The following is a 57671-nucleotide window of genomic DNA, read 5'->3' on the forward strand; positions in this document are numbered from 1 at the left end:
AACTTTTTTGCTGCCTTGCTTATGGTTAATAGTTCCATGGATTCATGGTAAATGTTTTGTTATGTTTTGTCAATACTTATCGACCTGTCTGAAGCTGCTTCTTACCTCCGGAAGCATATTCGCCGTCCAAATCAACCGGCCACCATTTCCCGCGCCCGGGCAAAGACACGGTGCACCGGCCAGACGGCCACCCCTTCCGCCTCGACCAGCGCGATAACCTGATCACCGTTGGAAACCACTTCCGGAGTATAACCGAAGAGAACCTCATGCCCCAGTTCCCTGTGTTCCTGCAAAGCGTACCGCAACAGGTCCAGTTTCACTTCGCCCCGCCCGTTCAATTCCAGCGCCTTCAAGCCGCGTTGATTGTAGGCGGGCTGGAAAGTCATGAGCACAACATCCGGGGACAGCGAGGCGGCGGCCCGGGCCTGCTTGGCGAAGCCGCTCAGGTTGAAGACGGCGTCCAGCACGGCCCGCACCCTTTCCGCCCGTTCTTCAGCCGGTATATGCACAGCTTCCTCCCAGCCGGCAAAGTGCTGCTCTTTCCCCTTGCCTTCCATGCGCGGCACGCGCACCAGACCGATATTGGCCATGTCGATAACCAGACCGAAACGGTATATGTTATTCATCATCTGAACGTGCGCGATGCGCATGTCGGTGCTTTTTCGTTCTTTCTTTTCCACTGTGCTGCTGCGGGTGAGCAGGTCGGTCACGATTTCCCCGGGAATCTGTCCCAGGCCGGGCGATACCTTGAGCGGCGACCAGCGGCGCTGGCCCCCCACATCCTCTTCAGTGGCCAGAAAGCCCCTGATATCGCAGCCCCAGCATTCCCGCACATTGGTGCAGGGCAGTTCGGGGGTGCACAGGAATTTATCCGGATAACTGCGGGCCATGGTTTCAAAAATGGCCGTGCGGGTGGACTGGCCGGAAATATAGGGCTTGCGCCCGTGGTCGTAGGTCTTTAATTCATTGAGGTTGCCGCTGCCCTCACCGGAATTTAAATTGCTCAAATCAGCCCGGGCCAGCCAGACCAAACTGATGCATTTCAGGTCTTCCATAAATATTCACCTCCGGTTATGCTTGCTCTTTTTTACTCTCCGCCTTTTCCGCCGGCTGAGCGCGCAAGGCTGAAATGCAGGCGTAAATCAGCAGGATATCCCGGACGGCTTCAATATTTTCCGCCGTCACACTGCTCAAAATGTTTTCCACCCGCGCTTCGCCGGGAAGCAGCAGGTCCGGGCCGCCTTCCTTCCTGCTTCCCGCCCGGAGTTTATACATCTTGAAAAAGGCTTCACTCAACACTCCGCGCAGGGCGCCGGCATCCGGCGCATTGTTCAGCCGGGTCAACAGGGCTATGTCTTCCCGGAAATTGGCCCCGATGGTACGCCCGATCACCTTCAAATCTTCCATTAGTTTTGCTTCCAGCAATCGATCCACCTCCCCCGCGGCATAATCAATAAATTCCTCAAAAAACAGCCAGGCCTGCCCGGTGGACCAGACCCGGTTACCCGGCGCCCGGTTTTCCTTAAGTAAACCGAACAGGCCGCGCCCGACCCGGGTCCAGTCCCGCTGGACGATTCCCCGGGCCAGGTCGTCGGCCAGGCGGGCATCCCGCGTTGAAACAGCGCCGAAAAAGGTGGTATGCAGGTTGCCCAACCGGTCCTTGCCCGGACCGTAAGTCAGCCCCCGTACCAGGCTGAACAGCCGGTGATCCACTGTCAGCAGGTTGAAGTGGGCGAAACTGACATTTTGCCCCTTGCTGTAGCGGATTACCACCCAGCGGCTTAAACGTGGCAATTCTTCCGTGGTCAGCGCCGGCTCCTCGCAATAGTCTTCACTTTCCGGCTGGTAGCGGTGTATGATGGAAAAATAAATGCCGATCAATGCTTGATACAGGGCGGGATGGCGCAAATCCCGGATATTGGTGCGGTAGCTTGGCAAACCCGGATCCAGCAGGTCCAGCAGGCGGGCCTGGGTATTGGCAAAGATTTTATGCAGCACCCGCAGGTCGTCCGTCAGCGGCAGCAGCAGGTGAGTCGCTTTTTGCCCTTCAATGAAATAGGGCGTGTTATCATGCACGGTGGCAAAGATATTCAACATGTTGCAGGTGGGACACATGGCGCCGGTGGTTACTGTGCTCAAGTACCCCCGCACCCGGTTGTTGTGATGTTGATTGTAAAACGGATTCTTGTTCTGCCGCATCTCCGGGCAAACAGCGGCCGGGGCGTGGCGGCCGCAAAGCCGGCATTGCTCACCGTTCGCCGTTTCCTGAACTTGTTGGGTCAAAAAGTTGCTGATCGCCGTTTTAAGTTCGGCGCCCAGTTTCAGCCAGTCGTTTTTTAGACCGGTGTAATTACGTCGCAAACTGACCGTGGCCTGCGCCCCGGGCGTCAGACCGGCATCCTTGACCGCCTGCCTTTCCTGCCCCGAAAGAGCGACAGTATGGGCCGGATCGCAAAAGCCGTCCGCGCCGGGGATGCGGTAGTCCAAGCCGAGCACTTTCATTTCCACCGCCGGCAGAATCAAATCGTTCAACCTGGCCTGTAAATATTCAAACAACACCTCCCCGTACCGCCCGGGCTCCACGTACGGTTTAACGCGTAATTCCAGCCGGCCTTCCGTCAGCCGGCAAACGGAGAAGTAGCGGTGATGCTGACCGGCCAGATGATAAAAAGCCGCCAGGCCCCAGTCCATCCATGGATCGCCGGTGCGGAAGAGAACTATGTCCACTTTTTTCACCTCCCCTAGAAGCGGTTTTCACCCGTCAATCAGTGGCAGTTGCACTTGAAACATACCTCCCGGTAAACACCCCCCAATGAAACATCCCGGCGTCCGTCAAATTAACCGGCCGGCCGTTACCCCACAAGACGCCTGGTTTGGAGCTATCTTGGCTGTACCCGCCCCTCTGAATAAATGTCAGCACTTCCCGGCCTTGCGGCAGCCGCCCCGGAGTTGGCGTTTCGGCAATATTCATCCCCCTGAAAACATGTTAGCACTGCATTGCGAAAGCAGTTTGACAGGGGACATTTATTCAAGCAAAAATATATCACCGGACGGCGGCAAATTTTTTTCGTGTTTGCACCAATTCACGCCGGTAATGCAACCGTCCGGGGATTGAGGGTTTTACAGCGCCCCGCACAGATATATATTAAACGACCGCCGGGATTCCGGCAGTCCCCCGTATTGGCGCTCGACATTACCCGGACCCGGTGTCCAGACCGCCCGGCTGATCGCACGACAGGCAAAAAAGCCGGGGCTATGACCATCTTCCATTGCGGGCAGGCGAAGAACCACGTTTACCCGATCATTTCCGCCTGTCCCAAACCCATGGTCACCTTGTAGCCCACTCCGGCCAGGGAGGCGTAACGGGCCAGTGTCTGGAGCTGCCCGGCGTGAAAATCCGGGTAACGGAGCGGCAGCCGGTAGCTGCAGCGGCCGGTGAAACCGACGATGCTGTAACGATCGAAGGCGACCATTTCCGTACGCAGTTCGTAGCGGCTGACCAGCAGGTCGCCGAAATCCGTATCCGTGTGCAGTTGCACCGGGCTGAAGCTGTTCCAGCGCTGCCGCAGGCTGCCGAAAACCCGCTCCGGCAGGGGAAAGACTATTTGCGTGCCCAGTTGGCGAAATGAAGTGGGGGAACGGAAGGCGATGGTGATTTCCCGGGGCGGGCGGGGTCCGGTCAAAATGTCCTGGTAGGTGAGGCCGTCCGGACAAGACCCGGTTACCGTTTCACCGCGGAACTCCGCCGTGCCCAGGCGCACCGCCATGCCCGGCCAGTATCCGGCCAGCCGGTCAGCCAGGGCGCACATTTCCGTGTTCAGACAGGAAAGGGTGAACCGGTACTGTTTCTCCGTTTCACAATGCAGGCTGCCCTTTTCCCGCCGGCCGGGGCCGGTCAGCGGGGAAAGGGCGAACGGCTTGTCCGCCGCTTCATGGATTTCTGTGACCAGAGCGGGCTCAAAGTCACGCAGCAGACTGAACAGCAGGCCGTGCAGCTCGGCGCCGCCCAGGCCCCTGACCGCACCGGCCCGCCGGCAGGCGGCGGTAAAGGTGTACTTTTGCAGTTCGGTCAAACAACCCCACCGTTCCTTTCTTTATGGAAAAATGTTCCTATCAAGAAACTCCTGCCTCATCGACCCGTGACCGAACGGTTTCCCGCCCCGCCGGTGGAAGCTCCACCGGCGTGAATTCCCGGACGTCCGGGGCTCCTTACCGCATTAAACTGCACGCATTTATTCATCCGGATCTTCCTTCTTCTGGAGCAGGGCCGCCTGCACATATTTAATCGCACTGTATGGTATTTCTTCCGGCAGCAGCTCCTTAACCGGTTTCAGGCGGGCCAGGCCAACCTGCTCCATCGCCCGGTAGATCTGCTGCCGCACTTCCCAGGGCACCAGATCCTGCACCGGAATGCGTCCGGCGTTCACCAGCCTGGCCAGATAGGCTTCCACGGTGGCCGTGGTCCGGCTCAACCTGGCCGCTATCTCTTCAGCGCCCAGCCCCTGCCGGAACAGTTCCTCCACCTGCGCCGCCCGTTTGCCAATGATACGGCCGCGAGCCGGCGCGGCATCCTGTTCCGCCGGCGCACCGGCCATCTCCCGGCGCAACCCCTCCGTGCCGGCCGGGTTGCCGGCGCCATCTTCCGTCCATGCGTTACCCGCTTCCCGGCCGGCTTCCGTTTCGCGCGCCGGCCCGTCCGCGCCGGCCGCCCGGCGCACCGGCCCGGACCGGCCGTCCACCACCGGCAGGGGCTCCCCCCTGGCCAGCGCTGCTTTGCCGGCCGCCGTCAGCACCACCACCGGGTATTCCGCTCCTTCCGCAGCCAGGTAGCCGTCGCCCAGCAGGCGGTCGATCAGCGCCAGCACATCCCGGTCCCTCCTGCCGGCCAGCTTGCCGAAATTGCGCAGGTGACGATAATTGGCGCCCTGCATTTCTTTGGCCTGCGAACCACGCAAAATGGCGGCCAGTTTGTTCCGGCCCAGCGGCCGGGGCAGTTCGGCCACCAGGGCCAGCACCGGCAAAGGCTCGCCGGACAGGCGCACCGCGCCGCGCATCACCCGGTAGCAGTTGTCACAGCATTGTTCCGGCCGGGAGGCCGGTTCTTCGCCGAAGTACTCCAGCAGGCCGGCCCGCCGGCAGCGGGTGGCATTGATCCAGTTGATCAGCGCATTCAGCCTTTCCTTGCGTTCCGCCGCCCGCCGGGCCGCTTCCCGGAGGACAGTCCCGGCCCGTGCAGCATCCAGGGTATGTTTGCCCGTTTCCAGGGTCACCGCCGCCGGATCCCGGTCCAGCAGGCGATAGACATCCAGCTTTTCCAGCTGGCTGATGATCAGGCGCAGCTGCGTCTCGCTGATTTTATGTACCGCCAGCTGTTCCAGGGGAATCGTCACCCGGCCGTCACGCATGTTGTCCCGGCAGAGGCGCCAAAAGGCGGCCAGTACATCCCGGTTCACCGTATCGTTGTTGATCATCCACTCCTGCACGGCCCGGTCCCGGGCCTGGTAAAAAAGCAGGCAGTCCGCCGGCCGCCCGTCCCGGCCGGCCCGCCCGATCTCCTGGTAGTAGGCTTCCAGGGAGGCGGGCGGGTTATAGTGCACCACAAAGCGGATGTCCTCCTTGTCGATGCCCATGCCGAAAGCGTTGGTGGCCACCACCACGGGCAGGCCGCCCCGGATGAACTCCTCCTGGATGCGGGTGCGCGCCGCCGCCTCCAGCCCGGCGTGGTAGCAGGCCGCCGGCAGGCGCAGCGTGTCGTTCAGCCACGCCGCCACCGCAGCGGCCTCCTTGCGGGTGGCGGTGTAAATAATGCCCGTTTCCCGCCGGCCGGCCAGGAAGTTGCGCAGCCCGGCCAGCCGCTCCTTTTCGTCGTTTACTTTACGTACGGAAATGAACAGGTTCGGCCGGTCGCTGCCCCCGAGCACCCGCCGGGCCTGCGGGATTTCCAGCTGCCGGACGATGTCCTGCTGCACCCGCGGGGTGGCGGTGGCGGTGAGGGCGAGCACCCGGGGACGGACGGACAGCTGCTGATAAAATCCGGCGATGGATAAATAGTCGGGCCGGAAGTCGTGCCCCCACTGGGAAACACAGTGCGCTTCGTCCACCACGAGCAGATCAATCCCGGTCCGGCCGATCCGCTCCAGAAAGAAACGGTTGCGCAGGCGTTCCGGGGCTACATAGAGCAGCTTGATGCCGCCTTTTTCCACCGCCTGCAGCCGTTCGCGCTGTTCCTCCGGGGTCAGCTGGCTGTTGACGAAAGCGGCCTGGCGCAGGTTCTTCTCCCACAGGCCGTCCACCTGGTCTTTCATCAGCGCCACCAGCGGGGAGACGACCAGGGTCAGGCCGGGCAGCAACAGCGCCGGCAGCTGGTAGCAAAGGGACTTGCCGCCGCCGGTGGGCATCACCGCCAGCACGTCCTCCCCGCCCAGCACCGCCCGGATGACCTCCCGCTGGCCGGGCCGGAAGGAGGAAAAATTGAAATAACGGCGCAGGGCGTCTTCCAGCGCCTGTCCGGAAACATCTACGGTCAAGGGAAATCACCTCGAAAGGACTCCCATAAAAATAAACAAGAGCATTATTTTCATGCTTCCGCCCGGCAACAGCGATCATAACCGGCAGTGACGGGTATTAAATCCTGCACTTACCGGGCGGCAGAGGCTGCCGGCCGCAGCGGTTCCTTGTGCGGCCGGAAAGTCCCGGCCGGCTGCAATGCTATCCGGCGCAGGCGGCACAGCGGTTCCACAGGCCACCGGACGGCGCGGCGGCACCCGGTCAACCGCCGACAATAACCACGTCGTCGGGATAGCTGGTCAGCCGCTCCAGGCCGTCCGGGGTGACCGCGAAGGTGTTTTCCACTCCCACCGCCCCGCGGCCGGGGAAGATGAACTTGGGCTCCACTGCCAGGGTCATGCCGGCCTGCAGGGGTTCCTTCATACCCCGGCCGAGCACGGGCCATTCGTTCAGCTCCAGGCCGATGCCGTGCCCGACGAATTTCACCTGGTCGCCGTAACCCATAAAGTGCCCGCCCAGGCCGGCCTTGACAGCCATGTCAAGCGCCAGCCCGTACAGCTCGTCCCCGGTCACCCCCGGCCGGGCGGCGGCCGCTATGGCGTCCTGAATGGCCACCGCCGTCCGGTGGGCGGCAAGCAAGTCGCCGGACAGCGAACCGATGGCGAAAACACGCGTCATGTCCACCTGGTAGCCGTTGACCACCCCGACATAATCCACCATCACCGGGTCACCGGCGGCAATCACATGCCGGCCCACCCCGAAAGGAAAGGCCGGAGTAAGCCCGGGACCGCCCAGCGGACTGTCAAAGTAGCTGGACACCCCGCCGCTGGGGCCGGCCAGCAGGCAGCCGTAGAAAAACTCCTGGTTGAACCCGCGCACCCGGATCAGGCCGGTATGACCGGCCCGTCGGGCGGCCGCCTCCACCGCCGCAGCCAGTTCATACTCGCTCATCCCCTCCTGCAGCAGGTCCGGAATGCGGGCATAAACGCCGTCCATCATGGCGGCCGATTCTTTCATCAAATTGATTTCAGCCGTCGATTTGACCATCCGCAAAGTCCTGATCTGCGGTGAGCAGTCGACGATGCGGCTGGTAAAAATCTTTTCGTAGCGCCGGAACAGGGCCACCGGCAGCACGTCCAGTTCCATGCCCAGCACCGCCGGCATTTTCAGCCCGCGGGCGGCCAGGACATCGGGTATGCCGGCCGGTTTACTCAAAGGAACCACATCCGCCGGCACCCGGGAGGGGTCTATGCGCCCCATACTGCGCCGCACCGTCAATACCGCCCGGCCGCGCGCCGGGACATACAGGCGGGCATCCTGATAAGTGCCGCAAAAATAGACCAGATCGGCGCTTTGCAGGATCAACGCGCCGTCCATACCGTCACGGCATAAAAGCTCCTGCAGTGCCGCCACTCTGGACAGCAACCCGTGCAAACAGGTCACCATTGTTCACCGCCTTTCGTTCTATGAGCATCCGGAACCCGGCCGCCAACCATACTTGTCCCCTGATATGTCAAATGCGGGCATGATGCTGCCGCTTCTTCAAAATTTCAAGCGCAGCCGGGACCGGGCGGCTGTCACACTCCGCCCGGACGGATTGCTGCCGGAACAATACACCGCACCGCTTCATCAAAATGATCCGGCACCAAGCATTTCGGTGTACAATTCGCGCCTCAACCGCCACTCCCTGCCCGGCGATGGCGAATATTTTAAAATCCGTCCAAAAAGACGGGCTGCTGGCACCTTTTTACCCTCGTTCCTTTTCATTCCGCTCATACCCCGGCCGGATTACAAGCAAACTAAACAAAACCAATTGCGGAAGGAATGGGTGAAAATGCGCAGCAAAAGATTTTTCGCTTCCCTGCTCATCCTGGCTCTGGCCGCGACGGCGGCCTGGGGTTGCGCCCAGGCGCGCAAGCCGCTTTTCCCCGCCGCCAGACCGGGAGTGCACGCTTTCTACGTCAACCAGCCCGGACCCACCGATTCTTTTCCCTCACTCAAGCTGCACGCCAATGTATTAAATGAAGTTTCCCCCCTGTGGTACCATGTAAAAAAAGACGGCAGCCTGATTGAGGAACCGGTCCCGGCGGCCATATCCTTCGCCCGTCAGCAGGGAATCCGCATCGTACCGCTGATCAACCTGGTGGGCAGCCAGGACGCCGTGCTGGTCGATCCGGCGGTGCGCGACCGGACCATCGCCAACATTGTCAATGTGGTCAAAGCGAACAATTATGACGGTGTGAATATAGACTTTGAATTCATACCGGAGGGAAACAAAGATTTCAGTTTGGACCGGGATCAACTGACCCTGTTCATGAAGCTGCTCAGCGGCAAACTGCACGCCATGGGCAAGAAGACGGACATGAGCGTACTGCCGCACGTGCAGGTTTCGGCATCAATGTCCGGCATTTACGATTACGGCGGCCTGGCCCCCTACGTGGACAAGGTCACCCTGATGTGCTATGATCACAGTCAGGGCTCCAGCCCGCCCGGCCCGGTGGCACCCTTTGCCTGGGTGGAGACCAACATCAAAACGGCCATCGAGCAGGGGTTCCGGCCCTGGCAGATTTGCCTGGGGGTGGCCACCTACGGCTACGACTGGCCGGCCAATCAAACCGGCGGCTTCTCCCTGCCCACCAAAAGCATCGACGAACAGGTAAGCATGAAGGGCATTCCGGTGCACTGGAGCAATCAATACCAGGAGCCCTACTATTCCTACCGCGACAGTTACGGCGTCGAGCGGGAGGTATGGTTTGAAAATGCGGCCACTTTGCAGACCAAGATCGATCTGGTGAAAAAATATAAACTTAAAGGCATCTGCATCTGGCGGCTGGGATTTGAAGACGCCAAATTCTGGGATACAATCATCAAAAACTGGGGCAAACGGTAGCAAACGCGGAAGCCAACCGGGCCGGCGGAAAGATCCATTGCCGGCCCGGATTGCTGCAGGACGGATATCAATACAGCCGGCGCGGTATCAGCTGAAGGATGGAAATGACCTCAATTTCCCGTCACCGGCGTCCATAACGGCCCGGCCGGGCTATTCCCGGTCCAGCTTGATTTCTGCACAGCGCACCAGCCACTGGCGCTGACTGGTATCAATCAACCCCTCCCGGCCCAGTTGTCCGAGCAGCGTGCTCACCGTTTCCCGGCTGGCCGCCACCATATTGGCCAGGTCCTGCTGGGTCAACTGGATGTTCAGACGGCATCCTTCCTCCTCCGGCATACCGAAGTCTTCACACAGGCGCAGCAACTGGTATAGAACACGTGCGCGCACATCACCATAGGCGATTTGCTCCAGCAAATCTTCCGTTTCCTGCAAACGCCGGCTGGTCCAGGCCAGCATCTGCAGGCCCAGGCCGGGATTTTCCAGCATCAGCTTTTGGAACAAATCACTGTCTATACTGTACAGCACTGCGTCTGTCAGGGCGGAGGCGTATACCTGCCGGCAGCCGGTGCAGAACAGATGAGTTTCGCCGAAAATATCGCCGGTCTGTAAAATAGTCAGTGTGCACTGCTTGCCGTCGGCCGTAATTTTATACAGCTGCACCCGGCCGTCCCGGATCAGGTAAAGCACCGCCCGGGGATCCTCCGGGGTGAGAATCACCGTACCCCGGTCCACCTCCATTACCGGCAGTTTTTCGGCAAAATTGACCAGGTAGGAAGAAAGCTCTTTTAATAAATCCACCCTGTTCAGTCCGGCAGCGGAAAGCAAAAGAATCCCCCTTTCGGTGACGGAAATTATTTATCCACCGGCCGCATCGCCAAAGACAGCAGCGCGCTGCAGCCAGAGCAGCGCCGGCGAAAAATGACCGGAGTGTAAGCTACTTCACAGACAATTCGCAAAAGCGGGTTTATAATTAATTCTAGAATACGTGGACAAAAAAGTAAACCGTGTTATAATGAAAATAAGTTCATTATTCATTATGCCGGCGGTTTTCTCCGGCACGCCACCGGGCCGCACGGCCGCAAAAACAACGGGTGCGGTTTTCAGCGGGCAGACAGGCCAAAATACAAGATAAAAAGGAAACGGCCGGGTGCGGCTCGAATTTATACATGTGAAAGGGGCGGAGACAGGAAATGGCTGAATTTTCCGTGCGTTTTTTACCCGATGACAAAACAGTGACCATCCGGGAAGGGGAAACACTGCTCCAGGCGGCCGCCGAGGCCAACATTCCCCTCAAGGCTTCCTGCGGCGGCAACGGCACCTGCGGCCGCTGCCGCATGATCGTGCGGGAAGGTGAAGTGAAGCAACTGCAGACCGGCAAGCTGACCGCCGAACAGCAGGCGGCCGGTTATGTGCTGGCCTGCCAGAGCATCCCCCAATGCACGGTGGTGGTGGAGGTACCGGCGGAATCCCGCCTGTCCGAGCACCGGGTGCTGCTGGCGGAGGATCGCAGTTCCCGTGCGGACCTGCCGTCCACACTGGATCCGTTGTTCCAAAAAGTTAAATTGACCGTGCCGCCGGCCACGCTAGACGACAGCCGTGACGACGCCGGGCGCACTCTGGCCGCCTTGAAGCAGGCCACCGGAATTGACAACGCCCGCTTCAGCCTGGAAGCGCTGAACGCCCTGCCCGGGGCATTGCGCCGCAACGGCTGGCAGGTGACCCTTTCCCTGGCCGACGTCAAGGGCTACATTGAAATCACCGGCGTGGAACCTGGCTTCAGGGAGGACAATTACTACGGGCTGGCCGTGGACATCGGCACCACCACCGTGGTGGTGCAACTGGTGGATTTGACCGATGGCCGCACGGTGTGCGTCCGCGGCACCTACAACAAGCAGGCGGTTTACGGCGACGATGTCATTTCGCGCATCGTCTACGCCGTGGATAACAAAGACGGCCGGCAGGAAATGCAAAAAGCGGTGGTGGACACGATCAATGAATTGATCGATCAGATGCTCCCCGAAAACAATATCGCCCCGGCGGATGTGCGCGCTGTGGCCTGCGCCGGCAACACCACCATGACCCACCTGTTCCTGGGCATCGACCCGGAGTATATCCGTCTCGAGCCCTACACCCCGGCGGCCAACTCCCTGCCGCCGGTGCCAGCCGGCGAACTGGGCCTGCACATCAACCCGCGCGCGCTGGTGCACTGCCTGCCCGGCGTGGCCAGTTACGTGGGCGGCGACATCATGTCCGGCGCGCGGCTGATTGAAATCGACCGGGCCGAGGAACTGACCCTGTTCATCGACGTGGGCACCAACGGAGAAATGGTGCTGGGCAACCGGGAATGGCTGCTGGCCTGCGCCTGTTCGGCCGGCCCGGCCTTCGAGGGCGGCGGCATCACCAACGGCATGCGCGCCATGGCCGGAGCGATCGAGCATGTGGAAATCGACCCCGCGAACGGCGAAGTCACCTATAACACCGTGGGCGACGCCAAACCGCTGGGCATCTGCGGCTCCGGCCTGATTGACCTGATTTCCGCCCTGCGGGAGGCCGGCATAATCGACCGCACAGGCCAGTTCCTGCCGCGGCCGGACCTGACCCGCTGGCGGGAAGGTGACGACGGTCCGGAGTACGTGCTGGCCCGGGCGGCGGAATCGGGCAACGGCAAGGACATCGTCATTACCGAAGCCGACGTGAAAAACCTGATCCGCTCCAAGGGGGCCATTTTCGCCGGCATCCGGACCATGCTGCGCATGGTGGATCTGCCCGTCGAAGCCATCGACCGCATCCTGATTGCCGGCGGTTTCGGGCGCTACATCGGCATCCAGGACGCCATTTCGATCGGCCTGTTCCCCGACGTGCCGCTGGAAAAATACAAATACATCGGCAATAGTTCGGTTAAAGGGGCCAAAATGGCGCTTCTTTCCCGCCGGGTGCGGGACGAGGTGGAGGCCCTGGCGGCCAAGGTGACTTACCTGGAACTGAGCGTGGGCAACGAGTTCATGGACGAATTCGTCTCCGCCCTGTTTTTGCCCCATACGGACATCAACCTGTTCCCCTCCTTAATCCATGCCGCTTAACGGCCCCCGGCCAATCCGGCCGGGCTGCGGCGGGAGTGAAAACTCCCGCCCTTTTTGTTTGAACCTCTGAATGTGAAAACGTTCTCTTAAAGATTGTGATCGCACCTTATCGCTCCATGCTGCGGCGAAAAAAGTTTACTGCCAGACCAAGTTGCTGCCAGCAGCGGCATGTGCATAACTTTAAATTATTTTCCATGATAATCAATGCCGCTGCCATCCAGATTCGGAGCGAACCCGGCAGCGCTGCATATTGCGCGTGATTTCTGTTGACTATCAATGACACCAATGACTCCCGTTTTCTAATCGTCAGCCCGGGAATACAGCCAATCATCCCAATTGCCTGCTTGCCGGCAATCCCTCTGGCCGCTTATTCCGCAGTTTGGCCGCCCGCGGCCCCGCCGGGGTTGACCGCCGTGCGGACGGGCAATATAATAAGGCGTGAATGCTAAAAGGCAACCAAGGAGAGCGGTTTTCATGAGTGTACGCGTCAGATTCGCCCCCAGCCCCACCGGCAGCCTGCACATCGGTGGGGCGCGCACGGCCCTTTTCAACTGGCTTTTCGCCCGCAAGGAAAACGGTAAATTCATCCTGCGGGTGGAAGATACCGATACGCAACGTTACATAGCGGAAGCGGCGGCGGGAATCGAACGCACCCTGCGCTGGCTGGGCCTGGACTGGGATGAAGGCCCGGTGGCCGGCGGCCCGAAAGGACCCTACCGGCAATCCGAACGACTGGAATTGTACCGGCAGGAAGCGAAGCGTTTGTTGGACGCCGGACTGGCCTACCCCTGCTACTGCACCCCGGATGAACTGGCCCAAATGCGGGAGGAAGCCCGCCAAAGCGGCCGGGCGCCCCGCTACGACGGCCGCTGCCGGCACCTGGACGAAGCCGCCCGAAAGGCCAAAGAAGCGGCCGGCCTCAAACCGGTGCTGCGCATCAAGGCGCCCGCGGAAGGCAGCACCGTGGTGCGGGATTTGATCCGGGGCGAAGTGACTTTCGACAACAGCACGCTGGACGATTTCATCATCATGAAGTCCAACGGCATCGCCACCTACAATTTCGCCTGCGTGGTGGACGACCACGGCATGGGCATTACCCACGTACTGCGGGCCGAGGAACACCTGTCCAACACGCCCAAACAGCTTGTCATTTACAACGCCCTGGGCTATCCGCCGCCGCAGTTCGCCCACGTGCCCATGATCCTGGCCCCGGACCGCTCCAAGCTGTCCAAACGCCACGGTGCCACGGCGGTGGAAGAATTCCGGGAGCAGGGCTACCTGGCCCCGGCCATTGTCAACTACCTGGCCCTGTTGGGCTGGTCCCCCGGCGCGGACAAGGAGATCATGTCCCGGGAAGAAATGGTGTCCCTCTTCTCGCTGGAGGCGATCAACAAGTCCGCCGCCATTTACGACGTGCGCAAGCTGACCTGGCTGAACGCCCAGTATATCAACAACCTGCCCCTGGATACGGTGGTGCGGGAAGCACTGCCCTTCCTGCAGGCCGGCGCGCTGATTCCGCCGGCGCCATCCCCGGAAGAAATGGACTACATCACCCGGGTGGTGGCGGCCGTGCGCAGCCGGGTGCACACCCTGGTGGAACTGGCGGACGCCGCCTCCTACTTCTTCCGGGACGACTTCACCTATGAGGAGAAGGGCGTGCGCAAACACTTCAGCAAACCCGGCGTGACTGAAACCCTGGCCCGCGGCCGGCAGGCGCTGGCCGCGGTGCAGCCCTTCGATCTGGAGCAAACCGAAGCCGCCTACCGCCAGGTCACCGAAGCACTGGGCGTCTCCGGCGGGGCGCTGATCCATCCCACCCGGCTGGCAATTTCAGGCCGCACCGTCGGCCCCGGCCTGTTCGACATCATCGTCCTGCTCGGCCGGGAAAATTGCCTGACAAGGTTGGACCGGGCCATCCGGTGGATTGAAAAAAACCAAAAAAGCTAACGGAACAAGTATAGCTTGCAAAAACACAGCTCACAGAACCCTTGCAAAAAGCAAAGCGGTGTGTTATAATAATTATTGCCGCTGCGGGATGGTGTAGTGGTAGCACACATGACTCTGGATCATGTTGCCTAGGTTCGAATCCTAGTCCCGCAGCCATTTCATTTGGCCCTATCGTCTAGAGGCCCAGGACACCACCCTCTCAAGGTGGAGACACGGGTTCGAATCCCGTTGGGGCTACCAATTTTTAAGCCGGGGTATATATCCCCCGGCTTAATTTTTTGGATATATAGAATTAAAACCATGTAAAAATTAGTAAGGTGGCTTGAATACTTGTTCATGAGTGCCAACATTCCTTAGTTGAATAATATCTTGATTTAAGAAACGAAATGTAATTCTTATTGATTTCGTAGCACTGGCTTCCCAGATATCAGCAGTTCCTTTAACCCGCTTAACACGCAAGGAAGGATGTTTAGGATTATCACGCAGCAGCCTTAATGCCTTTTCAACAGCGTAAATGTTTATGTCACTCATGCGGCTTAACGACTTCTCGAATTTTTCTGTTGCTACAAATCGCATTTTTCTTGCTCCCGGTTTTTTCTATCGCGTACCGAGCGTATTAAATCATCAACATTATCATAACGGTAAACTCTCCCTGCCGCAATGTCGTCGTCGGCCTCTTTTTCCGCTGCTTGCCATTCGGGAGTCCAGAACCATGACTGGTCGTCGAAGACAGCTTCTTCATTCAACCGGCGGGCCAACTCATATTTCTCTTCAGATGACAAACTTTTAATTTCTTTAATTAAGCGATCAAGATTAGCGGCCACCGAAATCACCTCCAGGGTTAAACCTGACACTGTCTCACCATTTAGATCAGTATACCATATCCTGTCAGTAAGGGCAATTCGTAAAGAACCCGTTGGGGCTACCAATTTTTAAGCCGGGGTGTGCACCCCGGCTTAACTGTATCATTTACCCGCCCAGAATCTCCCGCACCACCCGCTTCATCTCCCCCGGCGCCACGGTCAGGGTGTGACGCACCGGCTTTATGTCCAGGTCGCGCAGTCCCTGCGGCACGGGTAGTCCGGTAAAGCGGGATAGTGCCGACAGCAGGGCGAATTCGTCCCGCCCGCGCACCGCTTCTTCCCCCAGCACGGCCGCAGCCACGCTCTGGTTGAACTTGAAGGGGCTGGCGGTGGAAACAAGCACCGTCTTATGGGCGTCCCCGGTGGCCTCCCGGTAGCGGTCGTATACGAACTTGCCCACGGCGGTGTGGGTATCCAGCAGGTAGTTGTAGCGCTTGTGGGTGTCCCGGATGGCGGCCGCGGTCTGCCCGTCGCCGGCAAAATCCGACCAGAAGACGGCCTGGATTTGCTTACGCACATCATCGTCCACCTCATAACGGCCCACCGTCCGCAACGATTCCATCCAGTTCCGCACCCGGCCGGCGTCCCGGCCGGTGACGGCATATAGCAGCCGCTCCAGGTTGCTGGAGATGAGGATGTCCATGGAGGGCGAGGTGGTCCGGTAAAACTCCCGGCCCCGGTCATAAATGCCGGTGCGGATGAAGTCGGTGAGCACGTTGTTCCGGTTGGCCGCGCAGATCAGCCGGTGCACCGGCAGGCCCATCCGCCGGGCGTAATAAGCGGCCAGGATGTTGCCGAAGTTGCCCGTGGGCACAACAAAGTTCACGGCCTCGCCGGAAGTGATCTCCCCCTGCCGCAGCAGATCCAGGTAGGCCGAAAAATAGTAAACGATCTGGGGCACCAGCCGCCCCCAGTTGATCGAGTTGGCCGAAGAAAAGCGGTAACCGCCCTTCCCCGCCGCCGCATTCATTGCCGGGTCGGCAAAGATTTCCTTCACCCCGCTCTGGGTCTGGTCGAAGTTGCCCTCCACCGCCACCAAGTGCACATTGTTTCCGGCCTGGGTGACCATCTGCAGCCGCTGCATTTCGCTGACCCCGCGCGCCGGGTAGAAGACGATGATGCGTGTGCCCGGCACGTCCCGGAATCCTTCCAGGGCGGCTTTGCCCGTGTCGCCGGAGGTGGCCACCAGGATGGCGATCTGTTTGTCTTCGCCGGTTTTGGCCGCCGCCAGGGGCAAAAGCCGGGGCAGCATCTGCAGGGCCATGTCCTTGAAGGCGCAGGTGGGGCCGTGCCAGAGTTCCAGGACGAACAGGCCGTCATCCAGCTTGATCGCCGGGGCCACCGCCGGGTGGTCGAATTTGTCCCCGCCGTAGGCGCCGGAAACACAGTCCCGGATTTCCGCTGGTGAAAAATCGGTGAGAAAAAGCTGTAAAACAGCCGCCGCCCGCCGGCGGTAATCCTGTTCCACCAGGCCGGCCAGTTCCTCCGGAGGCATGGACACGTCACGGACGGGGACAAACAACCCCCCGTCCGGGGCGATGCCCGTTTTGATCGCCCCGGCTGCGGGCACGGGGGCGGTACTGCCGCGGGTGCTTTCATATAAAAGCATAGATACAACTCCTTGTCCGGTGGTCATTTGCTTGCGGTACAGTACGCTTTTGCCGCGGCCCGGAACCCCCCGGTACCGCCACATGAACCACGGAATGTTATGTGTATAAGGCAAAAGATGTTAGCGCGTCAACCAAGGGCCAAGCCTTTTAAACGTTGCAGCGGTTGCTGACGCGCCGGCGCCGGGAATACTGAACAAGTGCGGCACTACCGGAAACAGCGGGCTTATCGCTGTTCTTTGGCGAGGTCGCAGCGAACCTGCTCACGTAAAGCTGATTTACGTTTACTAATTATCCGCCGCCGACCGAAAATCCTGCCGGCAGCGCCATATCAGGCAGGATTATCCCTTTGCACAGAGAATATTCCGAATAATGATATAATCACCGGACGAGGACGGCAACTCCGCCGGGAAGCATGAATTTACGCCCGGGGAAATCCCGCCGGCGGGGGCGGGAAGCCGTCCAGTCATGGGTCGATGAGGCAGGAATTTCTTGACAGGGATGTTTTTCTGTCAAGACCGCCACGCCGCCTGCGGCGGTACAAACAGAGGAACGAAATCTATTTTCAGGGCGGAAGGGAACGGTCCTGACAGGGATACACATTCCCATAAAGAAAGGAACGGTTTTTCCATGCGTCATTTCACAACCTGGACCGATATGCAGGTGGGCGACAGCGTTACTTTTTACCGCACATTCACCGAAGGGGACGTATCCACTTTCACCGGCGTCACCGGCGACTTCAACCCGATCCATGTGGACCCCGGCGCGGCCGCGCTGTGCGGTTTCAAAGACCGGGTGGTGCCCGGCCTGCTCACGGGCAGCATGCTCACCCACGCCGGCGGCACCCTTTTACCCGAGCCCTACCCGGCCGGGCGCATGTCCTTTCGCTTTCCGGCGCCGGTCTACATCGGCGACACCATCTGCGCACGCATCGAAGTAACAGAGAAGGATCCGGTGAAAAACAAGCTGACCCTGCGTATGATCTGCACCAACCAGCAGGGCCGGGTGGTGGTGGAAGGAGAGGTGTCCGGCAAGATCATCCCCATTTCCCACCGGCGGTAACACCGGACCGGTTGCACCCGGCGAACCAAAAGTCCGGAACCGGGCGGCCGCAAGTTTAACCGGTCAAAACCACAGGCTGCGGTAACGTCAAAGCTGCTTTTAAACATAATACGGAACATCATATGTAAATGCATATTATCCCTTGCTGCAGCAAACCACCCCGCTATTGGACAGGCCGCAGAACAGTTGTTTCAAGCACTCACCATCCGGCAACCGGCGTTCCGTTCACCGGCTAGCAAGTCGCGGGTTTTCAAACGCCTTAATAAATCTTCACTTCCGCGCCGGGCGTGATCGGGCCTGTGCCTGCGCCGGTTTGGCATGTGCCTTTATAAATCGCCACCTCCCGGGTATACTAAGCTACCGAGGAGGTGAGAAATATGTCCAGAGTATCCAAATGCCATATTGAAGAATGCGTGCACAACAGCAACAAGGAATGCCTGGCCGACGGTGGCATTGAGGTACGCTCTTCGGTGATGAACAAACAGGCCAGCCAGTCGGAACACACCTGCTGCGACACCTTTGCTCCAAAAGCGTAAGGCGGTCTGTAATCCACCCGCGCCCTTGCCGCGCGGGTGGATTTTTGTGCCCGGGGGCGCATTAATCCGTCCGGAACAAATCAGGCGGGAGATACCCGCCTTAAAAACACCGTCATACCCGCCCGGCAGCCGGCATGGCAGCGGTAAAGCAGCTTGCGAGGCCGCCTTTGAGGTAAACGCTTGTACACCCCGCCTGCGAAGCCCCGCCTGGCGGACGGTTATTTGTGCGGGGTACAACGGAAAGGAGAGCTTCCATGGAAGCCAAACACGTGGTCAGTGTCAGTCTGGGCTCGTCACAGCGGGATCACCGGGTGGAAATGGAACTGCTGGGCCGGCACCTGCTGGTGGAGCGCCGTGGCGCGGACGGCGACCCGGCGCGGGCCGCCAGCTGGCTGCGGGAGCTGGACGGCCGGGTGGATGTGCTCGCCCTGGGCGGGGTGAATCTTTACCTCACCGCCGGCCGCCGGCGCTATCCGTTAAAAGACGGCATCCGCCTGGCCGCCGCCGTGCGTCGCACCCCCCTGGTGGACGGCAGCGGCATCAAAGCAAGCTGGGAAAGGCAAATCGTGCCCCGGCTGCAAAAACAACTGGGCTGGCCGCGCCCCGGGCAAACGGTGCTTTTCTCCTCCGTTCTGGACCGCTGGCCGCTGGCCGAGGCGCTGGCCGCCGCCGGCTGCCGCCTGCTCATCGGTGACGCCGCCTTTGCCCTGGGCCTGCCGCTCCCCTTCACCTCGCTGCGCCTGTTCGCCCTGGCCGCCGCAGCTGCCGCACCGCTCTTCTGCCGGCTGCCCATCGGCCTGCTCTATCCCACCGGCCGCCGGCAGGAGCAAATCCGGCCCCGCTTCCAGTCCCTTTACCGTCGCGCCGACATCCTGGCCGGGGATTTTCATTTTCTGCGCCGCCACCTGCCGCCCCGGCTGGACGGCAAATGCGTACTCACCAGCACGGTCACCGCCGCCGACCGGCGGGAACTGGCCGCCCGGGGCGTGCGCTGGCTGGTCACCACCGCCCCGGAAATGGCCGGCCGCTCTTTCGGCGCCAACGTGCTGGAAGCCGTCTGCGTGGCCCTGCTGGACATGGCGCCGGCGGAAATCGACCCCGCCCTGTACCCGCCGCTGCTCCAAAAGGCTGGTCTGACCCCCGGCATCACCCGGCTGAACTGATTCCTATTCGACACGCACCGTAAACCGGGTTTTCCATCCCTTCCCGCGATCGCGGCAACCGGCCGGCCCGGACGCCGCCCGCCATACCACCGGGCTGTAACCGGTATACACGACTCCCGGCCGGCTTAACCGGAATTTAATCAACATATTCCTCCCCGTTACGAAGGAAAACGCTAATTTTAAATGAATATAATTACTTAAAAGACTGAAGCGAGGTTAAAATATGTACTTTTACCGCACTGTTTCCGTCGTGCCGCAGCTGCCGGAAAAAATCCGGCGTTTGCAGCAGCTGGCCTACAACCTCTGGTTCAGCTGGCAGCCGCAGGCACAGCAGCTGTTCAGCCGGATCAACCACACCCTTTGGGAACAGGTCAAGCACAACCCGGTGCTTTTCCTGCTCAGCGTCAGCCAGGAGGAACTGGAAAGGGCCGCCGGCAATGACGATTACCTGGCGCAGTACGAGCGGGTGATGAAAGACCTGGACAATTACCTGTCCAATGAAACCTGGTTTGAATGCCAGTATCACGAGCTGCAGGACCGGGTGATCGCCTATTTTTCCGCCGAATTCGGCGTGCATGAATCACATCCCACCTACTCCGGCGGTCTCGGCCTTTTAGCCGGCGACCACTGCAAGTCGGCCAGCGATCTGGGGCTGCCCTTTGTCGGCGTGGGGCTGCTTTATAAAAACGGCTATTTCACCCAGCATATCAATCGCGACGGCTGGCAGGAGGCGCTCTACCCCTTTTTGAATTTCTACCAGATGCCGGTGGTGCCGGTGACCAATCCGGACGGCAGCGAACTGATCATCCCGGTGGACCTGCCCGGCCGCCAGGTCTATTTAAAAGTATGGCGCATGCAGGTGGGGCGGGTGCAGATCTACTTCCTGGACGCCGACGTACCCGGCAACAACCCGGAAGACCGGGCGCTGACCGGCCAGCTTTACGGCGGCGACCGGGAAACGCGCATTTCCCAGGAAATCCTGCTCGGCATCGGCGGGGTCAAGGCGCTGCGGCAAATGGGCATTCATCCCTGTGCCTGGCACATCAATGAAGGCCATCCGGCCTTTCTGCTCATCGAGCGGCTGCGGGAGATGGTCCGGGAGGGCGTAGAACTAAATACAGCCATGGAAGCCGTGCGCGCGAACACGCTGTTCACCACCCATACGCCGGTGCCGGCCGGGCATGACGTTTTCAGCGCCGAAATGATTGACCGGTATTTCAGTTATTTATACAGCCAGCTGCATCTGGACCGGGAATCCTTTCTTCATCTGGGCTGGGACGAGGCCGGGGGGCAGTTCAACATGACCCTGCTGGCCCTGCGCCTGTCCAGTTACTGCAACGGCGTCAGCCGCCTGCACGGCCGGGTGACCAGGGAGATGTTCCAGCGCTTTTACCCCGGCATCCCCCTGGAGGAAGTGCCCATTTCCTCCGTCACCAACGGCGTTCACAACCAGACCTGGCTGGCCCCGGAAATGCAGCAGCTTTTCGACCGCTACCTGGCTTCGGGCTGGCGGGAAAACAGCTGCATCATGGAAACCTGGGTGCGGGTATCCGATATCCCGGTCCAGGAATTGTGGGAAACACACAACAAATTGAAGGAAAAGATGATTCAAACGGCCCGGGCCAATATCCGCGAACAGCGCCTGCACAACCAGGAGCCGGCCCAGCGCATCCGGGAAGTGGAAAACTACCTGGACCCGGAAGTTTTGACCATTGGTTTCGCCCGCCGGTTCGCCACCTACAAGCGGGCCAACCTGCTGCTGCGGGACAGGGAACGCCTGGCCCGGCTGGTTTCCGATCCGGTGCAGCCGGTGCAGTTCATTTTTGCCGGCAAGTCGCACCCGGCCGACCGTCCGGGCCAGGAATTGATCAAACAGATATTCGACCTTACCCAGCAGGAGCCTTTTAAAGGACGCATCGTCCTGCTCGAGAATTACGATATCGGCCTGGCCCGCCGGCTGCTGCAGGGGGTCGACGTCTGGCTGAACACACCGCGCCGCCCGCTTGAGGCCAGCGGCACCAGCGGACAAAAGGCGGCCGTCAACGGAGTGCTCAACTGCAGTGTGCTGGACGGCTGGTGGCCGGAGGCATACAACGGGGAAAACGGCTTCGCCATCGGTGAAAACAGGGCCTACCCGGACGAGGAAAGCCAGGACCGGGACGACTGTTATTCCCTCTACGCCCTGCTGGAGGAAACGATCATCCCCCTGTACTACGATCAGGACGAAGCGGGTGTACCGCGGGCCTGGGTGGAAACCATGAAGCGCTCCCTGGAAACCATACCGCCGGTTTTCAGCACCGAACGCATGGTCAAGGAATACTGCGAACGTTTTTACGTGTCGGCCATCCGGCGCAACAGCCATTTCACCCGGAATAACTATGCCGTGGCCGCCCAACTGCACGCTTACAAACAGCAGGTGCTGGAAAAGTGGCCCGGCGTGGCCATTACCGGCATCAAGGCGGGCGATGTGAAAACATTGAATATAGGCGAACAGCTCAAGCTGGAGGCCAATGTGACGCTGGGCGGGCTGACGCCGACGGAGGTGAGCGTGGAAGTGGCTTACGGCGGCGTGGATGAAGGCGGCATGTACAACATCCGCCACAATGCCATGACCATGATCGAGCAGCTGCCGGACGGCAGCTACCGCTACGCCGCCGCCCTGGACCTGCCCCAGGGCACGTACGGCTACACGGTGCGCGTGCGCCCCTACCATCCGGATCTGGCGCACATCTTCGAAATCCCGCTGGTCACCTGGGCGCCGAATTTCTAACACAACCCGGACCGGTTTTACGCAGTTGTCATTCCCTGAGGAAGGCATACCGGCGCTGAAACACCATCCGGCGGCCGGCGATAACGCCGGCCGCCGGTATGCACAAGGCGGCCCCGGTAAGACAATTCGAGGATTGCCGTGAAACCGCCCCGCAGATACGCGCCGGCGGTTCATCCCGCTTCAAAGCTTGATCAGCAGCGGCACCAGCACGGGCACCAGCGCCGACAGCAGGCTGCCGTTGATAAACGCGATTACTGTGGTGTCCGCGTCGGTAACCCGGGCAATCAAAGGCAGGGTGGTATCCATGGTGGTGGCCCCCCCTGGTGCCACGGCCGCCAGTTTGCCCAACCGGGCGGCCAACCGGGGAATGAGCAGAAAAGCCAGCAGCTCCCGGGCCACATTGGTCAAAAAAGCCAGCGTACCGGTTTGCACATTGTATATTTTAGCCAGCAACACCCCGGAAAGACTGTACCAACCAAAGCCGGCGCCGATAGCGCCGGCTTCGTTAAAAGGCAACCCGGTCAGAAAACCGCCGGCCGCGGCGCCGCCCACACTGCCGGCGGCCACCAGCGCCGGAACCAGCAGCGCCTTGAGCCCCAGGGACGGAATGCGCCGCCAGGTATCCCGCCGGCTGCCCAAATCCAGTCCAACGCCCAAAAGCAGGATACATAATGAAACAGTAGTCACGCTGTCCAAACCGCCAGCCCAACCGGCAGGAAGCAGCCAGCGCCCCGCCGCCGCGCCGAAAAGCACGGCGCCAATGATCAATCCGGTCATTGCCCATCCTCCTCCCCGCCGGACAAAACTGTTTTCCCGGCCGTCCCGGCCGTTTTTGCCGTCCGGGCGGTCCGCCGGCGGTTGTACAACAGGTGAGCGGCCTGAACCAGCAAAACGCTGCCGGCCACACTGGCGCCGGCCAGCACCAGCGCCTGCAGGCCCATTTGATCCAGATGCCGCAGCAGCATTTTATTCGCGCCCAGCTGCGCGCCCATCGAAGCCAGCAGGACAAAAAGCCCGGCCAGTATAATGCGCTGGTTGATTTTCGCCCCGCCGGCGGGGAGGGGGCGAATATAACCCACCGCCACCCCGGTCAGCAGAAAAAACAACAACAGACTCACTGCGGTACCCCCCGAACCGGCTCCCGCCCGCAGGGCGTTCCCCCCGGCGTTTCACCACGGCTGCAACCGTGTCAAATGTCAATATATTTAATTTTAACACATCACAACCGGCATTAGAAGATGCCGGCCGGCCAAAATAAACCATGTTTGGTGCCGCCATGCCGTACAATCATATCCAGCGGAAGCGGGCAGGAATTTTGCAACCGGAGCGCGAATATAAAATAGGTTTTGGACCATGCGGCAAATGCGGTGCCCGGTTTGCCGCGTACAAACCGGCGCGGTCCGCACCGGACTGGAAAAACCCGCCTGCCGCGGTGCCCGGCGTGCATTAAACAGCACGCGATATGGCAACCTTGCGCTCCGGGTGCGCTCCGGCGACCAAACGGCCGGTGAATTGATAAATAACGCTTTGCTTGACCACACCGGGACGGCTCCGGCAATTCCTTACGGCCCTCCGCCCCGCTGCAAAGAATACGCGGAACGTCGCGGTCGCTCCGGTGACCCCCGCTAATGTCACGTTTTAAAAAGGAGGCTCATTCTTATGGATTGGAAGGAATTACGCAATAACGCACGGGAAAAATTAAAGGGTTTCTGCCGGGTCTGCCCCGTCTGCGACGGGCGCGCCTGCGCCGGCGAAGTGCCGGGCATGGGCGGCACGGGCACCGGCGCCTCCTTCCGGGCCAATGTGGAGGCGCTGGCCGCCCGCCGGCTGAACATGCGTACGCTGCATGCGGCCAAAAACCCGGACACCACCTGCCGGCTGTTCGGACGGGAGCTGTCCACGCCCGTCCTGGCCGCCCCGATGACCGGTGTTTCTTATAATATGGGCGGCGCTCTGACGGAAAAGGATTTCATCGGCATGATCATGGAAGGCAGCCGCCAGGCGGGCACGCTGGGCATGTCCGGTGACGGCGGCGACCCGGAATACTACAACGCCGGCCTGGAAGCGATTACTGCCGCGGGCGGCGGCATCCCGGTGATCAAGCCGCGCGCACAGGCGGCCGTCATCGAGCGGCTGCGCCGCGCCGAAGCGACCGGCGTGCCGGCGGCAGGCATGGATGTGGACGGCGCCGGACTGGTCACCATGGCCCTGTTCGGCCAACCGGTGGGCCCGAAACCGGCCGCCGAATTAAAGGAACTGGTGGCCGCCACCAGCCTGCCATTGATCATCAAAGGCATTATGACTGTTGATGAAGCGCTGCTCTGCGCCGACGCCGGCGCGGCCGCGATTGTGGTCTCCAACCACGGCGGGCGCATCCTGGACCACACGCCGGGCGCGGCTGAAGTGCTGCCGGCGATCGCCCGGGCGGTCAAGGGCCGGTTGACCGTGCTGGCCGACGGCGGCGTGCGCTCCGGCGTGGATGTGCTCAAGCTGCTCGCCCTGGGGGCCGACGCCGTGCTGGTGGGCCGGCCGCTGGTCTGGGGCGCCTTCGGGGGCGGCGCCGCCGGGGTGCAAATGGTGCTGGAAAGGTATACTAATGAGTTGAAGCAGGCCATGATTCTGACCGGCTGCGACTGCCTGCCGGATATTGACGACCGCGTCCTGCACGTCGCCGGCTGAGCACGGCCCGGCGCAAACGGGCAATTCCCGAAGTTCCCATACCGGTACCGGTTATGCAACAAGGCATCTTTACTGTAGCCGGGGCCGTTTTGATCATACCGGCTGCCAAATTGAACAGACCCGCCGGCACATCCGGCCGTGACCGGAATATTGCCCACGGCCGAAGTGTCCGACTTAGCGGGGATTGCAGTAAAATTCGGCAGACCGTTTTGATCCGGCCGGGACACAAAAAGGCACCGCCGTCCGGAGCGGGCGCACCGGTTGGTACATGCACGCCGGACGGCAGCGCCGGGCCGGGCCGGGCGAAATATTAAAACGGACTACGCTAGAAACGGGTGAGAGCCATGCCCATAGCGCAATGGGGCAGGCGCAACAAACTGCTGCTGCTGATCGTCGCCCTGCTGACCCTGCCGGTGCTGCTCACCGGCTACATGCTGCTGCAGATCAACCACGCCGAGGAGTACCTGGTTCAGCACCAGCGGGTTAAACTGAGCACTCTGGTGGACAGCCTGGACAAGACACTGGCCCGGGATATGACGCACCTGCCGGCCGGTTCTTCCGGCGATGCCTCCCGGGAACAGACCCAGTTCCTGAACAATACCCTGAAAAACTTTGTTTCCGCCAACACCCGGGAATTTCCCGAGCTGGAGGTCGGTTTTTATTCCTACGACCTGCATACCATGATTGTCAAAGGCACCGCCGGCTATTACCTGGGCCGACGATTCCCCGTCATGCAGGAGGAAATCAACCGGGACACCGAGAAACAGTTGATGAACATCAACGGCCGGCGCGACGGCACCGTAATTGAAATCTACAAGCCGTTTGTGCTCAACGGCCAGGTCAAAGGGCTGATCTGGGGCACGGAAAACCTCAATCTGACCGGCATCCAGGATAAGGTCAACGCCATCAAGCACGACGCCTACGCGGTAATCCTGCTTTCCCTGCTGCTCGGCCTGGGCGGCTCGGTGGTGCTGATCCGCAATTTCATCGCCGGCGTGCACAACATCAAAGCCGGCCTGCGCACGCTGGAGCGGGATCTCAACCATACCTTGACCGGCGGCACGGGCGAGTTCGGGGATATCGTCGACGCAATCAACCATCTTTCCACCCAGCTGGTCAAGGCGCAGAAATTCAACGAGATTGCCCTGGCCTCAATCAGTGACGCGGTGGTGGCCGTGGACAACGACGGGTTGGTCATTACGGCCAACCCGGCCGCCCACCGCATTCTCGGCTTGAACGCCGGCTGCCTGGGCGGCAGCGTGGATGAGGCCTTCCCGCCCGGCGCGCCTTTTCCCGCAATTTTGCGGGACGCCCTGAACAAAGGCGAGCTGCTCAAGGAAAAGCGCCTTTCCTGGACGCCCTACGAGCAGGGCACCCGGGAACTGCTGGTAAGCACCGCCCACCTGATCAACGGCCGGCGGCGGACGGTCGGCGCCGTGCTCAACTGCCTGGATATCACCGAGAGCATCCGCCTGCAGCAGCAGGTGCACCTGCAGGAAAGGCTGGCCGCCCTGGGCAAGCTGGTGGCCGGGGTGGCCCATGAGATCCGCAACCCGCTGACCTCGATCAGCGGCTACACCGAATACCTGGAAAAGGCGGAGAATCCGTCCCCCCGTTCCTGGCGCAATATCAACCGGGAAATCAACCGGCTGAACATGATCGTGGAAAAACTGCTCTTTTTCGCCCGGCCGGCGGAAGCCCGCTTCGTGCACGGCAATGTGAACTCGCTGGTGGAAACCTCCCTGCAGTTTTTCCTGGAAACCAGCCGGGACAAAGTGACGGTAATCCGGGAACTGTCCCCCAACCTGCCTCCGGCGCGCATGGATCCGGCGCAGATGGAGCAGGCTTTAAAAAACATCCTGTTCAACGCCTACCAGGTCATGCCTGAAGGCGGCCGGCTGACTGTGGGCACCGGACTGGCGGACGGCATGCTCTACATCGACATCAGCGACACGGGACCGGGCATTGCCCCGGCCGATCTGCCCCATCTGTTCGATCCGTTCTTTACCACCCGCGCCCGGGGCACCGGACTGGGGCTGACCATCACCCATGAAATAGTCAAGGCCCACGGCGGCAGCATCGAAGTGCACAGCACGCCTGGCCGGGGCACCACATTCCGTATTTATTTGCAACCCGCCGGAGGTGAAAACGCATGAACGGGAAATTGATCCTGGTTGTGGACGATGAAGAAGTAGTCCGCGAAATGCTGGAGGATACCCTGACCGGTGAGGGCTACCGGGTGGAAACGGCTAAAGACGGCCGGGAAGCGCTGACCAAAATCGAACGCCTGCACCCGGACGCAGTGCTGCTGGACAACCGCATGCCGGAGTTGACGGGCGTGGAAGTGCTGGAATTCATCCACCGCACCGGCAACCAGACCCCGGTGATTTTAATGACCGCCTACGGCAGCACCGATGTGACCATCCAGGCCATGAAGCTGGGCGCCTTTGATTATATCGTCAAGCCATTCAAACTGAACGATCTGCTGCTGGTACTGCAAAAAGCGGCCACCATGCAGAAGCTCACTTCGGAAGTGGACGCCCTGCGGCGGGAACTGGGCCAGCAGGAACCGGGCGGGGCGCTGATCGGCCAGTCCGCCCAGATGCAGGAAATCTACAAAACCATCGGCCGGGTGGCGGACACTGATGTCACCGTGCTCATCCAGGGGGAAAGCGGCACGGGCAAGGAACTGGTCGCCCGGGCCATCCACCAGAACAGCAGCCGTCAGAACCAGCCTTTCATCAAGATCAACTGCGCGGCGATCCCGGAAAACCTGCTTGAGACCGAGCTTTTCGGCCATGAAAAGGGCGCCTTCACCGGCGCCGGCAACCGCAAGCTGGGCAAATTTGAAATTGCCAACAAAGGAACCATTTTTCTCGATGAAATCGGTGAAATGAGCCAGGGGACGCAGGCCAAGATCCTGCGCGTGCTGCAGGACCGGGAATATGAACGGGTGGGCGGCAATGAAATCATCAAGGTGGATGTGCGCATTGTGGCCGCCACCAACAAGGATTTGCAAAAAGCGGTGGAAGAAGGCTCCTTCCGGGAAGATCTTTTCTTCCGCCTGAATGTGGTTTCCATTCATATGCCCCCCTTGCGGGAAAGACAGACGGACATACCCGAACTGGTGGCTTACTTCCTGAATAAAAGCAACCGCCAGTTGAATAAAAAAACCCAGGGGTTTTCCCCGGAGGCCATGCAGATGCTGCAAAACTACAGCTGGCCGGGCAACGTGCGGGAGCTGCAGAACGTCTGTGAACGGATGGTAGTCATGGCCACCGGTCCGGTGATTACCGCCGACGATTTGCCTTTCAACGTGCAGGCCGCCGGCAAGGGTCTGGATCTGGCCGCCCACCGGGGACGGATGACTCTAAAAGAAATGCTCATGGACGTGGAGCGCCAAATCATCCTCAGCGCGCTGCAGGACAACAACTGGAACCGCACGGTCACCGCCCAGCAACTGGGCATCAGCCGCCGTTCCCTTTATGACAAGATCAAGCAGCTCGGCCTGCTTGAATAAAACCATCCGGGCAACTTCCCGCACACCGGCGGGCAGTTGCCCGCACCCGCCTGTGAACGCGCTCACAAACGGGCAGCCTCCCGGAACGCGGGATGTTCCACGCCAAACCGGCGCCAACTGGCGGGGATTTTTTGCTCACGCGTTTATTATCACCATCCTCCGACAATCCGGTGAACCCGCAAAAAGACTGGACTGCAGCTTGCAGCCCAGTCTTTTTGTATTGGTACGGTTTTTGCTCTTTGATCCAAATAGAACGATCCATTGAGAACAATCTGCCGGGGGTGATCGCCCGAGCTGAAGCATTCCTGTCCGGAGGAAGAAAGAAAACCGGTCATCAAGGAGGGGGATTTGCAATGCCTACACTATCAAAGACGATTGCCGGCAGGGTAAGCAGTTCGGACCAACCCCTGTTGCTCGGCCTTTCTGTTTTGATCGGCCTGACCGGCGGCCTGCTGGCCGTGGGCTATTATCATCTGGTCAGATTCCTGCGCTGGCTCTTCACCGACCAGGGCAGTCATACATTTTCCATTTTTCACAGCGCCTACCTGAACACGGGTTATATCATCCTGGTTCCGGTGGCGGGCGGCCTGATCATCGGCCTGCTCAACTACTACTTCACCAGCGACGCCCGCAGCAGCTACGGCGTACCGGGCGTGATTGAGGCCATCGGCCTGCGGGGCGGGCGCATCCGGCCGCGCGTCGTGGCCGCCCGTTCCCTGGCCGCCGCGGTCTGCATCGGCGCCGGCGGGGCGGCCGGCAAACAGGGCTCGATCGTGCAGATGGGCCTGGAAATCGGCGCCATGATCGGCCAAAAATTGCACCTTTCGGAACAAAAAATCAAACTGCTGGTTATTTGCGGCGTGGCCGCCCTGGTCGGGGCCAACTACAACACACCGCTGGGCGGGGCGATCCTGGTCTTTGAAGTGATCATGGGCGAATTCAACCTGAATTATTTCAGCCTGGTGGTCATTTCATCGGCCACAGCGGCGGTGGTCTACCGCGGCTTCGTGGGCAATGTGGCCAAATTCACCGCGCCCGCCTTTGTTTTCAAAAGTCCGGACGAACTGCTCTGGTACGTCCTGCTCGGCCTTTTGTGCGGCGTGCTGGGTGTGCTGTACGTGAAAGTGGTCTTCAAATCCGAAGCGGTGTTCAAGGAACTGCGCGGCCACCTGAAGGGCAAGTGGCAGCTGCTCATCCCGGTGCTGGGCGGGCTGGCCATGGGTTTGATCAGCTACGCCGTACCGCTCTCCTTCGGCCGCGGCACCAAAGGCATCGACCTGGTGCTCACCGGCAAGCTGATGATTCCGTCGTTGATGATCCTGCTGCTGATTTTGAAGCTGTTCAGCGTGGCCCTGACCATGGGCGCCTGGTCCACCGGCGGCGGCTACCGGGCCGGACTGTTCACCGGCGCCATGCTGGGCGGCGCGATGGGCATCGCCATCCACCACCTGACGCCGGGATTCACTTCACCTGCGGCCACCTACGCCCTGGTCGGCATGGCCGGCGCTTTCGGCGGCTTCGCCCAGGCGCCGCTGACCGGTATCGTGATGATGTCCGAGATGACCAAAGACTTTCACCTGATCATTCCGCTGGCCATCACCAGCGTGGTGGCGGCCTACACCTCCCGGGCGCTGAGCGCCGAAACGCTGTACACGGCCAAGCTGATCCAGCGCGGCCTGGACGTGGCCAACGCCCGGCGCTCCGATATTTTGAAAAACCTGCTGGTCAAAGACGCCATGGTCTGCAGCGTGGACACCCTGCCCTATAACATGACCGTGCGGGACGCCTTCACCGCCATGGTGTTCAAACCCTATGAAGGCTTCCCGGTGCTCGGTGAAACCGGCGCCCTGCTGGGCATGATCACCATCAACGACGTGCGCCGGCTGCTCCGGGAGGGCAAAGCCCAGGCGCCGCTGATTGACGTGGCGGCGCGCCAGTTGGTGACCATCAGCCCGCGGGATACACTGCAGGACGCCGCCCGCAAAATCGACCGCTACGGCGTAAACCGCCTGCCGGTGGTGGATGACGACAACCCCGGCCGGCTGCTGGGCATCGTGGGCCGCAATGATCTGATCCGCGCCTACAACCAGGATATCGAACGGGTGGCGCGCACCGTGCTGGCCGGAAAGGAGGAGGCGGCTCCCGCCACGGAACTGCTTCCGCACATCACCAGCGCCACCGAAGTGAGCATGCACTATTACCGGCAGGACGGCATGCTGGATAACTTCCAGCCCCGGACGGCGGCGCCGGCGGCCGTCCGGACGGACGGAGAACCGGGGAGGGAGACCGGAATGCCGCTTGCGGTGCCGGACCGGGCGGCACCCGGGCAAAAGGCGGCCGGCGCGGAAATGAAAGCAGCCGTCGCGCGGCGCGCACCGACCGTCACGACAACCGGCGCAGCAAACGGCGGACCGGAACCGGCGGCGCTCCGGACGCCGGAAAAGAAGGTCGTCCGCCCCTTACCGGCAAAAACACCGGCCACCGGCGGGTATGCAAAACCGGCGGCAGAACCGGAAGTGCAAGCGCCGGCCGGCCGGCTTGAGGCAAATACACCGGAAGCAGCCGCAAGCATACCTGAAAAGCAGGCGGCGGAAGGCGGCCGGAAGGGATCAAGCGCCCGGCGCGCCGGGACGGACCCGGACCGGAAAGTTCAATCCGCTCCATCCCCGCCGGCGGATACCGGGACCAGTGTCATGGTATCGAGACGGCAAACGCCGGCCGCGCTGGCAGGTGTTCCAACCGCAAAAAACAAGGAAGGCAGGGGATCTGCGGTGCAAAACATTAAACCGCTGGAAAAGGCGGCCGGCAAGACGGCAGTGATGGCGGAAAAGGACGGAAAACAGCAGCTGCCCCATCCGGCCAAAGTGAAAACATTGCCGGGAGTACCCCAACCGACCAGCAAGCCGCTGCCGGACTCCCTCGCCATACCGGCGGACACGGGCCGGACGGAAAACAGCGGCGGCCACGCCGCCGCAGCGGACGATGCCGCCCGGCCGGCAGGCGGCGCCCTCACCCGGACCGGCGCCTTCCTGCGCCGGCTCTGGAACAGCCTGCCCTGGCCGTCGCTGGAATCGTCCAGTATCCTGGCGGCCACGGAAATAGACCTGCGTTATTACCTGGATGACTGCAACCCCGCGCCGCCCCCGGAACCGGCGACGAACAGGCGGCGGCGGCGCGTACCGGCGGCGGAAACCCGCTCCGCCGGACGGATTTACGGTGAAGAAGATCTTTCCGTGAGCACCGCCATGGCCATGGCCGCCCCGGAAATCGGCCTGATCTACTGCCCGCCGGAGGCACTGGACGTTTCCCCCTGGGGGAAACCACGCCCGGCAGCGCTGGCGGAAGAAATTGAAACCGGCTTGGCACCGGAGATGGCCGGCAACAGACAAATGGACTACCAGGTGGAACTGAGTTAAAGTATATATTGCCTTGTCTGCAGTTCATGCGCCAGCACTGCTGGCCACCGGGGGGATTGAACAGTGTTGTTTTATATATTGACCGGGTTTGCCGGAGGGTGCTTGATTGCCCAGTTAATCCGCTTCCTGGCGGGGAAAATTATTTGCTGCGCCTCCTGCGGCCAGCGGCAATGGGTGGCGCCGGGCCTGTCCGGACCCGTTTGCTGCCGCTGCCATACCGCCCTGAACCGCACGGAAAGCAAAGCCGCACCGGAAACGTTGCGTACGGCCTGAAGCCGCACCCGGAAGCGGTGGAGCATGAAAAAGCAACAGTCCGGCCGGCCTGAGCAGCCGCCTGGCGAAAAGCGTCCGTACCGGATGGCCGGACGCATTGACGGCCGCTTTAACCCATAAAAATTATGCCCCCAAACTACCCTTAAAATAGCGGGGTCGATCCGTAAACGGATCGACCCCGCCTATTTGGCCGCACGGCAAAGTCGTTTTTGACTTTAATACCGGGAACGTATACTCGAAAGACATTTACGGTAACACATTGCCTGAATCTCCGCCAAAACAATGCCAGGGGCTTTTTCACTTGAGGTTTCTTGTCATTGGAAGGATGCCCGGTAAAATGTTCACGTTCGCAAACCGGCGGATAACGCGTCAAATCCACTTTCCCGGGGCCGGCTCCGTGTCCCCGGCAGCCGGTACGGGGTTTCACCCCGGCATGCCTCAAATTGCTCCGGACTCAGCCAGCCGGTCCATCTCTTCCGTGCCATAGCCCAGTTGCCCCAGGATCTCCCGGGTATGCTGGCCCAGTTCCGGCGGCGGCAGGCGCAACTGTCCGGGGGTGGCGGACAGTTTCACCGGAAAGCCCAGCTGTTTGATTTTACCCAGCCGGGGATGGTCCATTTCCAGCACCATCTGCCGGTGCCGCACCTGGGGGTCGGCAAACACTTCCGGCAAATCCAGCACCGGGGTCAGACAGGCGTCCAGCCCGGGCAGCAGTTCTTCCCACTGTGCACGCGTGCGCGCGGCGAATTGCTCTTCCAAAAGTGCGCGCATCTCCGCCTGCCGCTCTTCGGCAAACTGCCAGCGTATGAATTCCTCCCGGCCGAAGAGGCGGCAAATTTTCGCCCAAAACTGCTCCTCCAGCGCCCCCAGGGCCAGGTGGGCACCGTCGGCGGTGCGGTAGACGCCGTAGCAGGCATAACGGCCGGTAAGACGCGTTTCGCCCCGCCGCTGGGCGTCACCGCCGGCAAACAGGTGGCCGGCGGCAATGGGCAGCCAGGAAACCACGCCGTCCAGCATGGAGATGTCCACGTACTGCCCGCGGCCCGTGCGCTGGCGGGCGAGCAGCGCAAGCAGGATGCCGGCCGCGGCCGTCAAGGCGCCGCCGCCCAGATCGGCAATCTGCACGCCGGGCGGTACCGGATCCCCGCCGGCCGGACCGGTCAGGCCCAGCGCGCCGGCGTAGCCGGTGTAGTTGATGTCGTGGCCGGCCCGGTCCGCGTAGGGCCCATCCTGTCCGTAGCCGGTAATCGAACAGTAGACCAGGCCGGGGTTGATTTTTTGCAGAGTCCCGTAGTCAATGCCCAGCCGCTCCGCCACCCCGGGCCGGAAACCCTCCAGCACCACATCGGCGCCGGCGGCCAGCTTTTGAAAAATCTCCCGGCCGGCGGGAGACTTCAGGTTCAGGGTGACGCTTTTCTTATTCCGGTTGAGCAGCAGGAACGCCCCACCCGTATCCCCGTTCAAGGGCGGATCCCAGCGGATATAGTCACCCCTGCCGGGCTGCTCGATCTTGATCACCTCGGCCCCGAAATCGGCCAGCATCAGCGAACAGTACGGACCGGGCAGCAACCTGGTCAAGTCCAGCACCCGCACTCCTTCCAGCGCCGCGCTCATCAGTGTTCCCCCTCCGGTTCCCGGGCCATGGCTTCCTTGAGCTTCCGGTAGGTCAGGTTCAGCCCCTCGGAAATAACCCGCACATCCCCCAGCACGGGCATGAAGTTGTTGTCGCCGCCCCAGCGGGGGACGATATGTACATGGCAGTGCCCGGGTATGCCCGCCCCAGCGATGGTACCCAGGTTCACCCCCACATTAAAGCCGTCGGGATGGAAGGCCGCCCGCAAGAGCCGGATCATATGCTGGGTGGTGCGGCCGATCTCCAGCAGTTCATCCGCATTCAGCTCTGTCAGATCGCCCACGTGCCGTTTGGGTGCCACCAGCAGGTGGCCGTTGTTATATGGATAGAGGTTGAGCAGTACAAAAACCCCATCCCCCCGCCAGAGCAGGTAATTGGTCTCGTCTTCGCTGGAGTTGAGCTTCTCGCAAAAAATACAGCCCGAACCGTGATCCTTGCCCACATAGACCGTACGCCACGGCGCCCAGATGCGCTCCATAAAGATGCCCCCCTTGTTTCATGTCCCTTGCCGGCGTCGCTGTAGCGGACGCCGGCCGGTCAAATCAGCCGCCGCTTTTGCCGGACAAGGCCGTCCTGCCGGCCGTCCCTTTTACAACGGCATGATGCCTGATGTGTCTGTGATAGTTTTTTCTGCACCGGCAGCGGCAATTCCTTTTCCGGCCGCCAAAATGTTATTGTATTCTTCAATCAACTGCAGTATATTTTGAAAAAAGGTCAAAAGAGGTCTGACTATGCCGTTAACGCTGATGGCCAAAAAACGCCGCGGCCGGGACATTTACCAGACCCTGTCCGGGCACACCCGCGACGCCCTGGCGGCCCTCTGCCGGCACCTGCGCCGGCGCCGGCCGGCGCTGGAGCGCGTGCTGAATGAACAGGACGTTTTGTTCCCGGATTTTTGCCAGCTGATGTTCCTGGCCGTCTTCCTGCATGATCTGGGCAAGGCCACCCGGGAGTTTCAGGAACGGCTGCGGCAGGAAACCCTGGACCGTGACGTCTCCCACACCTTCTTTGCCCTGCCGCTCGTCCGCACCGGCCTGTCCGCCCGGTGGGACACCCTGGTGCAGGTGCTGGCCCTGTCCCACCACACCCAACCTTTCGACCGGCTGTACTACAGCTTTTACCTGCTGCCCCGGGTGCGCTATCTGACGGAAGAGATCGCCGCCTTTTTAAACACCTATGCGGACGTCTACCGGCATTACGGCCGGGGGCTGTTTTTATCCACCGCCCGCCCCTTACCGGCCGGCCTGCCGGAAAAAGGGGAGCGGGAAGCAATCCGCGCGGCGGTGGCCGCCCTGCAGCGGGAGACCGGGGCGTGGCCGGAGACGGCACGCACCAAGGCGGTTTACACCTTGGCGATCACCATCTTGAAGCATTGTGACGGGGAGGCCAGCCGGGCTTTCAGCACGGCCCGCCCGGCGGAAGGCACGGTTTGCGGCGCGCTGCTGGACACCGTGGCGGAACCGGATGACGGCCGTTGCGCCTGTAACGGGGCACAATGGACGGCGCCGCCGGCCGGACCGCCCGTCCTGCGCCGCCGGGAAGTTTGTGCCGGCGGCGCATGGAGCGGCGCGCCGCCGCAACGGCTGCCGTCATTTGCGACGGCAGCCGCGGCCGGGGAAAGCCGCCCGGCGGCTGGAACGGTATCCCCGACAACGCAGAGAATCCGCCCGGGCCGCCGGCATCAATCCGCCGGCCTGACACAAGGGGAAACGGTCCGGGACCGGCCGGCCGGAGCTATGCCGGCGAACGGACCGGACAGCTTACAGGCCGACGGCCCCGGCACCTCCGGCCTGCCGGACGGACCCGGGCAAATAGACGCCATCCTGGACCGCGCGCTGGCCCTGATGCGGGCCAAACAACGGGAGCGGCTGGTCTGGATCTGCCCCGGCCAAACGGCCTCGCCCGCCGTCCACGCCCGGCTGGCCGCGCTGTGCGGCGCGCAAAACACCGGCCTGGTCCACGCCCTGAGCTACTTCCCGGCCGACCCCCTGGCCATGGGCGAACCGGCCGGCCGGCAGAACGGCAACGGCAACGGTTTTGCCGTCAAATACGGCGACCGCATCTTCTCCCGCCCGGTAACGGTAGCCACTGTGGATCACCTGGTTTTTGCCCTGGTGCACGGCTTCCGCCAGGCCGACTATGCCCTGGGCAACCTGCTCACGGCGTTGGTAGTTGTTGACGGCCTGCCCGCCCCGGGTACCGGGGCGCGGGAATATACCCTGGACGCACTTGCCCTGCTGCGGGAAATGGGCGTGCCCTGCCTGGCGGTCCTGAATGAAACGCCCCGGCCGGTACATCCGGACCGGAAAGCGAAGCCGGCAAAAGACTTGCCCGGACCGCCGGCAGGCATGCACAAAGACTGTGCCGCCGCCATTGACCAGGGCAGGACTCTAGAAACGGGTACGGTTCACGCGCCGTTGGAACAGACGCGGCTCACCGGGACTGAAGAACTGCTGGCCGGCCGGCAGCCGGCCACCAACCTGGCGGCTGTTTTCAGCCGGTGCACTCTTTTCGGCTATTCACCCCTGGAGGTGCGCTACGGGCCGGCGCCCCTGATTGAGCTGTGGCCGGCGGCGGAAAGAATGATTGATGTCATCCCGGCCGCACAATGGCGCCCGGAGCTGGCCGGGGAGCCGGAGGAAGCGGCCCGCCGCCAGATTAAAATACCACTCACCCGCTACCTGGACAGTCCGCACGAGTTCACCGTGGTGGATGGCCCGGCGGAAAAGTATGTGATCTGGGAAAAGTTGTGACAAACACCGGCACCTCCGGCACGGGCACCGGCACCAGGATGGCAACCGGCCCTTCGCAGGCAATGTTTTGATTACATCAGCACTGGTAATAGAAAACGCCCGGTTGTTTTTCCAGGCGTTTTCCATTCGAACCGTCCCGGGCCATACATGACGCCCGGCAGTAAAACGGAAACACACTTTGAACCGGATTCGGGTGCCCGCTTACCCGCGGCGCCAGGCGATCGGCATGCGCCGGCCGGTGCCGAAGGCCTTGGAAGTAACCCGCAGGCCCGGCGCCGCCTGCCGGCGCTTGTATTCGGCCCGGTCAATCCAGCCGGTGATTTTCGTCACCAGCCCCGGATCAATACCCCGGGCGGCGATTTCCTCCACCGGCTTGTTTTCTTCGATATAGTCGTGCAGGATGGCGTCCAGCACTTCGTAGGGCGGCAGGGAATCCTGGTCCTTCTGATCCGGCCTCAGCTCCGCCGAGGGCGGCTTGCTCAGCACATCCGGCGGGATCACCGGCCGCTCCCGGTTGATGTAGCGGGCCAGTTCATAAACCATCACCTTGGGCACGTCGGCCAGCACCGCCAGGCCGCCGGACATGTCGCCGTAAAGCGTACAGTAGCCCACCGCCATTTCCGACTTGTTGCCGGTGGTCAGGGTCAGGTAACCCTCCCGGTTGGAAATAAACATTAAAATATTGCCCCGGATGCGCGCCTGCACGTTTTCCTCGGCCAGATCCCCCACCGGCTGGTCCGCCGGGTTCAAGGCGGACAGGTAGGCGGCGAACATGCCCTCGATGGGCAGCTCCCGGTAGGCGATGCCCAGGTTTGCGGCCAGTTCCCGGGCGTCGTTCCGGCTGCCCGGCGAGGAATAGCGGGAAGGCATGGACACCCCGAGCACATTTTCCGTCCCCAGCGCCTCCGCCGCCAGCGCCGCGGTCACCGAGGAATCGATGCCGCCGCTCAAGCCCACCAATGCCTTTTGAAAACCCGTCTTGTGCAGGTAGTCCCGGATGCCCAGCACCAGCGCCCGGTGGACATAGCTGATGTCCTCCCCGGACAGATGCGCCCGGCCGGCCTTGTGTACACCGCATCCACCGGCGTCAGCCCCTGCCGCGCGGCTTTCCCCCCCACTGGTTTTCCCGCTGTCATATTCTTCTTCGCAAACCGCCGGCCAATCCCCCGCCCCCCGGGTCCCGCCCCGGACATCATCCGTTCTCCTTTTTGTCACCGGGCCTTCCGCCGCGGGAACAGGTTCGCGGGCCGGAAACACGCGCGCCGGCCCGGTTTCCGCCCCGGCAGCGGCTGCTGCACCCGGCAGGCTGGCAAGTGCCCGCGCCGCCTCTTCCGGTTTTGTTTCCACTGATTTTAATTCCGGCACGGAGGCGGACGGACTTTTTCCCGCCAGCAGACTATCCGTATCCACCAGCACCAGATCCTCCACAAAACTGCCGGCCAGGGCCGCCAGCCCGCCCCGGGCGTCCACCGCCAGGCTGGTGCCGTCAAAGATCAGTTCGTCATTGCCGCCTGCCTGGTTGACATAAATAATGCCCACCCGATGTTTGGCCGCAACGCGGCACAGCATGTCCACCCGCTGCCCGATCTTACCGTAGTGGTAGGGCGAAGCGGAAATATTGATGATCAACTCCGCCCCCCGGGCGGCCAGTTCCTCCACCGGGTCGATTTCATACAGCTGCCGGTTCCAATAATCCTTGTCGTTCCAAATGTCCTCGCAGATGGTCACGCCCAGCCGCCGGCCGGCAAACCACACCGGCTCCCTGACCGCGGCCGGTTTAAAGTAGCGGCTTTCGTCAAAAACGTCATAATCGGGCAAAAGGCTCTTGTCCTGCCGCCCAACCAGCCGGCCGCCGGCATACAACAGGGCGGCGTTATAAAGGAAGCCGGCCGGGCCGGCCGGGATCACGCCCCGGCCGGCCCGGTCCCTTGTTTCCGGGCACGCATGATCGGCATCCGCATTTCCGGCATCCGCACCGGGATTGGTAGCGGAAAAACCATGCGGCGCCTCCCCTGCTTTTTGGATACAGGGCGGAGCCGCACCGGCGTTGGGGCCGGATAAACCCGCGCCCACCGGGGCGCCGGCCACCGGCGCGCCGAGCAGCAAAGGGATTTCCCGGCTGGCCGGAGCGATGGTTTCCTCCAGCACCCGGGCCACCCGGCGCAGGAAATCCGGCCGGCATAGCAGATCCCGGGGCGGGTAGCCGGTCACCGCCAGTTCGGGGAAAACCGCCAGCGCGGCCCCGGCCCGGCGGGCCTGCTCGGCCGCTTTGACAATCTTCCCCGTATTCCCGGCCAGATCCCCAATAGTCGGATTGAGCTGTGCCATGGCAATGATCATCGTACAACCCCTCTCTCCCCTTATTTTACCCCGGCCGGCACCCCTGTCAAGGCGGCAAAATTTTTGCAAATTTTTTTGTGAATTTTTTATTTCCTCAGCAGGAATTTCATACTATGTGACGAAAATGATGGATCAAACGAGAAAAGGGAAGGTATTTGCCTGATTTTGACATATCTTCGCTTATCTGGATTTTTGAGCACATGTTAGTATGGCCGGGCGGCCTGTTCGGGCGGGGGAATGTTTTGGCATAGGTAAACACAACCGGCAATGAAAGATGCTCAAGGAAAGACATGTGGGAGCCTGGTTTGGTTTCGGCGGGAAAAGTGTCACCGCACCGGTTTAAGTAACTTTTCATCAAAGGAGACAAGCCCCGGGGGCGCGGCAAACCGTCACCCGCTCACTGTCTGCGTTGCACCGGGCGGACTATGCTCAAAGAATCGGTACACAACTTCTTCCTGCTCATGGTGCTCCAGGGCTTTCCCGAAAGCCTGGCCATGACTATGTTCGTGTTCAGTTTCGTTGGCCTGCGTCTGGAACCGGGCAAAATCTTATTGGTCGCCCTTTTGCAGACGGCCACCAACCTGGTGCTCCTGCTGCCCATCGCCTTCGGCGTACATACGATTCTCTTGATTTTCGCCCTGGCATTCTATGTTCGGTTGGCCACCGACGCCAGATTGAGCAAGGTAATGGTGGCTGTGGTCGGGTGTTTCGTGATCGTTGGAGTTACGGAATTTTTATATATAAGTCCCCTGCTGCATTTAACCGGTTTAAGTTATGTAACTGTAACAGCCAGCCCGGGATTAAGCGCCCTGTTCAGTTTGCCGTATGATGTTTTACTGGTGGTAATGGCCCTGGTCAAAAACCAGCGCAACAAGAAAGCCGGCGGTTTTTCCGCTTAATCGCCACAGGAGGGTGCTGCGATGTTCTCCGCGCCACACCGGTTCACCGGCCGCCTGGGGGAAAAGCTTTCCCGGTCCGCCGACGAAATGGAAATCGCCTCTTATGGCTTGCAAATGCTCGCCCTGACTGCGGCCGACCTAATCGCTGTATTGCTGGTGGGCTGGCTGCTGGGTTGTCTGACTGAAACACTGGCCGTTTTATTAGTGGCTGGCCTGCTGCGTTCCTTTTCCGGCGGCGCGCACAGCAATTCGCCGTTGCGTTGCCTTATTTTCGGTGCACTGGCCGTACCAGCCCTGGGCAAAATTGCCGCCACCGGCGCTCCGCTGCTGCCGTCGGCCGTATTAATGGCTGTTATTACCGTCGGCCTGCTGGTTTCTTTGCCCGTGGTCTGGCGCCTGGCGCCGGTGGATTCCCCGGCCAAGCCGATCACCTCTCCGCACCACCGCCGCAACCTGCATCACCTGTCCGTGGCGGGAGTTGTGGCAGTGGCCCTGTTGCAAAGTATAATGTTGCTTAATCAGCGACCGGATCTGATTCTGGCCATGGAGTTCGGCCTGCTCTGGCAGGTGTTCTCACTGACTACCACCGGCCACCGGCTGCTTGCCCGGCTGGACCGGCTGCTTAGTTTAAATTTAATAAGAGGAGGTGAAAGTATATGAAGCGCTTATACATAGGACTATTAAGCACTCTGTTCGGTTCACTTTTACTGGTGGCCAACCTGACTGTTCACCCGGCCTGTGCTTGGTTTTTTTATCAACCAGAATTGCCCCAGACATTGAAAAAGTAAGTTTTTTTCGAGGGAGGAGTTCATTGAACCCTCCCCCAATATTTCCTAGCGGGGAGAGGACATGAGAGACTGGAAGGAAAAGCGGAAAAAAGATTTTTTTGAACATGTCAATGTATTGCACAGTGCCGGCATACTTATTTTTATTCTCGCTTTAATCTCTGCTTACAACATCAAGCTGTTGGATTTTAATAATGCGCTAAGCCAGGTTGGTTTTGTCAGTATCATTATCCTCGCCGGCATGCTAATTTACCTCGGCTACAAAATCTACTACAACCTGGACATCGATCGCCTGCCCAATGCCGCCGAAGTACTGCTGGTCATCGCCCTGATCCCGGCCAGCATCACCCTGGCCTATCTGGCCAACGGCCAGTTCGGCGTGAAGATGGTGCTCCTCATTCCGGTGCTCATCGCCTCCTCCGCCTGGGGCAAGGAGTTCGGCCTCGGTGTGGCCACGCTCGCCTGCATGGCGCTTTTTTACGTCGACCTCTCCAATCCGGTGATTAAAAACTTTCAGTTCGTTTTTGAACAGGATCTGGTCAATACCGGGGTAATTATGCTCACCGCCTGGTATGTCGGCGGCATGACCAATGTAGAGAGGGATACGCGCGAGGCGCTGATTGAAATGGCCAATGTGGACGGCCTGACCGATCTGTACAATCACCGTTGCTTCCAGGACAAACTGCTGCTCAGCCTTTCGGAGGCCAAGGGAAACCACTCCCGCCTTTCCCTGATCATGATGGACATCGACTACTTCAAGCATTACAACGACCTGTTCGGACACCAGGCCGGCGACCAGGTATTGATCACCATCGGCGGCATCCTGAAAAACCTGGTTAAACCGCCCTTTTACGCCGCCCGCTACGGCGGGGAGGAGTTCGTGGTGGTCATGCCCGGCGCGGATCTGGAAGCAGCCGCCGCTCTGGACGCCGAGATCAAAAAAGCCGTTGCCGAAACCCCACTCAAAGGCATGGAATTTCAGCCCGGCGGCAGATTGACCATTTCTTCGGGCATCGCCGGCTACCCCTGGCACGACCACACCCCCTGGGGGCTGATCAAGGCGGCCGACGACGCCCTTTACCAGGCCAAGTACGGACGGCGTAACAAGCTGCATTTTTATTTTTCCGTGGTGGACGAACTGCGTTCCTTGAGCTCGTCCGAAACGGAGCTGATCAATTTCCTCAAGCCCTTGCTGGCCATCATCAATGTGCGCGACCGGTATACCTACGGTCATTCGGAACGGGTGACCGTCTACGCGACCGCCCTGGCCGGCAAGCTCAACCTGCCGCCGGACGAGGTGGAGTTAATCCGCCACAGCGCCCAGCTGCACGACATCGGCAAAATCGAAATTGATACGGAAATCCTGAACAAACCGGGCAAGCTGACCGGCGAGGAATGGGAAATAATCAAAAAGCATCCGGTCTGGGGCAGTGAAATTTTGCGCCCGCTTACCTCCCTGACCGGAGTGATGCCGGTGATCCGCCACCACCATGAAAACCTGGACGGCACCGGCTACCCGGACGGCCTGGCCGGCGAAGACATCCCCCGCGGGGCGCGCATCCTGCGCATAGTGGACAGTTTCGACGCTATCACCACCAACCGGCCTTATAAAAAGCGCCTCAACGAGGAAGAAGCCTGCCGGGAAATGCAAAGAGGCGCCGGCAGGCTGTATGACCAGGACATGCTGGACACCTTCATCCAAATGGTACGGAAAAAAGAACTGCCGGCGGTGATCCGCCAGCCGGATATCGTTCCCGAATCATAATTTTTGTGAAACGAAGAACATCCGGTTCATTCCCCCACCCCCGCTTCCCTGGTGGGGATACGAGACAACTCTGCCCTGCTTTCATTTTTATACATAATCATCTAAGTAACCCGGATGATTTCAACCGCCCGTGGCGTAAGTTCCAGCCGGTTTTCCCGGCTGACGGACAACCCCCTGGTCCGTTACCTGCAGATATTTCCCGCTGTTGCACTGTCACCACCCCGCCGGAAGAACCCTCCACCGCTTTTACCGGACCCCGGCAGCGGCCGCCCGGCGGCCCGGGCCACATAACGGGTCAGGCGGGGGAGCAGGGCGGTTTGCAGCCCCGTCCTGACGCCATACAACCCCTGCAACGCCCGCAGCAATTCCTCCAGGGAAGCGTTCCCCGCCCTCTCCCCCAGCCCGCCGACAGTGGCGTCCACACAGGCGGCGCCCGCCTTCAATGCGGCCACGGTGTTGGCCAGCGCCAGACCGAAGTCGTTGTGGCCGTGGAATTCGATCTCCATGTCCCCCAGTGCCGCTTTGAGACGGCTGATGCGCTCAAAGGTGGTCAGCGGATCCAAAACGCCCACCGTATCGGCATAGCGCAGGCGGCGCACACCCATCTGCCGGGCCAGCCGGGCGTACTCCAAAAGAAAGTTGTAGTCCGCCCGGGAAGCATCCTCGGCGCCCACCGCCACCCGGCAGCCGTACGCCGCCGCGAAGCGCAGCGCGCCTTCCAGGCGCGCCAGCACCCAGCGGCGGTTTTTACCCAGCTTGCTGCGGATCTGCAAATCGGACACCGGGCCGGAGATGTGGATGTCCCTCACCCCGCAGGCCAGGGAGGCCTGTATATCCGTCACCAGCAGGCGGTTCCAGGTGCTCACCCGGCAGCGCAGGCCGAGGCCGGCTATGGCGCGGACGGCCTGCTGTTCCAGTTCGCCCATCGCCGGCGTGCCGGCTTCGATCTGGTCCACCCCCAGCCGGTCCAGCAGGCGGGCGATGGCCACTTTTTCCCGGCCGGTGAAGGCCACCCCCGGCGCCTGCTCGCCATCCCGCAGGGTGGTGTCCAAAATGCTAAAATGCCGCATCGGTCCCGCCCTCCAGTAGCATGCCGGCCGCGTCGGCGCGGCAGCGCCGGCAATGGGTCATCTGCGCGATCACGGGTGCCAGCTTTTGCCGGATGCGGGCCACCTGACCGGGCGGCGGGGGCTGCAGGGCGGCAAAGGCGCCCCGGGGGATCAGCGGAATCACATTCATCAAATGCGCGCCGGCCGCCCGCACCGACCGGGCCACCTGAAGCAGGTGGCCGTCGTTGACGCCGGGGATGAGCACGCTGTTCACCTTCACCGCCAGACCCATTGCAGCAGCCAGGCGGATGCCGGCGTACTGCGCCCGCCAGAGCAGTTCCGCCCCGGCGGCGCCCCGGTACACCCGGCCCCGGTAAAAGACATGCCCGTAAATGCGGGCGCCCACCGCCGGCGACACGGCGTTCACAGTCACCGTCACCGCCCGCACGCCGGCACTCTTCAATGCCGGCAGGTTTTCCGGCAGCAGCAGGCCGTTGGTGCTCAGGCATTTGATCAAATCCGGAAAATGCGCGTGCACCAGGCGCAGGGTGACCAGCGTGGCCCGGTTGGCCAGGGGATCGCCGGGACCGGCGATCCCGATTACCCTGATGCGCGGCTCCTTCGCCAGCGAGCGGCGCACATGCTGCAGCGCCTCTTTGGGCGACATCAGCCGGCTGGTCACACCGGGGCGGTTCTCATTGGCGCAGTCGTACAGCCTGGTGCAGTAGTGGCACTTGATATTGCAGTCCGGGGCCACCGGCAGGTGCAGCCGGCCGAACCAGTGCGCAGCCGCTTTATGAAAGCAGGGATGCTCCCCCACCAGTTGATTAATTTCATTCATTTTCGGCAACCTCCTCGCTCGCCAGCATTCTCACGCAATCATCCAGCGCACCGGGCACGGCGGCGTCCGTTTCCATAATCAACAAACCTTTCCCTGCCGCCAGTTCCCGGGCGCAATGCCCGGCGGCCAGGCAGACCACCGCCCGGCAGTCCGCCAGTAAGGCCATTTTTTGCTCCATGGAGGCTTTGGCCGTCTTTTCCCGGCAATCCGCAGCGCCTCCGTTGCTCTCCCGGACCTCAATCTGCCTCACTTTGCGGCCGTTCAGAGTGAAGATCAGAAACTTTCCGGCACGGCCGAAATGCTGATCAACATACATACCCTCCCGGGAGGCCACGGCCACCTTGATCTCTTCCGGCCACACCGGCCGTACCGCCGGGCTTTCCCCGGACGGACGTGCCAGCCGCCATACCGGTGCGTCGAGCAGGGCGGCCATTTCCCGGGCCAGGTGGACAAGGCCGTCGAACCCGGCATAGGGGCTGGTCTCCTGCGGAAAAACCAGAAAAGGCACGCCCAGCTTGTGCGCCATGAATTTTTCGCGCGTGCCGCCCACCAGCAGGTGCGGCCGGCGGCGGCGCAGAAATTCAGCCAGCTCAAGCTCATGCGCGTCGTCCACCAGCAGGGCGCCGCGCTTCAGGCGCCGTCCGGCCTCCCGGTAATCCTCCCGGCAGCCGAACTGCGAGCCGTTCATAATCAACTCCATCCCCAGTTCCTGAAAGACCCGGGCCATCGAGCCCATGCGCGAAGCGCCGAAAAACAGGGCCACCCGCTTGCCGGCCAGGCTTTTCAGGTAGGGGGCCGCCTTTTGCCGCGCCGCCGTCGCCTCCTCCCGCACCCATTTTTCCACCCCGTCCCGGTGAAAGAAGCGGCCCAGTGCCTGCAGGGCTGCCGCCGTTTCGGCCAGCCCGAAAAAAGAAACCTTCAATTGCGGGATGCCGTAGCGCTTTTCCATGGCCTCCGCCATCATCCGGCCGGTGCGCCGGCAGTGAACGATGTTCAGCGCGGCCCGGCGGGCGCGGGACAGATTTTCCACTGACGCCCGGCCGGACACGGCGCAGATGATTTTTAAGCCCAGCCGGCCGAGCAGTTTTTCAATTTCTTGCAGATCACCCCGGATGTCGAACTCGCCCAGGATGTTGACGCTGTTTGCCAGCACCGGACCGGGTTCGCCCCGGTCGATAAAATATTCCAGCAGGGCGGCGGCGGCCGCGTCATGCCCGTCACCCTGGCCGACGCCGCAGAAACCGGGGCAGAGCACCGGCGCCACGGGCAGCTTCAGCTCAGCCGAGGCCTCCCCGCAGACCGCTTCCACATCCTCGCCGATCAAACCGGCGGCGCAGGTAACGTAAACCAGCACCCCTTTGGCCCCCGGGTGCAACCGGACGGCCTCGCCGATGCACCGGCGCAGCTTCTCCCCGCCGCCGAAAATAATGTCCTGTTCCTCCAGACAGGTGGCGGCGACGGGGTAGCTCTTGCGCCGCACTGTGACGGCGTTCCAGGCACAGCCAACCGGTCCGTGCATCAGGTGGAGCACGTCCTTGACGGCGGCCAGCATCCAGCGCGCTCCGTAAAGGGCGCAGGCGCGCTGCGAAACCACCCCCGGCAGGGTGGCCTGTTCGCACCGGGGCAGCCCGTCGCCGCCGCAGCCGGCTCCTTTCACCATTAGATGTCCGGCGCGTTCCGGCATCACTTCAACCGGCATTTCCACAGCGGATCACCCCCTTGTTAATGGTGGCGCGGGCCGGCGGCACACACCGGCCGGTCTTCCGGCCCTCGTCCGTCCCGCCCGCCCTGCCGGCGCAATTTTATAAAAATGGAGCCGGGCCGGCCGGGCGCCGCGGGAACCGGATTTCCCACCGGCCGGCCCGTCCCCAAAGAAGAACCTGTGTACACACAACGGCTCCCTACAGCTGGTGTGTCCGGTCGTCCGGATACTGGTAGCCGAGAATGCTGTTCACAATTTCCGTCAACAAGATTTCCCCACCCCGGTAGCCTACGACGGCGCGCTTCTGGTAGCCGAAACGGTCGTAAACGGGAAAGCCCGTCCGGACCAGCGGCACCTGCAGCTCTTTGGCGATGTCCACGGCTTTGGAGTTGCCGATAATCAAATCCAGCCGGGGCAGTTTTTTCAGATATTCCTCAAATTCAAACAGGTCGCCGCCGTTCAAGAGCAGCGGATCGCCGGTGAACCCGGCTTCTTTCAAGATGACAGACATATCGCGGGTGAAAGTTTTGCTGGCCGTGCCGCCGGCCAGGGCCACCGGCTCCAGGCCCATTTCCAGGGCAAACCGGGTCACGCCCAGCACCACGTCCGGATCGCCCATGACGGCCACTTTCTTCATCATGGTGTGGTGAAAGGTGTCGGCCAGGGAATCAATCAGCCGGCCCCGTTCGTCCAGCAGGCTTTCCGGCACCGGTTGCCCGGTCACTGCGCTCAATGTGCGCAGGAACTGATCCGTTCCCTGCACACCCACCGGCGGCGGACCAACCACGGCACGCACGCCGTATTTGCGCTCCAGGTAGCGCGCCCCGGCCTGGCCGGCGTGCGGCAGCAGGGCGAAAGTGGCCAGCGAGTTGGCCATGTCCCGGATCTGTTCCGCCGGCGTCCCCCCCGGCGGTTCATAGGGAAACTTCTGCGGCGGCCGCAAGGGCGCGTCCAGCGGGTCCGAGATGTCGAAAAGCACAATCCCCTCCACGCCCATGTGCCGCAGCAGGTGCTTGATCTCCCGGATATCGCCCGGATAGAGCAAACCGGGAATGATGTTCACCTTGCCGTTCGGTTTGTCTCTCACCGTGGCCATGTTCTCCACAAAGGCGCGCGAGGCCCGGTCGTAGCCCTCCAGGTGGGAACCGGCGAAGCTGGGCGTGTTCACCAGCACAATCTCAATACGGTCCGCCTGTTCCGGGCCGATCTCCTGACGTAACTGCGCCCGGGCCAGCTTGATGAAACTGACCATGTCGTCTCCGATAATCTCGCTCGAACAGGTGGTCACCACCCCGATCACTTCCGGATGGTAGCGCACCACCAGGTTGCGCAGCCCTTCCACCAGGTTGCGCCGGCCGCCGAAAACAGCCGCGTCCTCATGGAACGAGGCGGTGGCGATGGTGGCCGGCTCCTTGAACACCCGGCAAAAGGTATAGCGCACATAGGTGGCGCAGCCCTGGGCGCCCTGCACGAAAGGGATCGCCCCGTGCACCCCCAGCACGGCCCACATGGCCCCCAGGGGCATGCAGGTGCGGTTAGGGTTGACCACTACTGTGCGCGAGCCGGCCGACACCAGTTCCGGCGCCCGCTCCGCATAAGCCGGGGCGCAGGGAATCTTTTCGATTTTCAGCTGATCGTAGGGAATGCCTTCCACCGGAATTTCATTCAACCGCATTTTCTTCCCCCCTCACCGTGTTGATGCCCCACTGGAACCGCCAGACCGGGGCGTAGATGCCCTGGTAAAGATCCCGGGCGAAGTTGATCATGCCGGCAAACCCGGCATAGGGTCCTTTTTCGTAAGAATGGGAGTTGACCGTGGGTATGCCCATCTTGCGCCCGAGATATTTTTCCTTCAAACCGGTCAGGAAAAGATCAGGCTTTGTCTCGAGCAGCATTTCCTCAATTTCGAATTCGTTGGGCGCGTCAATGACCAGCATGCCGGCCTGCGCGCGGGCGTTGATCTTTGCATAGTCGTCTGCATGGGCGAAGGTGCAGGCGCCGGCCACCACCGTCATGCCTAATTCCTCCATCAGCTTGATCCAGTGCCAGACCCGGGGGCCGCCGACGTAAATGGCCACCCGTTTGCCCTGCAGCTTCTCCCGGTAGAAAGCCAGGCTTTTTTCCACCCGGGCCAGTTCTTCAGCAATCACCTGTTCCGCCCGCTCCTGCAGGCCGAAGAAGGCCGCCGTTTCACGCAGCGCTTTGCTGGTCTGGTGAATGCCGTACAGGGAGCAGCGGATGAAGGGTATTGCATAGCCGTCCTGCTCCATTTCCGCGATGTATTCGGCCGAGCGCTGGCAGTGCACCACATTCAGCCTGACATCGGGCATTTTGACCAGGTTTTCGATGCGCTCGTTGCCGCTGAAAACAGCCACAATGCGCACGCCGATCTTTTCAAAGAGCGGTTTGACCACTTTCAAATCCCAGTCCATATTGTAGTCGCCAATCAAGCAGACATCGTAAGGGGTCTTTTCCTCCCCGCGCATCTTCAACTCCGGCCGGCGCTCCCGCAGGGCATGCACCTGGCGGTAAAACTGGGTGTTGAAGTCATGGTGCCCCTTGGACTGGCTGACCCCGGAACAGCCCGGCGATTCGGCGGTGAAGGTCAAAAGGCCGGTTTTCTGCTCGATCTGCCGCGCCACCGCCTGCACATCGTCGCCAATCAGACCGGTGGTGCAGGTGGTGAAGATAATCAGGCCTTTAGCTTCCGGAAAAAGCCGGATCGCCTCCAAACAGGATTTTTCTAGCTTTTTCATCCCACCGAAGACCACGTCCTTTTCCTGCATGTCCGTAACCACGCAATAACGGCGGTTGAAAGCCGCATTGGCCAGCCGGCCGGGCAGCGCCCAGGGGTACAGATCGGACAGGTGACGCCGGGTGCCCCAGGTGTACCAGGCGCAGCCCACGGGGGCGTGCACCATGGCGATGATATCGGAGATGGGGCCGCCGATCACCCCCCGCGCGCCGGCAAAGGCGCAGCCGCGCTCGGTCATATCCCCGGGCAGGGTGGCGATGTTGCAGCTGGGGATGATCGATTTGTCCGCTTCGGTTTGGTAAATATGTTTATCCCGCTCGGGGATAGACTCGTCGCATTTCATTTTGACCATCGGCATGGCGGCATTCCCCCTTTGTCAAGTCGAATTATCCCGTACGAACCGGCTTTTGGGCCGCGTCCGGACTGATCACGGTGCCGCCGGTGACGCCGGTCCTGAGCGAACGACTTGCGCAGCGCCGGTAACAGCGCCCGGCGCTGCTCCGGGTAACCGGACGGCGGCGCGAAACCAGCGGCATACAAATAAATCACTATACGGTAATCAAGCAGCAATAGAAGCCCTAAAAGCAACCGTTTTAAAAAAATATTACGCCGCCTTTGCAGCGCCGCCTGTCCGGTCCGGAGCGAGCCGCGGCGCTGTCGGCGCGAAGCAATGGAGTGAGCGGGGACCGTCGTCACCAGTCGGTGGAAGGCGACCGGCGTCACCGGCTTCCGGAAGAGGACCGGCTTCCGGAAGGTATTCTCAAATCGCCTCTTTGCCCCGTTCGCCGGTACGCACCCGGATCACTTCCTCCACCGGGCAGACGAAGATGCGTCCGTCGCCGATTCGGCCGGTGCGGTTGATCTTGATCAGCGCCGCCGTCACCAGGGGTACGTCGGCGTCGTCCACCACCAGGTAGAGCAGTCGCTTGGGCACATATTTCATACGGCCTTCCTGCCGGAGCAGGCCCGGATCAAAGGAAAAGGAAACCTCCCCCAGGATGCCCTTTTGCTTGCCCCGGCCAACCACCTTGACTGCGGTCAGGCCGGGGAAACCGAGCACGGCCAGGGCTTCTTTGGTGGCGCTGATCTTGTTGGGACGGATGATGGCGTATATTTCCTTCACCGGCACGCACCTCCTAGAGCCCGGCGCTGTCTGTGCGCACGGTGTATGCTTCATCCACCGGGGTGACGAAAATCTTGCCGTCCCCGAAATTGCCGGTATTGGCCGCTTTGGTCACAATCTCCACCGCCTTCGCCACTTTGTCATCGTCAGTCACCAGCAGGAACATCACCTTGGGCAGTTCATCATAGTAAACCGTGCCCAGTTGAATGCCCTTCTGCTTGCCCCGGCCGGCCACATCCAGCTTGGTCAGGGCGACGAACCCGGCCTCCGCCAGGGCGTCGGCCACTTCCTCGCTTTTTTCGGGGCGCACGATGGCCCGGATCATTTTCATGGGCGAAACCTCCTTCAACCTGAAAATATAACCTGAAAAAAGCCGTTAAGATGGTTTCGGTGCATGGCCGATCCAACGCACCGGTATACATCCACCGCCTTTTTCGATTGACGTGCTGCTTTCATTTGCCTGCAAACAGCCGCATGAGGTACCGGATCAGATGTGCTGACAATCAGTCCAGCAGGCCGTATTTGACCACCAGGTTTTCCAGTTCGTCCATACTCATCGGCTGCGGGATGGCCAGTTCGTCAGCCGTGGTCTCCATCAGTCTTTTGGCCAACTCCTTGTAGGCGCCGGCCTGGGTGGAAGCGGGATCAAACTCGGTCACCGTCTGCCGGTTGAACTCGGCCTTCTGCACAATGTTGTCCCGCGGAATGAACATAAGTAGCCGGGTGCCCAACCGGGCGCAGAATTCCTCCAGCAGTTCCCGTTCCCCGTCCACGTTGCGGCTGTTACAGATGATGCCGCCCATACGCACGCCGCTCTGTTCGGCGTATTTGACCATGCCCCGGCTGATGTTGTTGGCCGCATAAAGAGCCATCATCTCGCCCGAGGCGACGATGTATATTTCCTGCGCCTTGCCTTCCCGCACCGGCATGGCGAATCCGCCGCAGACCACGTCACCCAGCACGTCAAAGAAAATCATGTCCAGTTCGGGGGTGTAGCCGCCCAGTTCCTCCATCAGATTGATGGCCGTGATCACTCCCCGGCCGGCGCAGCCCACGCCCGGCTCGGGACCGCCCGACTCCACGCAGCGGATGCCGCCGAAACCGGTCTGGCAGACCCGGTCCAGGGTAACGGCGGACTCCCCGTGCTCCCGCAGGGTGTCCAGCACGGTCACCTGCATCTTGCCCCCCAGGATGAGCCGGGTGGCGTCCGCTTTCGGGTCGCAGCCGTGAATCATTACTTTCTGTCCATAAAAGTGGCTCAACGCCGCCGCCGTATTCTGGGTGGTGGTGGACTTGCCGATACCGCCTTTGCCGTAAATGGCAATTTTCCTGGTCATTAGCACGCACCTCCATTTAAATTTGCTCCTGCCGCCCCCGCCGCTCCAATGCCGCGGTCCGGCGATAAAAGCTTATTAAAACCATGCCGCCGTCCGCAGTGGCATGTGCAGAGCTTGCATTTGCCATGCCCGGCTATGTCTTCCCCATCCGGCTGCGACCTTGTTACACCGGCCGGCGGGCCGGGGGCAAAAGCATTCACCGTTTTGCAATACGGCAATAAAAAACCCCGCACCGGAAAGGTGTTTTTCCCTTCCGGACGGGGCGGCATCGCCCTGTTTGCAACAACAACGTGACCAATCAAAGAAATGGCGTCAATGCCGTATTCAATTAAAAAGGAAAGGCGCCCCGGGGTTAAGGAGGGAGAGAGCTTCCTTGACCGAGGCGCCGATGCCTGCTTTTTAACCACAGTGTCGGTTTTTTAAAATTATCATGGCGGGCCGCTCCAGCCGCCTGGCGCCGGCGGGAGCAGAGCACACCGGAATGGCGCTGAACAGTGCCCAACCCGGCCGCCGGTGAATTATTACGCCGCTTTCATCAGTACGCTGCACTTTCCGTTGCCGCTGCACCGGCGGCCATGCCAGGCAACCATTAAGTCAAAGATGTTTTTAAATCGCACTTTCGCCAGTCTCGCCGGTGCGGATGCGCACGGCGTTTTCCACCGGGCAGATAAAGATCTTGCCGTCGCCGATTTCGCCCGTGCGGGCGGCGGTGGTGATCAGTTTGACCACTTCATCCACCAGCCGGTCCGCGATCACGATTTCCACTTTGATTTTGGGCAGCAGGTTGATGCTGTATTCCGTGCCCCGGTAAACCTCGGTGCGCCCTTTTTGCAACCCGCAGCCGATTACCTGGGACACGGTCATGCCGTGCACGCCGAATTTGCCCAAAGCGTCCTTGACGTCCTCCAGCTTGCCCGGACGCAGGATACATTCAATCTTGGTCATCACAGCACCTGGTTCCAGAAGCTCACAATACCTAACAATGCTGGTTTTTGTGCAGCCGGCCACCCCCATGACCAGGCTTTTGCTCCTTTCGGATTTGATTTGTCCGCGTCTTGCGAAAGCGGACATACGACAGGGCGGCCTCGGCCCCGGGAGTCCCACCCGGACGGGAGAACGGCGCTTGACCGGCGCATGATGCGGTCTTTCGGGAAACCACAGCAGTTTCCGCCGCACGTCGACTTTCAAGCAAAAGCGCTTTAAGGCTTTGCCTCCCGCGATCTGTTGGATGCGGCCTACCGGTTGTTCCGTACTCCGGCTAAACGGAATCTTTAGGCGTTGGCGCCCTTCGCGCTCACTTTCACCGCCGGCGCGGCGGCCGTCATGCCGCTCATGGTGCCCAGCGGGGCGCCCAGAACCATGTCGGAGTAGGCTTCCTCACCGTGCTGGGTGAAGTCCAGACCCTGCACTTCCTCGTCTTCGTCTGCACGCAGCTTGAAGAACAGGCCGACCACTTTCAGGATGACAAAGGTGGCCGCGGCGGCAAAGACCCAGCTGGAAAGCACGCCAATCAACTGAATCAAGAATTGATGCGGGTTGCCGAAAAACAAACCGTCCGCGCCGGCCGGGTTGACCAGCCTGGAGGCGAACAGGCCGGTGGCCAGCGCGCCCAGTGTGCCGCCAATACCGTGCACGCCGAAAGCGTCCAGGGAATCGTCATAACCCAGCCGGGATTTGACCACGCTCACCGCCAGGTAGCAGACCACGCCGGCCGCCAGGCCGATGAGCACCGCCGGCATCGGTCCGACGAAACCGGAAGCGGGGGTGATCGCCACCAGGCCGGCCACCAGGCCGCTGGCGCCGCCCAGCACGGTGGGCTTGCCGTGATGCAGCCACTCGGCGCACACCCAGGAGAGGGCGGCTGCCGCGGCGGCGGTGTTGGTCGCTACAAAGGCGCTCGCCGCCAGGCCGTTGGCCGCCAGAGCGCTGCCGGCGTTGAAGCCGAACCAGCCGAACCAGAGCAGCGCCGCACCAAGCACGGTAAAGGGCAGGTTGTGCGGCACCATCGGTTCGGTGCCGTATCCTTTGCGCCGTCCGAGCATCAGCGCCGCCACCAGGCCGGAAATACCGGACGAAATATGCACCACCGTACCGCCGGCGAAGTCCAGCGCGCCCAGGTTGCGCAACCAGCCGCCCATACCCCACACCCAGTGGGCCAGCGGGTCGTAAACGAAGGTCGCCCAGAGCAGGGTGAAAGCCACGAAAGCGGGGAAGCGCATGCGCTCGGCAATGGAGCCGGTAATCAAAGCCGGTGTAATCACCGCGAACATCATCTGGAAGGCCATGAACGCCTGGGCTGGAATGGTGGCCGCATAATCCGCGTTGGGCGTCTGGCCCACCCCGTTCAGTCCCAGCCAGGCCAGGCTGCCGAACAGGTGCGCCTTGTCCGGGCCGAAGGCGATGCTGTAACCCCAGAGCACCCACTGAACCGAGATCAGAGCCATGATAAACAGGCTTTGCATGATGGTGGAAAGAGTGTTCTTGCGCCGCACCATGCCGCCGTAAAACAAGGCCACGCCGGGCAGGGTCATGATCATGACCAGCGCCGTGGAAATCAGGACGAAAGATGTGTCGCCGGAGTCCACTTTGGCCTCACCGGCCCAGGCCAGGCCCGGTGCGGCCAGCAGGACCAGCGGCAGCAGGTAGAGGGAGAATGCCAGCCGTCTCTTCATTTTCTTTACCTCCTCATACTGAATTCACTTGACACAAATGAATGATGCCTCTTTTTTCCCCGGCCGCTTTCCGGGCGCCGGTCACGGCAGTCGCGTCAAAGCGCTTGTTAACCGCACACTGGTGTGTATGTTCTGCTGCTGTTGACCGTGGTGCTGAAAGCAAACTTCGACGCAATCCTGTCGCCGGTCCCGGCCGGAATTACGGCCCGGGCGGTTTATCTCATCGTCCGGTCTGAATGGCGCCAATTCATGTCCGGACGCCGCCGCAAAAAACAATAAAAGGGCGTTCCATTGTGGAGCGCCTTTGCTCCGGTGGAAGCACCCTTGCTTGTTCTTTCTATACATACATCCCGCCGCCGCGGCAGCCCCTTCCCCGGCCCACCCGCCATACGGCGGATGTTTTCCGGTAAGCGCCACGCCGCCTGCAAAATCAAAAAGGCGCCTTCCGGAAAAGGGTGAACCCTTCCCGGAAAGCGCCTTTGCCCGCGGTCCGCCTTTGGATTGCCGGTTGAAAAACAAAAACGCCTTTTGCCGTTAAACCACCGTCAAAAGGCGTCATCGCCAATTCCGATACAACCTTGTATCGCCGATAACAATAATATACGCCGGAACAGTGCCGCTGTCAATACCTATTTTTAAAATGCAGCCGCATTTTTTACAGCCGGATCGCTACCGCCCCGCCGCCCGGGGCAGCACTTCCGGAACGTAGCTGTCGGAGAACTCCTCCACATCTATTTCACCCAGCGGACCGGCTACCAGGCCGGCATAGGCCGGAATGCCGTGCTCGTTGATGTCCAGCCCTTCCAGTTCTTCATGGGCGGAAACCCGGATGCCGACGGTCTTTTTCAGCACGTAGAAAATGCCCCCGGTGGCGGCGAAGGCCAGCAGGGAGACGGACAGCACGCCCAGCGCCTGTACGCCCAGCAGGTGCCAGCCGCCCCCGTAAAACAGGCCGCCTTTTTCGGCAAACAGCCCCACCGCCAGCGCGCCCCAGGTGCCGTTCACGCCGTGCACGGCAATGGCGCCCACCGGGTCGTCGGCGTGAATGCGGTCGAAAAAGCCCACCGCCAGCACCACCAGCACACCGGCCACCGCGCCGGTGATTACGGCGGCCGGCGGGGAGACATAGGCGCAACCGGCGGTGATCGCCACCAGGCCGGCCAGAGCGCCGTTCATGGCCATACTGGGGTCGACCTTGCCGTATTTGAGCTTGGTGCAAAGCATGCCCATCGTGCCGCCGGTGGCCGCGGCCAGGTTGGTGGTCAGGGCGATGCGGGCGATGTTCAGGTCAAGCCCGGACAGTGAACTGCCGGGATTGAAACCGAACCAGCCGAACCAGAGGATGAATGTGCCCAAAAAGGCCAGGTGCATGTTGTGGGCGGGCAGCACGTTCACCGAGCCGTCCCGGTTGTATTTACCCTCCCGGGCGCCCAGCACCAGCACGGCCGCCAGGGCGCTCCAGCCCCCTACGGCGTGCACCACCGCCGAACCGGCGAAGTCCAGCATGCCCAGTTTGCCCAGCCAGCCGCCGCCCCAGACCCAGTGCCCGGCCAGGGGGTAGATCAGCCCGGCGGCCAGAGCGGTGAAAACCAGGTAGGGGGCGAACTTCATACGCTCGGCCACTGCGCCGGAAACAATGGAAGCCATGGCCACGGCAAAGGCGGCCTGAAACAGCCAGTAGGCGTATAGAGGAATGCCCAGATGCAGGTGGGCGAAGCTGCCGTTCAGGAAAAAGCCGCTGCCCCCGAACAGGCCGGCCCGGTCCAGGCCGTACATGACGGCAAAGCCCAGCGCCCAGTAACTGAGCATGCCCACCGTGCAGTCGGTGAAAACCTTCATCACAATGTTCATGGAGTTCTTGGCCCGGATGAAACCGGCTTCCAGAAAAGCAAAACCGGCCTCCATGAAAAACACCAGCGCGGCACACAGGAGCACCCACACCGTGTTGATGCCCGCGGCCAGTTCCGCTGCATTGATACCCATATCCCAATCCCCCTTAACTTTTAATAAAAATTATTAAAAAAGGCAAAGACGTCCCGGGGGATGGCAGACCATCTCCCAAGGCGTCTTTGCCTTTTATTTTCCGGCACCGGAAAACTATTTTTTTATCCCACGCGGATGATGCCGCCGCCGGCCTTCCGCCGGTCCGGGCCATTTTACCCTTGTTACGGCCGGTTCACCCGGCGCTGCCGGTTGTCGACATGCTCAATGGTACTCCGTCGCGCCGCATCAGTTGCAGGCCCGTTGCTCCCGCCCGGATGGCGCCGTCGCCTGCACAAACCGGCCATGCTCATCCGGCTTAAATGGCGTCGTCGCCCGCCTCGCCGGTACGGATGCGGTGGGCGCTTTCCACCGGGTAGATGAAAATCTTGCCGTCCCCGATTTCGCCGGTACGGGCGGTTTCGGCAATAATCCGCACCACGTCGTCCACCCAGGCGTCCTTGATTACAATCTCCACTTTTACTTTCGGTAGCAGGTTGATGCTGTATTCATGCCCCCGGTAAACACTGACCCGTCCGCGCTGCAAACCGCAGCCCAAAACCTGGCTCACCGTCATGCCGTGAATGCCGAAACGGCCCAGGGCTTCCTTTACCTCTTCCAGTTTTGCCGGCCGGATGACGGCTTCGATTTTTTTCACCGGCACAATCCTCCCTGGCTGCGCTGCTTCCCGGCAAAGAAAAACCCAAAGCCGTGCCGCGGCTTCGGGACTTCATCGGCCCGGTTGATACAGCCCTTGTATCACAAGCTTCAACGCTTAATTTATTATAATCAGTTTATTCATCCCTGACAATATGTTTTTCAGCGGACAGGTCGCCGGTTTCCTCTTGCCCGGCCTGCACCCGGGCGATGGCCGCCGGCAGTTGCTCCACGATGTCACCGGCCAGCAGGCCGTACATTCCCTTTTTGCGCGCCGCCAGATCACCGGCCAGGCCGTGCAGGAAGGCTCCGGCCGCAGCCGCCCGGGCGGCGTCCAGCCCCTGGGCCAGCAGGGCGGCAATCACCCCGGTGAGCACGTCCCCGCTGCCCCCGGTGGCCATACCCGGGTTGCCGGTCGGATTGATGTAGGTAAAGCCGCCGGGGGAAGCGATCAAAGTAGCCGCGCCCTTTAACAGGACCACCTTCCCAAAGGCGGCGGCCGCCTCCTCGGCCGCTTTCAACCGGCCGGCCTGGATTTCGGCCGTTGTCCGGCCGGTCAGACGGGCCATTTCCCCGGGATGCGGGGTGAGCACCAGCGGCGCGCGCACCCGGCCGAGCAGGCCGGTATCGCCGACCAGGGCGTTCAGGCCGTCGGCATCGATTACCGCGGGCAGACGCAGCGCCGGCAGCAGTTCCCGCACCAGGGCCACCGTCTCCAGGTGCCGGGAAAGGCCCGGTCCCAGGGCCAGCGCGCCGGCATTTTCCAGGCGGGTCATAATTTCGCGCCGGGAATCCCGGGCCAGCGTACCCTCGCCGGTCTGGGGCAGTCCGGCGGTGAGCATTTCCGTCAGTTTTCCTGCCACCACATCCTGAATCCCGGCCGGCACGGCCAGAGTGGTCAGTCCGGCGCCGGCCCGGGCCGCACCCAGTGCGGTCAGGCAGGCCGCTCCGGCCATCCCGCGGGAACCGGCCACCACCAGCACCCGGCCGCAGTCGCCCTTGTGCGCCCAGGCCGGGCGGGCGGGCAGCCAACCGCGCACCATGCCGGCGGTGATCAGGTACCTCCC

Annotated in this window: 45 protein-coding genes and 2 tRNA genes (1 of these 47 running past the window's edge); 19 read left to right on the forward strand and 28 right to left on the reverse strand. The window is 61.4% G+C overall.

What is annotated here, in order from left to right:
- Positions 1-131 precede the first annotated feature (131 nt).
- The 5 genes from A6M21_RS00005 to A6M21_RS00030 all read right to left on the reverse strand — a co-directional run bounded on the left by A6M21_RS00005 (position 132) and on the right by A6M21_RS00030 (position 7953).
- Positions 132-1055, reverse strand: a complete 924-nt coding sequence (locus tag A6M21_RS00005) for a hypothetical protein (protein ID WP_066665724.1) — start codon at positions 1053-1055, stop codon at positions 132-134.
- A 16-nt stretch (positions 1056-1071) separates the two neighbouring features.
- On the reverse strand, positions 1072-2727 hold the full coding sequence (locus tag A6M21_RS00010; RefSeq protein WP_066665725.1) for a hypothetical protein: 1656 nt from the start codon (positions 2725-2727) through the stop codon (positions 1072-1074).
- A gap of 566 nt (positions 2728-3293) precedes the next feature.
- On the reverse strand, positions 3294-4073 hold the full coding sequence (gene cas6, locus A6M21_RS00020) for a CRISPR system precrRNA processing endoribonuclease RAMP protein Cas6 (RefSeq protein ID WP_066665729.1): 780 nt from the start codon (positions 4071-4073) through the stop codon (positions 3294-3296).
- A gap of 159 nt (positions 4074-4232) precedes the next feature.
- On the reverse strand, positions 4233-6527 hold the full coding sequence (locus A6M21_RS00025) for a RecQ family ATP-dependent DNA helicase (RefSeq protein WP_066665731.1): 2295 nt from the start codon (positions 6525-6527) through the stop codon (positions 4233-4235).
- A 241-nt stretch (positions 6528-6768) separates the two neighbouring features.
- Positions 6769-7953 (reverse strand): M24 family metallopeptidase, encoded by a 1185-nt coding sequence (locus tag A6M21_RS00030; protein WP_066665733.1) that lies wholly within the window; start codon positions 7951-7953, stop codon positions 6769-6771.
- Between the two features lie 388 nt (positions 7954-8341).
- On the opposite strand from A6M21_RS00030, the gene A6M21_RS00035 reads away from it, so the two are divergent.
- Positions 8342-9397, forward strand: coding sequence for a glycosyl hydrolase family 18 protein (locus A6M21_RS00035; protein ID WP_078060281.1), 1056 nt, complete (start codon positions 8342-8344; stop codon positions 9395-9397).
- Between the two features lie 150 nt (positions 9398-9547).
- On the opposite strand, the gene A6M21_RS00040 is transcribed toward A6M21_RS00035, so the two are convergent.
- Positions 9548-10222 carry a Crp/Fnr family transcriptional regulator gene (locus A6M21_RS00040; RefSeq protein WP_066665735.1) on the reverse strand — a complete coding sequence of 225 codons (675 nt, stop codon included), beginning with the start codon at positions 10220-10222 and terminating at the stop codon, positions 9548-9550.
- A gap of 365 nt (positions 10223-10587) precedes the next feature.
- Between A6M21_RS00040 and A6M21_RS00045 the strand changes: the two genes are divergently transcribed.
- On the forward strand, positions 10588-12477 hold the full coding sequence (locus A6M21_RS00045; protein WP_066665745.1) for an ASKHA domain-containing protein: 1890 nt from the start codon (positions 10588-10590) through the stop codon (positions 12475-12477).
- A gap of 106 nt (positions 12478-12583) precedes the next feature.
- Here the strand turns inward: A6M21_RS00045 and A6M21_RS18190 are convergent, their stop codons facing one another.
- On the reverse strand, positions 12584-12808 hold the full coding sequence (locus A6M21_RS18190) for a hypothetical protein (protein ID WP_151191725.1): 225 nt from the start codon (positions 12806-12808) through the stop codon (positions 12584-12586).
- 143 nt (positions 12809-12951) lie between these two features.
- Between A6M21_RS18190 and gltX the strand changes: the two genes are divergently transcribed.
- From gltX to A6M21_RS00060, 3 genes are all read left to right on the forward strand, one after another.
- Positions 12952-14424, forward strand: coding sequence for a glutamate--tRNA ligase (gene gltX, locus A6M21_RS00050; RefSeq protein WP_066665747.1), 1473 nt, complete (start codon positions 12952-12954; stop codon positions 14422-14424).
- Positions 14425-14506: 82 nt separating this feature from the next.
- Positions 14507-14580 (forward strand) — tRNA-Gln (locus tag A6M21_RS00055).
- 8 nt (positions 14581-14588) lie between these two features.
- Positions 14589-14664, forward strand: a tRNA-Glu gene (locus tag A6M21_RS00060).
- Between the two features lie 69 nt (positions 14665-14733).
- On the opposite strand, the gene A6M21_RS18195 is transcribed toward A6M21_RS00060, so the two are convergent.
- The 3 genes from A6M21_RS18195 to thrC all read right to left on the reverse strand — a co-directional run bounded on the left by A6M21_RS18195 (position 14734) and on the right by thrC (position 16896).
- Positions 14734-15000 carry a type II toxin-antitoxin system RelE/ParE family toxin gene (locus tag A6M21_RS18195; RefSeq protein ID WP_151191726.1) on the reverse strand — a complete coding sequence of 89 codons (267 nt, stop codon included), beginning with the start codon at positions 14998-15000 and terminating at the stop codon, positions 14734-14736.
- Entirely contained in the window at positions 14988-15248 is a 261-nt protein-coding gene (locus A6M21_RS00065) for a hypothetical protein (protein WP_066665748.1), read from the reverse strand. Before A6M21_RS00065 ends, A6M21_RS18195 begins: the two co-directional genes overlap by 13 nt.
- Positions 15249-15393: 145 nt before the next feature.
- Positions 15394-16896 (reverse strand): threonine synthase, encoded by a 1503-nt coding sequence (thrC, locus tag A6M21_RS00070; protein WP_066665943.1) that lies wholly within the window; start codon positions 16894-16896, stop codon positions 15394-15396.
- 628 nt (positions 16897-17524) lie between these two features.
- Here thrC and A6M21_RS00075 point away from each other — a divergent pair.
- The 4 genes from A6M21_RS00075 (at position 17525) to glgP (ending at position 22425) form a co-directional block, all read left to right on the forward strand.
- Positions 17525-17956: a MaoC family dehydratase gene (locus tag A6M21_RS00075; protein ID WP_066665948.1), complete on the forward strand. Its 432-nt coding sequence runs from the start codon at positions 17525-17527 to the stop codon at positions 17954-17956.
- A 377-nt stretch (positions 17957-18333) separates the two neighbouring features.
- Complete coding sequence (locus tag A6M21_RS17640; RefSeq protein WP_078060260.1) at positions 18334-18492, forward strand: DUF1540 domain-containing protein; 159 nt, start codon at positions 18334-18336, stop codon at positions 18490-18492.
- A gap of 254 nt (positions 18493-18746) precedes the next feature.
- A complete protein-coding gene (locus tag A6M21_RS00080) occupies positions 18747-19655 on the forward strand; it encodes a quinate 5-dehydrogenase (RefSeq protein WP_066665749.1) in 909 nt (302 codons plus the stop codon).
- A gap of 223 nt (positions 19656-19878) precedes the next feature.
- Positions 19879-22425: an alpha-glucan family phosphorylase gene (glgP, locus tag A6M21_RS00085; RefSeq protein WP_066665751.1), complete on the forward strand. Its 2547-nt coding sequence runs from the start codon at positions 19879-19881 to the stop codon at positions 22423-22425.
- 180 nt (positions 22426-22605) lie between these two features.
- Here glgP and A6M21_RS00090 read toward each other — a convergent pair whose 3' ends face one another.
- Both A6M21_RS00090 and A6M21_RS00095 read right to left on the reverse strand, forming a co-directional pair.
- Positions 22606-23202 carry a LysO family transporter gene (locus A6M21_RS00090; protein WP_066665752.1) on the reverse strand — a complete coding sequence of 199 codons (597 nt, stop codon included), beginning with the start codon at positions 23200-23202 and terminating at the stop codon, positions 22606-22608.
- On the reverse strand, positions 23199-23543 hold the full coding sequence (locus tag A6M21_RS00095; protein ID WP_066665753.1) for a LysO family transporter: 345 nt from the start codon (positions 23541-23543) through the stop codon (positions 23199-23201). The genes A6M21_RS00090 and A6M21_RS00095 overlap by 4 nt, the downstream gene beginning before the upstream one ends.
- Before the next feature lie 541 nt (positions 23544-24084).
- On the opposite strand from A6M21_RS00095, the gene A6M21_RS00105 reads away from it, so the two are divergent.
- From A6M21_RS00105 to A6M21_RS00130, 5 genes are all read left to right on the forward strand, one after another.
- On the forward strand, positions 24085-25104 hold the full coding sequence (locus A6M21_RS00105) for an alpha-hydroxy-acid oxidizing protein (RefSeq protein ID WP_066665755.1): 1020 nt from the start codon (positions 24085-24087) through the stop codon (positions 25102-25104).
- 344 nt (positions 25105-25448) lie between these two features.
- Positions 25449-27260: an ATP-binding protein gene (locus A6M21_RS00115; RefSeq protein WP_066665757.1), complete on the forward strand. Its 1812-nt coding sequence runs from the start codon at positions 25449-25451 to the stop codon at positions 27258-27260.
- Positions 27257-28624 (forward strand): sigma-54-dependent transcriptional regulator, encoded by a 1368-nt coding sequence (locus A6M21_RS00120; RefSeq protein WP_066665762.1) that lies wholly within the window; start codon positions 27257-27259, stop codon positions 28622-28624. Before A6M21_RS00115 ends, A6M21_RS00120 begins: the two co-directional genes overlap by 4 nt.
- A 353-nt stretch (positions 28625-28977) precedes the next feature.
- Positions 28978-32040 (forward strand): chloride channel protein, encoded by a 3063-nt coding sequence (locus tag A6M21_RS00125; protein ID WP_066665763.1) that lies wholly within the window; start codon positions 28978-28980, stop codon positions 32038-32040.
- A gap of 63 nt (positions 32041-32103) precedes the next feature.
- Positions 32104-32313 (forward strand): hypothetical protein, encoded by a 210-nt coding sequence (locus A6M21_RS00130; protein ID WP_151191727.1) that lies wholly within the window; start codon positions 32104-32106, stop codon positions 32311-32313.
- Between the two features lie 438 nt (positions 32314-32751).
- Here A6M21_RS00130 and A6M21_RS00135 read toward each other — a convergent pair whose 3' ends face one another.
- Both A6M21_RS00135 and A6M21_RS00140 read right to left on the reverse strand, forming a co-directional pair.
- Positions 32752-33927, reverse strand: a complete 1176-nt coding sequence (locus tag A6M21_RS00135) for a CaiB/BaiF CoA transferase family protein (protein WP_066665766.1) — start codon at positions 33925-33927, stop codon at positions 32752-32754.
- Positions 33927-34424 (reverse strand): HIT family protein, encoded by a 498-nt coding sequence (locus A6M21_RS00140; protein WP_066665767.1) that lies wholly within the window; start codon positions 34422-34424, stop codon positions 33927-33929. The genes A6M21_RS00135 and A6M21_RS00140 overlap by 1 nt, the downstream gene beginning before the upstream one ends.
- 253 nt (positions 34425-34677) lie before the next feature.
- On the opposite strand from A6M21_RS00140, the gene A6M21_RS00145 reads away from it, so the two are divergent.
- Positions 34678-36699: a CRISPR-associated endonuclease Cas3'' gene (locus A6M21_RS00145; RefSeq protein WP_066665768.1), complete on the forward strand. Its 2022-nt coding sequence runs from the start codon at positions 34678-34680 to the stop codon at positions 36697-36699.
- A gap of 201 nt (positions 36700-36900) precedes the next feature.
- Here A6M21_RS00145 and nadE read toward each other — a convergent pair whose 3' ends face one another.
- On the reverse strand, positions 36901-39039 hold the full coding sequence (gene nadE, locus A6M21_RS19025; protein WP_242868710.1) for an NAD(+) synthase: 2139 nt from the start codon (positions 39037-39039) through the stop codon (positions 36901-36903).
- A gap of 425 nt (positions 39040-39464) precedes the next feature.
- On the opposite strand from nadE, the gene A6M21_RS00155 reads away from it, so the two are divergent.
- From A6M21_RS00155 to A6M21_RS00165, 4 genes are all read left to right on the forward strand, one after another.
- On the forward strand, positions 39465-39938 hold the full coding sequence (locus A6M21_RS00155) for a hypothetical protein (protein WP_066665769.1): 474 nt from the start codon (positions 39465-39467) through the stop codon (positions 39936-39938).
- A 21-nt stretch (positions 39939-39959) separates the two neighbouring features.
- Positions 39960-40598, forward strand: coding sequence for an accessory gene regulator ArgB-like protein (locus A6M21_RS00160; protein WP_066665770.1), 639 nt, complete (start codon positions 39960-39962; stop codon positions 40596-40598).
- The gene (locus tag A6M21_RS17655; protein WP_078060263.1) at positions 40595-40726 is read left to right on the forward strand and encodes a cyclic lactone autoinducer peptide; all 132 of its coding nucleotides are present in this window, start codon (positions 40595-40597) and stop codon (positions 40724-40726) included. The genes A6M21_RS00160 and A6M21_RS17655 overlap by 4 nt, the downstream gene beginning before the upstream one ends.
- 61 nt (positions 40727-40787) lie before the next feature.
- The gene (locus A6M21_RS00165; protein WP_066665772.1) at positions 40788-42488 is read left to right on the forward strand and encodes a bifunctional diguanylate cyclase/phosphohydrolase; all 1701 of its coding nucleotides are present in this window, start codon (positions 40788-40790) and stop codon (positions 42486-42488) included.
- 182 nt (positions 42489-42670) lie between these two features.
- On the opposite strand, the gene A6M21_RS00170 is transcribed toward A6M21_RS00165, so the two are convergent.
- The 13 genes from A6M21_RS00170 to A6M21_RS00245 form a co-directional block, all read right to left on the reverse strand.
- The gene (locus tag A6M21_RS00170) at positions 42671-43558 is read right to left on the reverse strand and encodes a beta/alpha barrel domain-containing protein (protein ID WP_066665774.1); all 888 of its coding nucleotides are present in this window, start codon (positions 43556-43558) and stop codon (positions 42671-42673) included.
- Positions 43545-44378 carry a radical SAM protein gene (locus A6M21_RS00175; protein ID WP_066665776.1) on the reverse strand — a complete coding sequence of 278 codons (834 nt, stop codon included), beginning with the start codon at positions 44376-44378 and terminating at the stop codon, positions 43545-43547. Before A6M21_RS00175 ends, A6M21_RS00170 begins: the two co-directional genes overlap by 14 nt.
- Positions 44371-46077 (reverse strand): nitrogenase component 1, encoded by a 1707-nt coding sequence (locus A6M21_RS00180; RefSeq protein ID WP_242868716.1) that lies wholly within the window; start codon positions 46075-46077, stop codon positions 44371-44373. Before A6M21_RS00180 ends, A6M21_RS00175 begins: the two co-directional genes overlap by 8 nt.
- 202 nt (positions 46078-46279) lie before the next feature.
- Positions 46280-47755: a nitrogenase component 1 gene (locus A6M21_RS00185; RefSeq protein ID WP_066665785.1), complete on the reverse strand. Its 1476-nt coding sequence runs from the start codon at positions 47753-47755 to the stop codon at positions 46280-46282.
- On the reverse strand, positions 47742-49193 hold the full coding sequence (locus A6M21_RS00190; protein WP_066665786.1) for a nitrogenase component I subunit alpha: 1452 nt from the start codon (positions 49191-49193) through the stop codon (positions 47742-47744). The genes A6M21_RS00185 and A6M21_RS00190 overlap by 14 nt, the downstream gene beginning before the upstream one ends.
- A gap of 402 nt (positions 49194-49595) precedes the next feature.
- Entirely contained in the window at positions 49596-49958 is a 363-nt protein-coding gene (locus tag A6M21_RS00195; RefSeq protein ID WP_066665787.1) for a P-II family nitrogen regulator, read from the reverse strand.
- A gap of 13 nt (positions 49959-49971) precedes the next feature.
- Positions 49972-50289, reverse strand: coding sequence for a P-II family nitrogen regulator (locus tag A6M21_RS00200; protein WP_066665788.1), 318 nt, complete (start codon positions 50287-50289; stop codon positions 49972-49974).
- A gap of 172 nt (positions 50290-50461) precedes the next feature.
- Positions 50462-51295: a nitrogenase iron protein gene (nifH, locus tag A6M21_RS00205; protein ID WP_066665790.1), complete on the reverse strand. Its 834-nt coding sequence runs from the start codon at positions 51293-51295 to the stop codon at positions 50462-50464.
- Positions 51296-51901: 606 nt separating this feature from the next.
- Entirely contained in the window at positions 51902-52240 is a 339-nt protein-coding gene (locus A6M21_RS00215) for a P-II family nitrogen regulator (protein WP_066665950.1), read from the reverse strand.
- Positions 52241-52566: 326 nt separating this feature from the next.
- Positions 52567-53967, reverse strand: coding sequence for an ammonium transporter (locus tag A6M21_RS00220; RefSeq protein ID WP_066665794.1), 1401 nt, complete (start codon positions 53965-53967; stop codon positions 52567-52569).
- Positions 53968-54636: 669 nt separating this feature from the next.
- Positions 54637-55950 (reverse strand): ammonium transporter, encoded by a 1314-nt coding sequence (locus A6M21_RS00230; RefSeq protein WP_066665797.1) that lies wholly within the window; start codon positions 55948-55950, stop codon positions 54637-54639.
- 316 nt (positions 55951-56266) lie between these two features.
- Positions 56267-56605, reverse strand: coding sequence for a P-II family nitrogen regulator (locus tag A6M21_RS00240; RefSeq protein WP_066665800.1), 339 nt, complete (start codon positions 56603-56605; stop codon positions 56267-56269).
- Positions 56606-56741: 136 nt separating this feature from the next.
- Positions 56742-57671 carry the 3' portion of a bifunctional ADP-dependent NAD(P)H-hydrate dehydratase/NAD(P)H-hydrate epimerase gene (locus A6M21_RS00245; protein ID WP_066665952.1) on the reverse strand. 675 nt of this gene lie beyond the right edge of the window, so only the last 930 of its 1605 coding nucleotides appear in the window; its start codon lies off the right edge, out of view; it ends in the stop codon at positions 56742-56744.

The organism is Desulfotomaculum copahuensis (assembly GCF_001655685.1).
Lineage (GTDB): Bacteria > Bacillota > Desulfotomaculia > Desulfotomaculales > Desulfovirgulaceae > Desulfotomaculum_G > Desulfotomaculum_G copahuensis.

What these genes read in the sequence shown, in the direction of transcription:
- A6M21_RS00005 (WP_066665724.1), bottom strand. Translation starts at nt 1,055, where the DNA reads ATGGAAGACCTGAAATGCATCAGTTTGGTCTGGCTGGCCCGGGCTGAT.
- A6M21_RS00030 (WP_066665733.1), bottom strand. Translation starts at nt 7,953, where the DNA reads ATGGTGACCTGTTTGCACGGGTTGCTGTCCAGAGTGGCGGCACTGCAG.
- A6M21_RS00035 (WP_078060281.1), top strand. Translation starts at nt 8,342, where the DNA reads ATGCGCAGCAAAAGATTTTTCGCTTCCCTGCTCATCCTGGCTCTGGCC.
- A6M21_RS00045 (WP_066665745.1), top strand. Translation starts at nt 10,588, where the DNA reads ATGGCTGAATTTTCCGTGCGTTTTTTACCCGATGACAAAACAGTGACC.
- A6M21_RS18190 (WP_151191725.1), bottom strand. Translation starts at nt 12,808, where the DNA reads ATGATTGGCTGTATTCCCGGGCTGACGATTAGAAAACGGGAGTCATTG.
- gltX (WP_066665747.1), top strand. Translation starts at nt 12,952, where the DNA reads ATGAGTGTACGCGTCAGATTCGCCCCCAGCCCCACCGGCAGCCTGCAC.
- A6M21_RS18195 (WP_151191726.1), bottom strand. Translation starts at nt 15,000, where the DNA reads ATGCGATTTGTAGCAACAGAAAAATTCGAGAAGTCGTTAAGCCGCATG.
- thrC (WP_066665943.1), bottom strand. Translation starts at nt 16,896, where the DNA reads ATGCTTTTATATGAAAGCACCCGCGGCAGTACCGCCCCCGTGCCCGCA.
- A6M21_RS00075 (WP_066665948.1), top strand. Translation starts at nt 17,525, where the DNA reads ATGCGTCATTTCACAACCTGGACCGATATGCAGGTGGGCGACAGCGTT.
- A6M21_RS17640 (WP_078060260.1), top strand. Translation starts at nt 18,334, where the DNA reads ATGTCCAGAGTATCCAAATGCCATATTGAAGAATGCGTGCACAACAGC.
- A6M21_RS00080 (WP_066665749.1), top strand. Translation starts at nt 18,747, where the DNA reads ATGGAAGCCAAACACGTGGTCAGTGTCAGTCTGGGCTCGTCACAGCGG.
- glgP (WP_066665751.1), top strand. Translation starts at nt 19,879, where the DNA reads ATGTACTTTTACCGCACTGTTTCCGTCGTGCCGCAGCTGCCGGAAAAA.
- A6M21_RS00090 (WP_066665752.1), bottom strand. Translation starts at nt 23,202, where the DNA reads ATGACCGGATTGATCATTGGCGCCGTGCTTTTCGGCGCGGCGGCGGGG.
- A6M21_RS00105 (WP_066665755.1), top strand. Translation starts at nt 24,085, where the DNA reads ATGGATTGGAAGGAATTACGCAATAACGCACGGGAAAAATTAAAGGGT.
- A6M21_RS00115 (WP_066665757.1), top strand. Translation starts at nt 25,449, where the DNA reads ATGCCCATAGCGCAATGGGGCAGGCGCAACAAACTGCTGCTGCTGATC.
- A6M21_RS00120 (WP_066665762.1), top strand. Translation starts at nt 27,257, where the DNA reads ATGAACGGGAAATTGATCCTGGTTGTGGACGATGAAGAAGTAGTCCGC.
- A6M21_RS00125 (WP_066665763.1), top strand. Translation starts at nt 28,978, where the DNA reads ATGCCTACACTATCAAAGACGATTGCCGGCAGGGTAAGCAGTTCGGAC.
- A6M21_RS00135 (WP_066665766.1), bottom strand. Translation starts at nt 33,927, where the DNA reads ATGAGCGCGGCGCTGGAAGGAGTGCGGGTGCTGGACTTGACCAGGTTG.
- A6M21_RS00140 (WP_066665767.1), bottom strand. Translation starts at nt 34,424, where the DNA reads ATGGAGCGCATCTGGGCGCCGTGGCGTACGGTCTATGTGGGCAAGGAT.
- A6M21_RS00145 (WP_066665768.1), top strand. Translation starts at nt 34,678, where the DNA reads ATGCCGTTAACGCTGATGGCCAAAAAACGCCGCGGCCGGGACATTTAC.
- nadE (WP_242868710.1), bottom strand. Translation starts at nt 39,039, where the DNA reads ATGATCATTGCCATGGCACAGCTCAATCCGACTATTGGGGATCTGGCC.
- A6M21_RS00155 (WP_066665769.1), top strand. Translation starts at nt 39,465, where the DNA reads ATGCTCAAAGAATCGGTACACAACTTCTTCCTGCTCATGGTGCTCCAG.
- A6M21_RS00160 (WP_066665770.1), top strand. Translation starts at nt 39,960, where the DNA reads ATGTTCTCCGCGCCACACCGGTTCACCGGCCGCCTGGGGGAAAAGCTT.
- A6M21_RS17655 (WP_078060263.1), top strand. Translation starts at nt 40,595, where the DNA reads ATGAAGCGCTTATACATAGGACTATTAAGCACTCTGTTCGGTTCACTT.
- A6M21_RS00165 (WP_066665772.1), top strand. Translation starts at nt 40,788, where the DNA reads ATGAGAGACTGGAAGGAAAAGCGGAAAAAAGATTTTTTTGAACATGTC.
- A6M21_RS00170 (WP_066665774.1), bottom strand. Translation starts at nt 43,558, where the DNA reads ATGCGGCATTTTAGCATTTTGGACACCACCCTGCGGGATGGCGAGCAG.
- A6M21_RS00175 (WP_066665776.1), bottom strand. Translation starts at nt 44,378, where the DNA reads ATGAATGAAATTAATCAACTGGTGGGGGAGCATCCCTGCTTTCATAAA.
- A6M21_RS00180 (WP_242868716.1), bottom strand. Translation starts at nt 46,077, where the DNA reads ATGCCGGTTGAAGTGATGCCGGAACGCGCCGGACATCTAATGGTGAAA.
- A6M21_RS00185 (WP_066665785.1), bottom strand. Translation starts at nt 47,755, where the DNA reads ATGCGGTTGAATGAAATTCCGGTGGAAGGCATTCCCTACGATCAGCTG.
- A6M21_RS00190 (WP_066665786.1), bottom strand. Translation starts at nt 49,193, where the DNA reads ATGCCGATGGTCAAAATGAAATGCGACGAGTCTATCCCCGAGCGGGAT.
- A6M21_RS00200 (WP_066665788.1), bottom strand. Translation starts at nt 50,289, where the DNA reads ATGAAAATGATCCGGGCCATCGTGCGCCCCGAAAAAAGCGAGGAAGTG.
- nifH (WP_066665790.1), bottom strand. Translation starts at nt 51,295, where the DNA reads ATGACCAGGAAAATTGCCATTTACGGCAAAGGCGGTATCGGCAAGTCC.
- A6M21_RS00215 (WP_066665950.1), bottom strand. Translation starts at nt 52,240, where the DNA reads ATGACCAAGATTGAATGTATCCTGCGTCCGGGCAAGCTGGAGGACGTC.
- A6M21_RS00220 (WP_066665794.1), bottom strand. Translation starts at nt 53,967, where the DNA reads ATGAAGAGACGGCTGGCATTCTCCCTCTACCTGCTGCCGCTGGTCCTG.
- A6M21_RS00230 (WP_066665797.1), bottom strand. Translation starts at nt 55,950, where the DNA reads ATGGGTATCAATGCAGCGGAACTGGCCGCGGGCATCAACACGGTGTGG.